60 protein-coding genes and 1 tRNA gene (1 of these 61 running past the window's edge) are annotated in these 56159 nt (G+C 71.2%); 38 read left to right on the top strand and 23 right to left on the bottom strand.

Features of this window, described 5'->3' with window-relative positions; genetic code table 11:
- Positions 1 to 691 carry the 5' portion of a branched-chain amino acid ABC transporter substrate-binding protein gene (locus tag B9B60_RS11830; RefSeq protein ID WP_072624693.1) on the bottom strand. Its footprint begins 542 nt before the window's first position, so only the first 691 of its 1233 coding nucleotides appear in the window; the start codon lies at positions 689 to 691; its stop codon lies beyond the left edge, outside the window.
- A gap of 235 nt (positions 692 to 926) precedes the next feature.
- On the opposite strand from B9B60_RS11830, the gene B9B60_RS11825 reads away from it, so the two are divergent.
- The 10 genes from B9B60_RS11825 (at position 927) to B9B60_RS11780 (ending at position 10120) form a co-directional block, all read left to right on the top strand.
- Complete coding sequence (locus B9B60_RS11825; protein WP_084451668.1) at positions 927 to 1334, top strand: Rieske (2Fe-2S) protein; 408 nt, start codon at positions 927 to 929, stop codon at positions 1332 to 1334.
- A gap of 9 nt (positions 1335 to 1343) precedes the next feature.
- Complete coding sequence (gene uvrC / locus B9B60_RS11820) at positions 1344 to 3290, top strand: excinuclease ABC subunit UvrC (RefSeq protein WP_084451666.1); 1947 nt, start codon at positions 1344 to 1346, stop codon at positions 3288 to 3290.
- The gene (gene rapZ / locus B9B60_RS11815; RefSeq protein ID WP_084451664.1) at positions 3287 to 4204 is read left to right on the top strand and encodes an RNase adapter RapZ; all 918 of its coding nucleotides are present in this window, start codon (positions 3287 to 3289) and stop codon (positions 4202 to 4204) included. Before uvrC ends, rapZ begins: the two co-directional genes overlap by 4 nt.
- Before the next feature lie 2 nt (positions 4205 to 4206).
- Positions 4207 to 5157 carry a gluconeogenesis factor YvcK family protein gene (locus B9B60_RS11810; RefSeq protein WP_084451663.1) on the top strand — a complete coding sequence of 317 codons (951 nt, stop codon included), beginning with the start codon at positions 4207 to 4209 and terminating at the stop codon, positions 5155 to 5157.
- A gap of 45 nt (positions 5158 to 5202) precedes the next feature.
- Entirely contained in the window at positions 5203 to 6183 is a 981-nt protein-coding gene (gene whiA / locus B9B60_RS11805; RefSeq protein WP_084451662.1) for a DNA-binding protein WhiA, read from the top strand.
- 118 nt (positions 6184 to 6301) lie between these two features.
- Complete coding sequence (gene gap / locus B9B60_RS11800) at positions 6302 to 7309, top strand: type I glyceraldehyde-3-phosphate dehydrogenase (RefSeq protein ID WP_084451661.1); 1008 nt, start codon at positions 6302 to 6304, stop codon at positions 7307 to 7309.
- Positions 7310 to 7353: 44 nt separating this feature from the next.
- Entirely contained in the window at positions 7354 to 8565 is a 1212-nt protein-coding gene (locus B9B60_RS11795; RefSeq protein WP_084451660.1) for a phosphoglycerate kinase, read from the top strand.
- Between the two features lies 1 nt (position 8566).
- Entirely contained in the window at positions 8567 to 9361 is a 795-nt protein-coding gene (gene tpiA / locus B9B60_RS11790; protein WP_084451659.1) for a triose-phosphate isomerase, read from the top strand.
- 135 nt (positions 9362 to 9496) lie between these two features.
- The gene (gene secG, locus B9B60_RS11785; RefSeq protein WP_072624685.1) at positions 9497 to 9742 is read left to right on the top strand and encodes a preprotein translocase subunit SecG; all 246 of its coding nucleotides are present in this window, start codon (positions 9497 to 9499) and stop codon (positions 9740 to 9742) included.
- 27 nt (positions 9743 to 9769) lie between these two features.
- Positions 9770 to 10120, top strand: coding sequence for an RNA polymerase-binding protein RbpA (locus B9B60_RS11780; protein ID WP_072624684.1), 351 nt, complete (start codon positions 9770 to 9772; stop codon positions 10118 to 10120).
- A gap of 116 nt (positions 10121 to 10236) precedes the next feature.
- On the opposite strand, the gene pgl is transcribed toward B9B60_RS11780, so the two are convergent.
- From pgl to tkt, 6 genes are read right to left on the bottom strand one after another with little or no spacing between them, the layout of a single operon-like run.
- Positions 10237 to 10965: a 6-phosphogluconolactonase gene (pgl, locus tag B9B60_RS11775; protein WP_084451658.1), complete on the bottom strand. Its 729-nt coding sequence runs from the start codon at positions 10963 to 10965 to the stop codon at positions 10237 to 10239.
- Positions 10962 to 12083, bottom strand: a complete 1122-nt coding sequence (gene opcA, locus B9B60_RS11770) for a glucose-6-phosphate dehydrogenase assembly protein OpcA (RefSeq protein WP_084451656.1) — start codon at positions 12081 to 12083, stop codon at positions 10962 to 10964. The genes pgl and opcA overlap by 4 nt, the downstream gene beginning before the upstream one ends.
- Complete coding sequence (zwf, locus tag B9B60_RS11765) at positions 12080 to 13624, bottom strand: glucose-6-phosphate dehydrogenase (protein WP_084451654.1); 1545 nt, start codon at positions 13622 to 13624, stop codon at positions 12080 to 12082. Before zwf ends, opcA begins: the two co-directional genes overlap by 4 nt.
- The gene (locus B9B60_RS11760) at positions 13621 to 15237 is read right to left on the bottom strand and encodes a glucose-6-phosphate isomerase (protein WP_084451652.1); all 1617 of its coding nucleotides are present in this window, start codon (positions 15235 to 15237) and stop codon (positions 13621 to 13623) included. The genes zwf and B9B60_RS11760 overlap by 4 nt, the downstream gene beginning before the upstream one ends.
- Positions 15234 to 16376 carry a transaldolase gene (tal, locus tag B9B60_RS11755; RefSeq protein WP_084451650.1) on the bottom strand — a complete coding sequence of 381 codons (1143 nt, stop codon included), beginning with the start codon at positions 16374 to 16376 and terminating at the stop codon, positions 15234 to 15236. Before tal ends, B9B60_RS11760 begins: the two co-directional genes overlap by 4 nt.
- Positions 16373 to 18529, bottom strand: coding sequence for a transketolase (tkt, locus tag B9B60_RS11750; protein ID WP_200811221.1), 2157 nt, complete (start codon positions 18527 to 18529; stop codon positions 16373 to 16375). Before tkt ends, tal begins: the two co-directional genes overlap by 4 nt.
- 255 nt (positions 18530 to 18784) lie before the next feature.
- Here tkt and B9B60_RS11745 point away from each other — a divergent pair, with 255 nt between their 5' ends.
- The gene (locus B9B60_RS11745; protein ID WP_084451646.1) at positions 18785 to 19735 is read left to right on the top strand and encodes a heme o synthase; all 951 of its coding nucleotides are present in this window, start codon (positions 18785 to 18787) and stop codon (positions 19733 to 19735) included.
- 215 nt (positions 19736 to 19950) lie between these two features.
- Here B9B60_RS11745 and B9B60_RS11740 read toward each other — a convergent pair whose 3' ends face one another.
- Genes B9B60_RS11740 through B9B60_RS11730 form a run of 3 tightly spaced genes read right to left on the bottom strand, consistent with a single transcriptional unit; the run spans position 19951 to position 22369 of the window.
- Positions 19951 to 20862 carry a COX15/CtaA family protein gene (locus tag B9B60_RS11740; protein ID WP_084451644.1) on the bottom strand — a complete coding sequence of 304 codons (912 nt, stop codon included), beginning with the start codon at positions 20860 to 20862 and terminating at the stop codon, positions 19951 to 19953.
- A gap of 54 nt (positions 20863 to 20916) precedes the next feature.
- Entirely contained in the window at positions 20917 to 21669 is a 753-nt protein-coding gene (locus tag B9B60_RS11735; RefSeq protein ID WP_084451642.1) for an ABC transporter permease, read from the bottom strand.
- Entirely contained in the window at positions 21659 to 22369 is a 711-nt protein-coding gene (locus B9B60_RS11730; RefSeq protein ID WP_084451640.1) for an ABC transporter ATP-binding protein, read from the bottom strand. Before B9B60_RS11730 ends, B9B60_RS11735 begins: the two co-directional genes overlap by 11 nt.
- Positions 22370 to 22456: 87 nt before the next feature.
- On the opposite strand from B9B60_RS11730, the gene B9B60_RS11725 reads away from it, so the two are divergent.
- The 10 genes from B9B60_RS11725 to B9B60_RS11680 all read left to right on the top strand — a co-directional run bounded on the left by B9B60_RS11725 (position 22457) and on the right by B9B60_RS11680 (position 31392).
- On the top strand, positions 22457 to 23182 hold the full coding sequence (locus B9B60_RS11725) for a helix-turn-helix transcriptional regulator (RefSeq protein ID WP_084451638.1): 726 nt from the start codon (positions 22457 to 22459) through the stop codon (positions 23180 to 23182).
- Entirely contained in the window at positions 23179 to 24600 is a 1422-nt protein-coding gene (gene sufB, locus B9B60_RS11720; protein WP_084451636.1) for a Fe-S cluster assembly protein SufB, read from the top strand. Before B9B60_RS11725 ends, sufB begins: the two co-directional genes overlap by 4 nt.
- Positions 24600 to 25769 (top strand): Fe-S cluster assembly protein SufD, encoded by a 1170-nt coding sequence (sufD, locus tag B9B60_RS11715; RefSeq protein ID WP_084451635.1) that lies wholly within the window; start codon positions 24600 to 24602, stop codon positions 25767 to 25769. Before sufB ends, sufD begins: the two co-directional genes overlap by 1 nt.
- Entirely contained in the window at positions 25766 to 26101 is a 336-nt protein-coding gene (locus B9B60_RS11710) for a non-heme iron oxygenase ferredoxin subunit (protein WP_084451633.1), read from the top strand. The genes sufD and B9B60_RS11710 overlap by 4 nt, the downstream gene beginning before the upstream one ends.
- A 28-nt stretch (positions 26102 to 26129) precedes the next feature.
- Positions 26130 to 26909: a Fe-S cluster assembly ATPase SufC gene (sufC, locus tag B9B60_RS11705; RefSeq protein WP_072624670.1), complete on the top strand. Its 780-nt coding sequence runs from the start codon at positions 26130 to 26132 to the stop codon at positions 26907 to 26909.
- Positions 26910 to 26911: 2 nt separating this feature from the next.
- The gene (locus B9B60_RS11700) at positions 26912 to 28192 is read left to right on the top strand and encodes a cysteine desulfurase (protein ID WP_084451631.1); all 1281 of its coding nucleotides are present in this window, start codon (positions 26912 to 26914) and stop codon (positions 28190 to 28192) included.
- Positions 28192 to 28662, top strand: coding sequence for a Fe-S cluster assembly sulfur transfer protein SufU (gene sufU, locus B9B60_RS11695; RefSeq protein ID WP_084451629.1), 471 nt, complete (start codon positions 28192 to 28194; stop codon positions 28660 to 28662). Before B9B60_RS11700 ends, sufU begins: the two co-directional genes overlap by 1 nt.
- Entirely contained in the window at positions 28659 to 28988 is a 330-nt protein-coding gene (locus B9B60_RS11690; RefSeq protein ID WP_072624667.1) for a metal-sulfur cluster assembly factor, read from the top strand. Before sufU ends, B9B60_RS11690 begins: the two co-directional genes overlap by 4 nt.
- A gap of 13 nt (positions 28989 to 29001) precedes the next feature.
- Positions 29002 to 29562, top strand: coding sequence for an acVLRF1 family peptidyl-tRNA hydrolase (locus tag B9B60_RS11685; RefSeq protein WP_084451627.1), 561 nt, complete (start codon positions 29002 to 29004; stop codon positions 29560 to 29562).
- A gap of 114 nt (positions 29563 to 29676) precedes the next feature.
- Positions 29677 to 31392, top strand: coding sequence for a BNR-4 repeat-containing protein (locus B9B60_RS11680; protein ID WP_084451625.1), 1716 nt, complete (start codon positions 29677 to 29679; stop codon positions 31390 to 31392).
- Between the two features lie 10 nt (positions 31393 to 31402).
- On the opposite strand, the gene ypfJ is transcribed toward B9B60_RS11680, so the two are convergent.
- On the bottom strand, positions 31403 to 32326 hold the full coding sequence (ypfJ, locus tag B9B60_RS11675) for a KPN_02809 family neutral zinc metallopeptidase (protein WP_084451623.1): 924 nt from the start codon (positions 32324 to 32326) through the stop codon (positions 31403 to 31405).
- 118 nt (positions 32327 to 32444) lie between these two features.
- Between ypfJ and B9B60_RS11670 the strand changes: the two genes are divergently transcribed.
- From B9B60_RS11670 to B9B60_RS11650, 5 genes are all read left to right on the top strand, one after another.
- Positions 32445 to 34043, top strand: coding sequence for an ABC-F family ATP-binding cassette domain-containing protein (locus tag B9B60_RS11670; RefSeq protein ID WP_084451621.1), 1599 nt, complete (start codon positions 32445 to 32447; stop codon positions 34041 to 34043).
- Between the two features lie 89 nt (positions 34044 to 34132).
- Complete coding sequence (locus B9B60_RS11665; RefSeq protein WP_143445566.1) at positions 34133 to 35782, top strand: nitrite/sulfite reductase; 1650 nt, start codon at positions 34133 to 34135, stop codon at positions 35780 to 35782.
- Positions 35779 to 36519 carry a phosphoadenylyl-sulfate reductase gene (locus B9B60_RS11660; protein WP_084451617.1) on the top strand — a complete coding sequence of 247 codons (741 nt, stop codon included), beginning with the start codon at positions 35779 to 35781 and terminating at the stop codon, positions 36517 to 36519. The genes B9B60_RS11665 and B9B60_RS11660 overlap by 4 nt, the downstream gene beginning before the upstream one ends.
- Before the next feature lie 4 nt (positions 36520 to 36523).
- A complete protein-coding gene (locus B9B60_RS11655; protein ID WP_084451615.1) occupies positions 36524 to 37171 on the top strand; it encodes a sirohydrochlorin chelatase in 648 nt (215 codons plus the stop codon).
- Positions 37172 to 37251: 80 nt separating this feature from the next.
- A complete protein-coding gene (locus B9B60_RS11650) occupies positions 37252 to 39135 on the top strand; it encodes an ABC transporter ATP-binding protein (protein WP_084451828.1) in 1884 nt (627 codons plus the stop codon).
- Between the two features lie 37 nt (positions 39136 to 39172).
- Here B9B60_RS11650 and B9B60_RS11645 read toward each other — a convergent pair whose 3' ends face one another.
- From B9B60_RS11645 to B9B60_RS11635, 3 genes are read right to left on the bottom strand one after another with little or no spacing between them, the layout of a single operon-like run.
- Complete coding sequence (locus B9B60_RS11645; RefSeq protein WP_084451613.1) at positions 39173 to 39943, bottom strand: SURF1 family cytochrome oxidase biogenesis protein; 771 nt, start codon at positions 39941 to 39943, stop codon at positions 39173 to 39175.
- Positions 39943 to 40158 carry a hypothetical protein gene (locus B9B60_RS11640; protein WP_185220237.1) on the bottom strand — a complete coding sequence of 72 codons (216 nt, stop codon included), beginning with the start codon at positions 40156 to 40158 and terminating at the stop codon, positions 39943 to 39945. The genes B9B60_RS11645 and B9B60_RS11640 overlap by 1 nt, the downstream gene beginning before the upstream one ends.
- The gene (locus tag B9B60_RS11635; protein WP_072624657.1) at positions 40158 to 40433 is read right to left on the bottom strand and encodes a DUF3099 domain-containing protein; all 276 of its coding nucleotides are present in this window, start codon (positions 40431 to 40433) and stop codon (positions 40158 to 40160) included. Before B9B60_RS11635 ends, B9B60_RS11640 begins: the two co-directional genes overlap by 1 nt.
- A 122-nt stretch (positions 40434 to 40555) precedes the next feature.
- On the opposite strand from B9B60_RS11635, the gene fabG reads away from it, so the two are divergent.
- Complete coding sequence (fabG, locus tag B9B60_RS11630; protein WP_084451609.1) at positions 40556 to 41266, top strand: 3-oxoacyl-ACP reductase FabG; 711 nt, start codon at positions 40556 to 40558, stop codon at positions 41264 to 41266.
- A 46-nt stretch (positions 41267 to 41312) separates the two neighbouring features.
- The gene (fabI, locus tag B9B60_RS11625; protein ID WP_084451607.1) at positions 41313 to 42068 is read left to right on the top strand and encodes an enoyl-ACP reductase FabI; all 756 of its coding nucleotides are present in this window, start codon (positions 41313 to 41315) and stop codon (positions 42066 to 42068) included.
- Positions 42069 to 42311: 243 nt separating this feature from the next.
- On the opposite strand, the gene serB is transcribed toward fabI, so the two are convergent.
- Complete coding sequence (gene serB, locus B9B60_RS11620) at positions 42312 to 43037, bottom strand: phosphoserine phosphatase SerB (protein WP_084451605.1); 726 nt, start codon at positions 43035 to 43037, stop codon at positions 42312 to 42314.
- 10 nt (positions 43038 to 43047) lie between these two features.
- A complete protein-coding gene (gene glgC / locus B9B60_RS11615) occupies positions 43048 to 44295 on the bottom strand; it encodes a glucose-1-phosphate adenylyltransferase (RefSeq protein WP_084451604.1) in 1248 nt (415 codons plus the stop codon).
- Between the two features lie 57 nt (positions 44296 to 44352).
- Here glgC and glgA point away from each other — a divergent pair, with 57 nt between their 5' ends.
- Positions 44353 to 45549, top strand: a complete 1197-nt coding sequence (gene glgA, locus B9B60_RS11610) for a glycogen synthase (RefSeq protein ID WP_084451602.1) — start codon at positions 44353 to 44355, stop codon at positions 45547 to 45549.
- On the opposite strand, the gene B9B60_RS11605 is transcribed toward glgA, so the two are convergent.
- Entirely contained in the window at positions 45522 to 46076 is a 555-nt protein-coding gene (locus tag B9B60_RS11605; RefSeq protein WP_200811218.1) for a GNAT family N-acetyltransferase, read from the bottom strand. The genes glgA and B9B60_RS11605 overlap by 28 nt on opposite strands.
- Positions 46040 to 46795 carry a hypothetical protein gene (locus B9B60_RS11600; protein ID WP_084451600.1) on the bottom strand — a complete coding sequence of 252 codons (756 nt, stop codon included), beginning with the start codon at positions 46793 to 46795 and terminating at the stop codon, positions 46040 to 46042. The genes B9B60_RS11605 and B9B60_RS11600 overlap by 37 nt, the downstream gene beginning before the upstream one ends.
- A gap of 37 nt (positions 46796 to 46832) precedes the next feature.
- On the opposite strand from B9B60_RS11600, the gene B9B60_RS11595 reads away from it, so the two are divergent.
- The 7 genes from B9B60_RS11595 (at position 46833) to B9B60_RS11565 (ending at position 52059) form a co-directional block, all read left to right on the top strand.
- Entirely contained in the window at positions 46833 to 47618 is a 786-nt protein-coding gene (locus tag B9B60_RS11595) for an ABC transporter ATP-binding protein (RefSeq protein WP_084451598.1), read from the top strand.
- Positions 47619 to 47749: 131 nt separating this feature from the next.
- Positions 47750 to 48205, top strand: a complete 456-nt coding sequence (locus tag B9B60_RS11590) for an NfeD family protein (protein ID WP_084451596.1) — start codon at positions 47750 to 47752, stop codon at positions 48203 to 48205.
- A gap of 30 nt (positions 48206 to 48235) precedes the next feature.
- Complete coding sequence (locus B9B60_RS11585; protein ID WP_084451595.1) at positions 48236 to 49459, top strand: SPFH domain-containing protein; 1224 nt, start codon at positions 48236 to 48238, stop codon at positions 49457 to 49459.
- A gap of 55 nt (positions 49460 to 49514) precedes the next feature.
- Entirely contained in the window at positions 49515 to 50288 is a 774-nt protein-coding gene (locus B9B60_RS11580) for a sulfite exporter TauE/SafE family protein (RefSeq protein ID WP_223277578.1), read from the top strand.
- Positions 50285 to 51010, top strand: a complete 726-nt coding sequence (locus tag B9B60_RS11575; protein WP_084451593.1) for a sulfite exporter TauE/SafE family protein — start codon at positions 50285 to 50287, stop codon at positions 51008 to 51010. Before B9B60_RS11580 ends, B9B60_RS11575 begins: the two co-directional genes overlap by 4 nt.
- A gap of 9 nt (positions 51011 to 51019) precedes the next feature.
- Positions 51020 to 51829 carry a TrmH family RNA methyltransferase gene (locus B9B60_RS11570; RefSeq protein ID WP_084451592.1) on the top strand — a complete coding sequence of 270 codons (810 nt, stop codon included), beginning with the start codon at positions 51020 to 51022 and terminating at the stop codon, positions 51827 to 51829.
- Positions 51826 to 52059 (top strand): DivIVA domain-containing protein, encoded by a 234-nt coding sequence (locus B9B60_RS11565; protein ID WP_084451591.1) that lies wholly within the window; start codon positions 51826 to 51828, stop codon positions 52057 to 52059. The genes B9B60_RS11570 and B9B60_RS11565 overlap by 4 nt, the downstream gene beginning before the upstream one ends.
- Before the next feature lie 35 nt (positions 52060 to 52094).
- Here the strand turns inward: B9B60_RS11565 and B9B60_RS11560 are convergent, their stop codons facing one another.
- From B9B60_RS11560 to B9B60_RS11550, 3 genes are read right to left on the bottom strand one after another with little or no spacing between them, the layout of a single operon-like run.
- Positions 52095 to 52640, bottom strand: a complete 546-nt coding sequence (locus tag B9B60_RS11560) for a YbhB/YbcL family Raf kinase inhibitor-like protein (protein ID WP_084451590.1) — start codon at positions 52638 to 52640, stop codon at positions 52095 to 52097.
- Between the two features lie 43 nt (positions 52641 to 52683).
- Positions 52684 to 53064, bottom strand: coding sequence for a DUF3037 domain-containing protein (locus B9B60_RS11555; protein ID WP_084451589.1), 381 nt, complete (start codon positions 53062 to 53064; stop codon positions 52684 to 52686).
- The gene (locus B9B60_RS11550) at positions 53061 to 53828 is read right to left on the bottom strand and encodes a HipA family kinase (RefSeq protein ID WP_084451587.1); all 768 of its coding nucleotides are present in this window, start codon (positions 53826 to 53828) and stop codon (positions 53061 to 53063) included. The genes B9B60_RS11555 and B9B60_RS11550 overlap by 4 nt, the downstream gene beginning before the upstream one ends.
- 56 nt (positions 53829 to 53884) lie before the next feature.
- Here B9B60_RS11550 and B9B60_RS11545 point away from each other — a divergent pair, with 56 nt between their 5' ends.
- Both B9B60_RS11545 and B9B60_RS11540 read left to right on the top strand, forming a co-directional pair.
- Entirely contained in the window at positions 53885 to 54298 is a 414-nt protein-coding gene (locus tag B9B60_RS11545; protein ID WP_084451585.1) for a VOC family protein, read from the top strand.
- Positions 54299 to 54414: 116 nt separating this feature from the next.
- Positions 54415 to 54500: transfer RNA gene (locus B9B60_RS11540), tRNA-Leu, on the top strand.
- A gap of 204 nt (positions 54501 to 54704) precedes the next feature.
- Here the strand turns inward: B9B60_RS11540 and B9B60_RS11535 are convergent.
- Together B9B60_RS11535 and B9B60_RS11530 are read right to left on the bottom strand one after the other, a co-directional pair.
- Entirely contained in the window at positions 54705 to 55652 is a 948-nt protein-coding gene (locus tag B9B60_RS11535) for a hypothetical protein (RefSeq protein ID WP_084451583.1), read from the bottom strand.
- 328 nt (positions 55653 to 55980) lie between these two features.
- The coding region (locus tag B9B60_RS11530) for a helix-turn-helix domain-containing protein (protein WP_143445555.1) at positions 55981 to 56159 on the bottom strand (179 nt) is incomplete at its 5' end.

The raw sequence follows: 56159 nt of genomic DNA, 5'->3' as shown, positions 1-56159 counted from the left end.
CGTCGGGGTTGATCGTCTCGGCGGCGACGACCTTGCCGCCGAGCTTCTTGTACTCCTTGGTGAAGGCGTCGACGAGGCCCTGGCCGTAGGTCTTCTTGTCGTGGACCGTCGCGAGCTCCTTGATGCCGGCCTCGTTGTAGAGGTAGCGAGCGGCGAAGGGGCCCTGGACGGTGTCGGTCGTGCACACGCGGTAGTAGCTGGCGTAGACGCGCTCGGGCGAGTCGTCCGGCTTGGCGCCCCGGGTGAGGGTCGGGTTGGTGTTGGCCGGCGAGACCATGGTGATCTTCGCCTTGTCGAGGATCGGCTGGACCGGGCCGGCCACCGAGCTGTTGAGGGTGCCGACGACACCGATGACCTCGTCGTCCGAGGCCAGCTGGGAGGCGGCGTTCTTGCCGACCTCGGGCTTGCCCTCGTCGTCCTGGGCGACGACCTCGATCTCCCAGTCACCGAGGTCACCGGACTCGTTGGCCTGCTCGGCCGCGAGCTCGACCGAGTGCTGGATGCCGAGACCGAGAGCGGACAGGTCGCCCGAGAGCGGCGAGATGACGCCGATCTTCACGACCTTCTTGTCGCCCCCGCCGTCGCCGTCTCCGGAACCGCCGCTGTCACCGCCGCGGGTCCCGCATGCGGACAGGGCCATGGTGGCGACGAGCATGGTCGCCCCCGTTGAGATGACGGAACGCCTGATCACGTGTCCTCCTGATGAAGAAGTGTGGCCCTGGGGCCGCGGCCGGCGACCTGGGTGTCGCGGGCTGTGGAGGGACAGTAATCCGGTCTGACTATGTTCTGACCCACATTGGGGGCAGCCGTGTCCTGCTCGTTACCTAGTGGTCGTCCAGACGGGTTACCGACGGGTCATGCATGGTGCATGCACAGGTGGCGGTGGGATGATCGGGTTCCGTTCCTCCAACGATCCGAGGCCCGACATGACGACGACGCGACGCACCGCACTGACCATCGCCGCAGCCGGCAGCACCGTGGCCCTCTCGGCCTGCGGCGGGGACGAAGGGGGGAGCGGCGGCAGTGGCGCAGGAGGCTCGGCATCGTCCGGCGACAGCGTGAGCGTCGCGGCCGCCGACGTCCCCGAGGGCGGCGGTCTCGTCGAGGGCCAGGTCGTCGTCACCCAGCCGAGCGCGGGGGAGTTCAAGGCCTTCGATAGCACCTGCCCGCACCAGGGCTGCGCGGTGACCCGGGTGACGACCGAGGCGATCGTCTGCCCCTGCCACGGCAGCGAGTTCGACCTCACCGACGGGTCGGTCCTCAAGGGGCCGGCCACGGAGGGGCTCACCGCCAGGACCGCGACCGTCGACGGCGACCAGATCACCGTCTCGTAGGGTCGGAGGGTGGCAGACCCCTCGACCTACCGCCCCGCTCCCGGGTCGATCCCGACGGACCCCGGCGTCTACCGCTTCCGTGACGAGCACGGGCGGGTCATCTACGTGGGCAAGGCCAAGTCGCTGCGCTCGCGGCTGTCCTCCTACTTCCAGGACATCTCGGCCCTGCACCCGCGCACCTCGCGGATGGTGCGCACCGGGGCCAGCGTCGAGTGGACCGTCGTCGCGACCGAGGTCGAGGCGCTGCAGCTGGAGTACGCGTGGATCAAGGAGTTCGACCCGCGCTTCAACGTCAAGTACCGCGACGACAAGTCCTACCCCTACCTCGCGGTGACCATGGGCGAGGACTACCCGCGCGCCCAGGTGCTGCGTGGGGCCAAGCGCAAGGGGACGCGCTACTTCGGCCCCTACGCCCACGCCTGGGCGATCCGCGAGACCCTCGACCTGCTGTTGCGGGTCTTCCCCGTGCGCACCTGCAGCAAGGGCGTCTTCCGACGGGCCGAGCAGTCCGGCCGCCCCTGCCTGCTCGGCTACATCGACAAGTGCTCCGCCCCCTGCGTCGGCCGGGTGAGCGCCGACGAGCACCGCGCCATCGCCCGGGAGCTGTGCGACTTCCTCGCCGGTGACACGGCCCGCTTCGTGCGCCGGCTGGAGCGGCAGATGAAGGCGGCCGCCGCGGACCTCGACTTCGAGCAGGCCGCCCGTCTGCGCGACGACGTCGCCGCCCTGACCAAGGCACTGGAGAAGTCGGCCGTCGTCCTGCCCGACGGCACCGACGCCGACGTCTTCGCGCTCGCCGACGACGAGCTGGAGGTCGCCATCCAGGTCTTCCACGTGCGCGGTGGCCGCATCCGCGGTCAGCGTGGGTGGGTCGCGGAGAAGGACGCCGAGGACCTGCCCGAGCTCGTCGAGCACCTGCTCCAGCAGGTCTACGGCGGCGAAGGGGGTGAAGGCGTCCCCCGCGAGGTCCTCGTCCCGGTCCTGCCGGCCGACGCCGACGGCGTGGCCGCATGGCTGGGCGAGCGCCGGGGGAGCGCGACCAACCTGCGGGTGCCGCAGCGCGGGGACAAGCGCTCGCTCATGGAGACCGTGGCGCGCAATGCCGAGCAGTCGCTGGCTCGGCACAAGGTCGCCCGAGCGGGTGACCTCACCGCGCGCAGCCAGGCCCTCCAGGAGCTGCAGGAGGCTCTCGGGCTGGACGATGCCCCCCTTCGCATCGAGGGTTACGACATCAGCCACGTGCAGGGCAGCGATGTCGTCGGGTCGATGGTCGTCTTCGAGGACGGACTCGTGCGCAAGCCCGAGTACCGGCGCTTCATCGTCCGCGGTGACGTCGACGGACGCACCGACGACACCGCCGCGATGCACGAGGTGCTCACCCGGCGCTTCCAGCGGCACCTCAAGGACCGCGAGCGCGATGCCACCGACCCCGAGACGGGCGAGGCGCGGCGATTCGCCTACCCGCCCAACCTCGTCGTCGTCGACGGCGGCGCCCCGCAGGTCGCGGCGGCGCAGCAGGTGCTCGACGAGCTGGGCGTCGACGACGTCGCGGTCGTCGGCCTGGCCAAGCGGCTCGAGGAGGTCTGGGTCCCCGGCGACGACCACCCGGTGATCCTCGCCCGCAACAGCGAGGCGCTCTACCTGCTGCAGCGGCTGCGCGACGAGGCCCACCGCTTCGCCAACACCTTCCACCGCGAGCGCCGCAGCAAGTCGATGACCCGCAGCGCGCTCGATGGCATCCCGGGTCTGGGGGAGGCGCGACGCAAGGCCCTGCTGGCACGCTTCGGCTCGGTCAAGCGGGTGCGCGCCGCGACGGCGGACGAGCTTGCGGAGGTCCCCGGGATCGGACCTGCCCTCGCACAGCGAATTGCGGCAGAGTTGGCGGGGAGGACGACCGAGCCCGCCGTCAACCTCACCACGGGCGAGGTCCTCGACGAAGGAGAGCAGCAGTCGTGAGCGAAGCAGCCAGCATCCCACCCCAGGGCCAGGGGCGGGGCGCCCCCGAGGTCGTCGTGGTCACGGGCATGAGCGGTGCCGGGCGGTCGACGGTGGGCAATGTCATGGAGGACCACGGCTGGTACGTCATCGACAACCTGCCGGTCACCCTCCTGCCGGACCTGCTGCGGCTGTCGTCCGAGCGGGCCCAGGACCTCGCCGCCTCCGGGCAGCCGGTCCGGGTCGGCATCGTCCTCGATGTGCGTGCGCAGGGCTTCGACACCCTGACCGCGGCCCTCGCGACGCTGCGCGATCGCGGCTGGCTCACCCACCTGCTCTTCCTCGAGGCGACCAACGAGTCGCTCGTGCGGCGCTTCGAGAGCGTGCGTCGCCCGCACCCGCTCCAGGGCACGGGCCGCCTCCTCGACGCCATCGTCAAGGAACGGGAGGTCCTCGCCGACGTGCGGGCCACCGCCGAGACGGTCGTCGACACCTCGGGCCTCAACGTCCACCAGCTCAGCCGCAAGATCAGCCCGATCTTCCAGGGGGAGACGAGCGAGCGGCTGCGTCTGGCGGTGCTCTCCTTCGGCTTCAAGTACGGCGTGCCGCTGGACGCCGACTTCGTCTTCGACATGCGCTTCCTGCCCAACCCCTACTGGGTCCCGGAGCTGCGGGCGCACACCGGCCGTGAGACCCAAGTCTCGGAGTACGTCCTGTCGCAGCCGGGCGCCATGGAGTTCATCGAGAGCGTCGACGTCCTCCTCGCGCCCGTCATCGCCGGGTACCTCCGCGAAAACCGGCGCTACGTCACGCTCGCCGTCGGGTGCACCGGCGGCAAGCACCGCTCGGTGGCGGTGGCCGAGGCGCTCGCGACGCGGTTGGCGTCCTCCGACGTCGCGACCTTCGTCGTCCACCGCGACCTGGGGCAGGAGTGAGCGTGGCCGACCCCCTGCGCTCCGCCGATGTCGTCGCCCTCGGCGGCGGCCACGGGCTCGCGGCGAGCCTGTCCGCCCTTCGCCTCGTCTGCGAGCGGGTGACGGCCATCGTCACCGTCGCCGACAACGGCGGGTCCTCCGGACGACTGCGCGAGGACTTCGACGTGCTCCCGCCCGGTGACCTGCGGATGGCGCTGACCGCGCTGTGCGACGACGGCGAGTGGGGACAGACGTGGAGCGATGTGCTCCAGCACCGCTTCACCGGCGACGGGGACCTGGCCGGGCACGCCTTGGGCAACCTGCTCATCGTCGCGCTCTGGCAGCTGCACGATGACCCCGTGACAGGCCTCGACCTCGTGGGGCGACTGCTGAGTGCCCGCGGCCGGGTCCTGCCGATGGCGGCGGTGCCCCTGGAGCTCGTCGCCGAGGTCAGCGGTCTGGACGCCACGGACCCCGCCCGGCTGGAGACGGTGCGCGGTCAGGTGGCGATCGCGCGCACCACCGGGCTCGTCGAGTCCATCGCGCTCGTCCCCGACAACCCGCCCGCGCGGCCGGAGTCCGTCGCGGCCGTCGACGCGGCCGACCACATCATCCTCGGGCCCGGGTCGTGGTACACCTCCGTGCTCACCCACCTGCTCGTCCCGCAGCTGCGGGAGGCGCTGGTGCATGCGCGGGCGCGCAAGGTCCTCACCCTCAACCTCGAGATGCACACGGCCGAGACGCGCGGCTTCTCGGCCACCCGGCACATCGAGACCCTGCACGAGACCGCGCCGGACCTCACGGTCGACGCCGTGCTCGCCGACCCGCAGACGATCGACGACCGTGACCGGCTCACCCGGGCGTGCGCGAGCCTGGGTGCGGAGCTCGTCGTCGCCCCCCTGTCCCGTCTCGACCACCCGGGGCAGCACGATGCGCTGCGGCTCGCGGCCGCCTATCGTGACATCCTCTCGTGACCGCGCACCCGTGATCACGACAGGCACACCGGAAGGAACCCACCGATGGCGATGACCGACAAGGTCAAGGACGAGCTGAGCAGGTTCGAGGTGACCAAGACCTGCTGTCGCAAGGCCGAGGTCGCCAGCCTGCTGCGTTTCGCCGGCGGTCTGCACATCGTCAGCCGCAAGATCGTCGTCGAGGCCGAGCTGGACACGGCCCATGCCGCGCGCCGCCTGCGCAAGGACATCGCCGAGCTCTACGGCTACCCGTCGGAGCTGATGGTGCTGGCGGCGGGTGGCCTGCGCAAGGGCAGCCGCTATGTCGTCACCGTGGGCGAGCACGGACCGGCCCTCGCCCGGCAGACCGGCCTCGTCGACGCCGAGGGGCGTCCGGTCCGTGGCCTGCCACCCCGGGTCGTCGGGGGCTCGGTGTGCGACGCCGAGTCCGCCTGGCGCGGAGCCTTCCTCGCCCACGGCTCCCTCACCGAGCCCGGGCGCAGCTCGTCCCTCGAGATCACCTGTCCCGGTCCCGAGGCCGCCCTCGCGCTCGTGGGCGCGGCGCGGCGGCTGGGCATCCCGAGCAAGGCCCGCGAGGTCCGCGGCGTCGACCGGGTCGTCATCCGTGACGGTGACGCGATCTCCGCGATGCTCACCAGGCTCGGCGCCCACGAGGCGGTCATGGCCTGGGAGGAGCGCCGGATGCGTCGGGAGGTGCGGGCCACGGCCAACCGGCTGGCCAACTTCGACGACGCCAACCTACGTCGCTCGGCGCGCGCGGCGGTGGCCGCCGGGGCGCGCGTCCAGCGGGCCATGGAGATCCTCGGCGACGACATCCCCGACCACCTGCGCGAGGCCGGTCAGCTGCGACTGGAGCACACCGGCGCCTCGCTGGAGGAGCTCGGCCAGCGGGCCGACCCCCCGATGACCAAGGACGCCGTGGCCGGGCGGATCCGCCGGCTCCTCGCCATGGCCGACAAGCGCGCCGAGGACGAGGGCATCCCCGGCACCGAGGCGTCGCTGACCTCGGACATGCTCGACGGCTGAGGCCTGGAGCTGACCGGGGGGGGCCACCGACGAGACGATGTGACGCAGGCCATAGGGTGGGTGCTGACCGGGTCGCTCCGGCGACTGCACTCGCACCACTGACGTGGAGGTACCCAGCGTGACAGTTCGAGTTGGCATCAACGGATTCGGCCGGATCGGCCGCAACTTCTTCCGCGCCGCCAAGGCCTCCGGGGCGGACATCGAGGTCGTGGCCTTCAACGACCTGGGTGACGACGCGACCCAAGCCCACCTGCTCGCCTACGACTCGATCCTCGGACGCTACGACGGGAGTGTCTCGGTCGTCGACGGGGGCATCGAGGTCGACGGCACGGTCGTGACCTCGGTGGCCGAGCGGGACCCGGCCGCGCTGCCCTGGGGTGACCTCGGGGTCGACGTCGTCATCGAGTCGACCGGCTTCTTCACCGACGCGACGCAGGCACGCGCGCACATCGAGGGCGGGGCTCGCAAGGTCGTCATCTCGGCCCCGGCCAAGCACGAGGACATCACCATCGTCATGGGGGTCAACGACGGCCTCTACGACCCCGAGCAGCACACGATCATCTCCAATGCCTCGTGCACGACCAACTGCCTGGCGCCGATGGCCAAGGTGCTCAACGACGGGCTGGGCATCGAGCGGGGGCTGATGACGACGATCCACGCCTACACCGCCGACCAGAACCTCCAGGACGGCCCGCACAAGGACCTCCGGCGCGCCCGGGCGGCCGCGCTCAACATCGTCCCGACGTCCACCGGCGCCGCCAAGGCGGTCTCGCTCGTGCTGCCCGAGCTCAAGGGCAAGCTCGACGGCTACGCCCTTCGCGTCCCGACGCCGACCGGCTCGGCGACCGACCTGACCTTCCAGGCCAGCCGGGAGACGTCGGTCGAGGAGGTCAACGAGCTCATGCGCGCGGCGGCCGAGTCCGGACCGCTCGCCGGCAAGCTGGTCTACACGCAGGACCCGATCGTCTCCAAGGACATCGAGACCGACCCGGCCAGCTGCATCTTCGACTCCGGCCTGACCAAGGTCCTCGGCACCCAGGTCAAGGTCGTCGGCTGGTACGACAACGAGTGGGGCTACTCCAACCGCCTCGTGGACCTCGCGGCCCACGTCGGCGGCTCGCTCTGAGACGATGCCCCCACACCACCACCCGCATCGCCCGAAAGGCCACCGTGAAGACCACTGCTGACCTCGGGGACGTGCGCGGCAAGCGCGTCCTCGTCCGATCCGACCTCAACGTGCCGCTCGACGGCGAGACGATCACCGACGACGGGCGCATCCGTGCCTCCCTGCCGACGATCTCCGCCCTGGCGGACGCGGGCGCTCGGGTCGTCGTCTGCGCCCACCTCGGCCGCCCCAAGGGCGCGCCCGACCCGCAGTACTCGCTGGCTCCGGTGGCGTCGCGGCTCGGCGAGCTCCTCGGGGCGCCGGTGGCCTTCGCCACCGACACGGTCGGCGAGTCGGCTCGCGCGGTCGTCGATGGTCTGGCCGACGGTCAGGTCGCCCTCCTCGAAAACCTGCGGTTCAACGCGGGCGAGACGAGCAAGGACGAGGCCGAGCGCGGCGCCTTCGCCGACGAGCTGGCCGCACTGGCCGACGCCTACGTGTCCGACGGCTTCGGCGTGGTCCACCGGGCGCAGGCCTCGGTCTACGACATCGCGACCCGGCTGCCGGCGGCGATGGGCGGTCTGGTGCGGGCCGAGGTCGACGTCCTGCAGCGACTGACCCGCGACCCCGAGCGCCCCTACGCGGTCGTCCTCGGTGGCGCGAAGGTGAGCGACAAGCTCGGGGTGATCGACAACCTCCTCGGCACCGCGGACCGGCTGCTGATCGGTGGCGGCATGGTCTTCACCTTCCTCAAGGCCCAGGGCCACGAGGTCGGCACGAGCCTGCTCGAGCAGGACCAGCTGGCCACGGTGAGCGAGTACCTCGAGCGCGCGCAGCGTGACGGGGTCGAGATCGTGCTGCCGACCGACGTCGTCGCGGCCACCGCCTTCTCCGCCGACGCCGACCACGAGGTCGTCGCGGCCGACGCGATTCCCGCTGACCGGATGGGACTGGACATCGGTCCCGAGTCCGCGCGGCTCTTCGCCGACAAGCTCGCCGACTGCCGCACCGTCTTCTGGAACGGCCCCATGGGGGCCTTCGAGATGGCGCCCTACGCCGCCGGCACCGAGGCCGTGGCCCGGGCGCTGGTCGAGGCGACGAAGGGGGGAGCCCTCACCGTCGTCGGTGGTGGTGACTCCGCTGCCGCGGTGCGTCAGCTCGGCTTCGCCGACGAGGACTTCGGGCACATCTCCACCGGTGGTGGCGCCAGCCTCGAGTACCTCGAGGGCAAGAGCCTGCCGGGCATCGCCGTCTTCGACCAGGCCCAGGAGGGCTGACATGGCCACGTCGCGGACCCCGCTCATGGCGGGCAACTGGAAGATGAACCTTGACCACCTGCAGGGTACGCACCTGGTGCAGAAGCTCGACTGGACCCTGCGGGACGCCAAGCACGACTTCGGCGCCGTCGAGGTCGTCGTGGTCCCTCCCTTCACCGACCTGCGCTCGGTCCAGACGCTCGTCGAGGGTGACCGGCTCGCCCTTCGCTACGGGGCGCAGGACGTCAGCCCGCACGACTCCGGGGCCTACACCGGCGACATCTCCGCGGCCTTCCTCGCGAAGCTCGGCTGCGCCTACGTGGTCGTCGGGCACAGCGAGCGCCGCGACGGTCACGGCGAGACCGACGAGGTCGTGGCGAGCAAGGCGGTCGCCGCCTACCGGCACGGGCTCGTTCCGATCGTCTGCGTCGGCGAAGGCCTCGAGGTGCGTCAGGCCGGCGAGCACGTGGCCCACGTCCTGGCGCAGGTCGAGGGCAGCCTGACCGGCGTCACCGCAGAGCAGGCCGCGACGCTCGTCATCGCCTACGAGCCCGTCTGGGCCATCGGCACGGGCGAGGTCGCCACCCCCGAGGACGCCCAGGAGGTGTGCGCGGCCATCCGCGGCAAGCTCGCCGAACTCTATTCCGCCGAGACCGCTGACCGGGTCCGCATCCTCTACGGCGGCTCGGTGAAGTCGGGCAATGTCGCGAGCATCATGGCCGGCGCGGACGTCGACGGTGCACTCGTCGGAGGTGCTTCGCTCCAGGCCGAGGAGTTCGCCTCGATCTGCCGCTACCAGCAGCACCTCACCGCGTGATCGAGGGGGCCAAGCGCGGGGGACCGCGTGTCGCACACCCCGGCCTGGCCCACCATCCATGTGACAGAGGTATCCTGACCCGGGCGTCAGCCGGTGACGCCGCACCCGAGACCCGACCGACAAGGACCTGATCGCGTGAACGCCGTCCGCATCGGACTGCAGGTGATCCTCGTGATCACCGGCCTGATCCTCACCCTGCTCATCCTCATGCACAAGGGGAAGGGCGGTGGCATGTCCGACATGTTCGGTGGCGGCATGTCCGCGTCGCTGGGCAGCTCGTCCGTCGCCGAGCGCAACCTCACGAGGTTCACGATCGTCATCGGCCTCGTCTGGTTCACGGCCGTCGTCGGCATCGGCCTCATCGACCGCTTCGACGCCTGACGCGTCACGCACCCACAGGAGCTTCGCATGGCAGGTGGAAACGCGATCCGCGGCAGCCGCATCGGCGCCGGTCCCATGGGCGAGGCCGAGCGCGGCGAGGCCGCCCCCCGGACCTTCGTCTCCTACTGGTGCGCCAACGGCCACGAGGTGACGCCCTCCTTCGCCGTCGAGGACGGCGTGGAGATCCCCGAGCAGTGGGAGTGCAAGCGCTGCGGCCTCCCCGCGGGCAAGGACAAGGACAACCCGCCGGCTCCGCCGACCGCCGAGGTCTACAAGACCCATCTGGCCTACGTCAAGGAGCGCCGCTCCGACAGCGAGGGCGAGGCGATCCTCGAGGAGCGCCTCGGCGAGCTGCGCGACCGCGGCCTGATTCGCTGAGCCACGGCCCCGACTCACCCCCGACCGGACAGACCTGAATCCGCATTGCCCTACGGCAATGCGGATTCAGGTCTGTCTGACGTGGCTCCGGTCCGACTGGACAGCAGGTCCGGGCGTCAGGTGAGCTGGGAGGCGGCGGCCTCGTCGACGAGCCACAGCGTGCGCTCGAGCCCGTGGACCTGGGCGGCGCTGCTTTCTGCGGGTGGGGCGCCGCTGACCCCCTTCGCCACGGCCTCGGCCTTGTCCGCACCCGAGACGACGAACCACACCTCGCGCGACCTCGACAGGCAGCCCATCGTGAGCGAGACTCGCGTCGAGGGCGGCTTGGGCGAGTCGTGGACCGCGATGGCCAAGGCGTCGTCGCGCAGCTGCGCCGGGTGACCGGGGAAGAGCGAGGCCACGTGACCGTCGGGCCCGACCCCGAGGAGGACGATGTCCCACGCGCCACCGCCCCAGACCCGCAGCGCCCGCTCGTAGGCGGCTGCCGCCGCTTCGGCTGACTCGGAGTCGTCGGGCCCGGGCACGTGGTGGACCTTCGCCGGGTCGAGCGGGAGCCGGGCGAGGCCGGCATCGGTGTTCTGGGTGTCGTTGCGGTCGACGTCACCCGAGGGCAGGTAGCGCTCGTCGCCCCACCACAGGTGCACGCGCGACCAGTCGACGACGGAGACCGCCGGGTGGTCGGCGAGAGCGGTGACGAGGGCGGAGCCCATGGATCCGCCGGTGAGCGCCACGTGCGCCGTACCGCGCAGGGCCAGGGCCTCCTGCACCGCGGCCAGCAACCGACCCGCGATCATCTGGGCCGTCGTCTCGGCGTCGGGGTGGACCAGGACGAGGGAGTCGGTCACGACGGCTCCTCCTCGAGACGGTCGCGCACCGCGCTCTTGACCGCCTCGGTGCTCCGGTCGGCATCCTCTGGGGATGCCTCGACCATCGCGCTGCGGATCGCCTCGCGCGAGGCCTCGGCGAGCTGCTCCGCGGTGCGGCGGGCATCGCTGGGCGAGGGCACGATGCCGTCCTCGACGGCGTCGGTCATCGTCATCCGGCGGCGGGTCACCTTGGGCAGGCCGCGGGTGAGCGCGTCCTCGTAGACCTCGTCGGGGTCCAGGCGACGCAGCTCGTCGGCCAGGCACTCTGCGTCGGACCGGGGCGCCAGCGCGATCGCACGACGCGGCTGCCCGGCCTGGTCGAGGGTCGCGGTGTCACCGGCGGGGGGACGCACGAGGTCGATGGGGCCGGAGGCGCGCTCCAGCCGCACGCTGACGATGCCGGTACCGGTGCGGGACCTCACGATGGCCACGGGGCACTTCAGGCGGTGCTGGAGCCACCCCGCGAGCAGGTCGGCTGAGGGCGAGTCGGCGCCGCCCACGACGGTCGCCGCGCCGACCTGCTCGAAGGGAGCCCGGTCGAGCGTCGTGGCGAGCAGACCCCGCCACAGCGTGATCCGGCTCCACGCCAGGTCGGTGTCCCCGGGGGCGTAGGTCTTGGCCAGTCGCTTGAGGGTCGCCAAGGTGTTGTCGGCGGCGGCGCAGTCGGTGATCCGTCGCTGGGCCATCGCGCCCACGGGGTCCTGCGAGGCGTTCTTGGGAGCCTCGGTCGGCCACCACGCGACGACGGGTGCGTCGGGGAGCATCAGCGGCGTGACGACGCTGCGCGCGTGCCGGGTCAGCTCGCCGAAGAGCCGCAGGACGACGACCTCGGAGGCGCCGGCATCGCCGCCGACCCGGATCTGCGCGTCGAGCCGTGCCTTGCCGCGGGCATTGGCGAGGATGACGCAGATGATCCGCGCGGGGTGCTGGTGGCTCGCGGAGTTGGCGACCGCCAGGGCCTCCTCGGCGTCGTCCTCGGGGACGACGACCACGAGGGTGAGCACCCGGCTGAGCGCCATCGCGCCGACGTCCTCACGGATCTCGATGAGCCGCTGGCCGATCTTCGAGGTGCTGGCATTGGGCAGGTCGACGATCACGGCATCCTCCAGGTGCGTCCGTCACGCTGCATCATCTCGTCGGCGGCCGCCGGGCCCCAGGTCCCGGCCGGGTACTGCTCGACCGTGGCCCTGCTCCTGGCCCAGAAGCGCTCGATCGGGTCGAGGATCTTCCACGACAGCTCGACCTCCTCGTGGCGCGGGAAGAGCGGGGGGTCGCCGAGCAGGACGTCGAGGATGAGCCGCTCGTAGGCCTCCGGGCTGGACTCGGTGAAGGCGCGCCCGTAGCCGAAGTCCATCGTCACGTCGCGCACCTCCATCTGGTTGCCCGGGACCTTGGCGCCGAAGCGCATCGTGACGCCCTCGTCGGGCTGGACGCGGATGACGACAGCGTTCTGGCCCAGCTCCTCGGTCTCGGTGTCGGTGAAGGGCAGGTGTGGCGCCCGCTTGAAGACCACGGCGATCTCGGTGACGCGACGCCCCAGGCGCTTGCCGGTGCGCAGGTAGAAGGGCACCCCGGCCCATCGACGGGTGTCGACGTCGAGTCGCATCGCGGCATAGGTCTCGGTCGTCGAGTCGGCGGCGACGCCGTCCTCCTGCAGGTAGCCGATGACCTTGTCACCGCCCTGCCAGCCCGCGGCGTACTGCCCGCGGACGGTCGTGGAGGCGAGGTCCTCGGGCACGCGGACCGCTGCGAGCACCTTCTCCTTCTCGGTGCGCAGGGCCGCGGCGTTGAAGCTCGTCGGCTCCTCCATGGCGGTCAGCGCGAGCAGCTGGAGCAGGTGGTTCTGGATGACGTCGCGGGCGGCGCCGATGCCGTCGTAGTAGCCGGCCCGGCCACCGATGCCGATGTCCTCGGCCATGGTGATCTGCACGTGGTCGACGTAGTGGCTGTTCCACACCGGCTCGAACATCTGGTTGGCGAAGCGCAGTGCGAGCAGATTTTGCACCGTCTCCTTGCCCAGGTAGTGGTCGATCCGGAAGATCGAGTCGGGTGGGAAGACCTGCTCGACGATGGTGTTGAGCTCCTGGGCGCTCTCGAGGTCGTGCCCGAAGGGCTTCTCGATGACCACGCGTCGCCACGAGTCGTCGGTCGGTGTTGCCAGACCGGAGCGCTGCAGCTGCTCGCACACCGTGGAGAAGAACCCCGGCGGGATCGACAGGTAGAAGGCGTGGTTGCCGCCCGTGCCGCGGGCCTCGTCGAGCTCGTGCACGGTCTGCGCCAGCAGGTCGAAGGCCGCCGGGTCGTCGAAGGTGCCCGGTACGAAGCGGAAGCCCTCGGACAGGCTGCGCCAGACCTCCTCGCGGAAGGGGGTGCGCGCGTGCTCACGGACGGCGTCGTAGACGACCTTGCCGAAGTCCTGGTCGGCCCAGTCACGTCGGGCGAACCCCACGAGTGAGAAGCCCGGTGGCAGCAGACCACGGTTGGCCAGGTCGTAGATCGCCGGCATGAGCTTCTTGCGGGCGAGGTCGCCCGTCACGCCGAAGAGGACCAGGCTGCACGGCCCGGCGATGCGCGGCAGGCGCTTGTCGCGGGGGTCGCGCAGCGGGTTGCTGTCGGGCGTGACCCGGGCCGGGCTCATGCGCGGCCCCCCGCGAGGGCCCGGGTGACCCGTGCCAGACCCGCGTCGTGGTCGGTGAGGTGCAGGACCAGCACCGGACGACCGTGGTCGGCGAGGACCTGTGCGTCACCCCCGGCCTGGGCCGCGATGAACTCGCCCAGCGTGAAGTCCCGGCCCGGCACGGGCAGGTCCTCCCGCGGGGTGTCGGTGACCTGCAGGTAGACGCCGGTCGCCGGACCACCCTTGTGGTACTGGCCGGTCGAGTGCAGGAACCGCGGCCCCCAGCCGAAGGTCACCGGCCGTCCGACGCGCTCGGCCAGGGCGTCGGCCACCCGCGCGAAGGGGGCGTCGCCCTCCCGGTCGAGGTAGGCCATGACCGCGACGTAGCCGTGCTCGGGGTCGACCTGGGCGAGGAGGGCGGCGACCGCCGCGTCGACGTCGGTCGCGTCACCGAGCCAGTCACCACCGAGGTGGCGCACGCTGACCGGGCCGTCGGCGAAGTCATCGCTCACCTCGTCGCCGCCGGAGCCGGACATCAGGTCCCGGGCCGCCTGCTTGGCGCTCTCGACGTCGGGCTGGTCGAAGGGGTTGATCCCGAGGAGCCGTCCGGCGACGGCCGTGGCGACCTCCCACAGGAGGAACTGCGCGCCGAGGGAGCCCCCGACGTCGACGGTCGACGCCGCGACCGGGGCGCTGTCGTCGCCGTCGTCGGGCACGAGCCGCACGATCGTCGCGTCCGGGGGAGGGGTGCTCCCGCCGGGGCGGGCGAGGACGACCGGCAGCAGCCCGGTGCCGTCCTTGCCGGTGGACTCGGCGATGAGCTGCTCGGCCCAGGCGCCCAGCCCACGAGCCTCGGTGCCGTGGTCGACGAGGTAGAGCTTGTCGCGAAGGGGGGAGGTCCCGCCGATCGCGGACCCCAGCCGCAGTGCGGGGTTGGCCTCGTCGTCCTCGGCGAGCAGGTCGGCGACGGCCTCGGCGTCGTCGAGGAGGGCCTCGATGTCGGCCCCGGCCAGGCCCGAGGGCACGAGACCGAAGGCAGTGAGGGCCGAGTAGCGGCCGCCGACGTCGGGATCGGCGCCCACCACCCGGTAGCCGGCCTCGCGGGCCTGCTCGTCGAGCGGGCTGCCCGGGTCGGTGACGACGACGACCCGGCCGGCCGGGTCGATGCCAGCGTCGGTGAAGGCCTGCTCGAAGACCCGTCGCTGGGAGTCGGTCTCGACCGTGGAGCCGGACTTGCTCGACACGACGACCACGGTGCGCTCGAGCTCGCTGACCGCGGCGCGCACGACGTCGGGGTGGCTGGAGTCGAGGACCACGAGGGGGAGTCCCTCTGTCGCGCAGATGACCTCCGGCGCCAGCGAGGAGCCGCCCATGCCGCAGAGCACGACCCGGTCGACGCCCTGCTCGCGCAGCTCGTCGCGCAGGGCCGAGACCTCTCCGACGAGGTGGCGCGAGGTGCGTCCCAGGCCGACCCACGACAGGCGCTTGCCGGCCTCCTCCTCGGCGGCAGGCCCCCACAGCGTGGCGTCCTGCGCGAAGATGCGGCCCGCGACGCCGTCGGCGACGAGGGACGGGACGTGGGCGGTGACCGCGTCGGCCGCCGCCCCGGCCGCTGCGACGGAGAGGCTGGTCACTTCGAGGTCGCCTTCGCCAGCTCGGCGCTGACCCCGTCGAGCAGCTCGCCCCAGGCCTTCTCGAACTTGTCGACGCCCTCGACCTCGAGCTTGTCGGTGACCTCGGTGTAGCTGATGCCGAGGGCCTCGAGCCGGTCGAGGACTTCCTGGGCCTGCGCGTAGCCACTGGTGATGGTGTCGCCGGTGACCTCACCGTGGTCGATGGTCGCGTCGAGGGTCTTCTCCGGCATCGTGTTGACCGTGTCGGCCGCGACGAGCTCGGTGACGTAGAGCGTGTCGGGGTAGGCCGGGTCCTTGACCCCCGTCGACGCCCACAGCGGACGCTGGCGGCGGCCCCCTTCGGCCTCGAGACGCTGCCACCTAGGCGTGCTGAAGACCTCCTCGTAGGCCTGGTAGGCGAGGCGAGCGTTGGCGACGCCCGCCTGGCCGCGCAGGGCCTTGGCCTCGTCGGTGCCGATCTCGTCGAGCCGTGCGTCGATCTCGGTGTCGACGCGGGAGACGAAGAAGGAGGCCACCGAGTGGATCTTCGAGATGTCCTTGCCGGCGGCCAGGGCCTGCTCGAGGCCCTCGACGAAGGCGTTCATCACCGCGCGGTAGCGCTCGAGGCTGAAGATCAGCGTGACGTTGACGCTGATCCCCTCGGCCAGGGTGCGGGTGATCGCCGGCAGGCCGGCCTCGGTCGCCGGGATCTTGATGTGCACCTGCGGCCGGTCGACCGCCGCGGCGAGCTCCTGGGCGGAGGTGGCGGTGGCCTCGGGGTCGTGGGCCAGTCGCGGGTCGACCTCGAGGGACACCCGGCCGTCGACACCGTCGGTCGCCTCGAAGATCGGGGCGAAGAGGTCGCAGGCCTCGCGCACGTCGTCGGTCGTCAGCGCGAAGACGACCTCGTCGACATCCTTGCCCTCGGCCGCCAAGGCGTTGAGCTGCTCGGTGTAGGCGTCGCCGTCGGCCAGCGCTGCCTGGAAGATCGACGGATTGGTCGTCACGCCGACGATGCCGGTGGTGTCGATGAGCTCCTGGAGGTTGCCCGAGCGCAGCCGCTCACGGCTGAGGTCGTCGAGCCAGACGGAGACCCCGGCCTCGCGCAGCGAGGCGATCGGAGCGGGTGCGGTGGGGAGCTGGTTGGCCATGACGGTCATCCCTTCGCGTTCTTGATGGAGGCCTTGGCCGCCTTGACGACGGCGGCCGGGGTGATGCCGAACTTGTCGTAGAGGGTCGCCGCGTCGGCTGACGCGCCGAAGTGGTCGATGCCGACGATCTCGCCGGCATCACCGACGATCTCGCGCCAGCCGAAGGGAGTCGCGGCCTCGACCGAGACGCGAGCCCGGACGGCGGCCGGCAGGACCTTGTCCTGGTAGGCCTTCGTCTGGGCGTCGAACCACTCGCGGCACGGCATGGAGACCACGCGGGTTCCGATCTTCGCCTTCTCGAGGGTGGTGCGTGCCTGCATCGCGACGGCGACCTCGGTGCCGGTCGCGACGAGGATGACGTCGGGGACGTCGGTGCTCGACTCGGCGAGGACGTAGGCGCCCTTGGCCGCTCCCTTCGCCGAGGCGTACTCGCGGCGGTCGATGGTCGGGGTGCCCTGACGGGAGAGCGCCAGCGCGGCGGTGGAGCGGTTCTTGAGCACCTGGCCCCAGCAGACGCTGACCTCGTTGGCGTCGCCCGGGCGGACGACGTCGAGGCCGGGCATGGCCCGCAGCGCGGCGAGGTGCTCGATCGGCTGGTGGGTCGGGCCGTCCTCGCCGAGGCCGATGCTGTCGTGGGTCCACACGTAGGTGACCGGCAGCTGCTGCAGCGCGGCCAGGCGGACGGCCGGACGCATGTAGTCGGAGAAGACGAGGAAGGTGCCGCCGTAGACGCGGGTCAGGCCCTCGAGGGCGATGCCGTTCATCGCCATGCCCATGCCGTTCTCACGGATGCCGAAGTGGAGCGTGCGGCCGTACTCGTCGCCCTTCCACGTGTCGGTCTGCTTGCTCCTGGGCGTGAAGGAGGGCTGACCGTCCATCGTCGTGTTGTTGGAGCCGGCGAGGTCGGCCGACCCGCCCCACAGCTCGGGCATGACGTCGGCCAGGGCGGTGAGCACCTTGCCCGAGGCGGCGCGAGTGGCCAGACCCTTGTCGGAGGCCTCGAAGGTCGGCAGCGCCTTGTCGAGGCCCGCCGGGACCTTGCCGGCGACGACCCGGTCGAGCAGCTCGGCCCGCTCGGGGTTGGCCTTGCGCCACGCGGCGAAGCTCTTGTCCCACTCCTTGTGGGCCGCCTTGCCGCGCTTCTTGACCTCGCGCGTGTGGTCGAGGACGGCCTTCTCGACGGCGAAGCTCCTCTTCGGGTCGAAGCCGAGGAGCTCCTTGGTCGCGGCCACCTCGTCCTCACCGAGCGCGGAGCCGTGCGAGGCGCCGGTGTCCTGCTTGGTCGGCGCGGGCCAGGCGATGATCGTGTGCAGCACGATGAGCGTCGGGGCCTTGGTGTTCTTCTTCGCCTGCTGGGTCGCGGCGAGCAGGGCGTCGATGTCCTCGACGTAGGCCTTGCCGTCACCGGTCTTGCGCCAGTCGACGTCGATGACCTCCCAGCCGTAGGCCCGGTAGCGCGCACCCACGTCCTCGCTGAAGGCGATGTCGGTGTCGTCCTCGATGGAGATCTGGTTGGCGTCGTAGATGACGTTGAGGTTGCCGAGCTCCTGGTGGCCGGCGAGCGAGCCGGCCTCCGCGGAGACGCCCTCCTGCATGTCGCCGTCGGAGGCGAGGCACCAGATCGTGTGGTCGAAGGGGGAGGTCCCGGCCTTGGTATCGGGGTCGAAGAGCCCGCGCTGGCGGCGCTGCGCCATCGCCATGCCCGTGGCGGAGGCCAGCCCCGACCCGAGGGGGCCGGTGGTGATCTCGACGCCCGCGGTGTGGTGGACCTCAGGGTGGCCCGGGGTGAGGGAGCCCCAGGTGCGCAGGGACTTCAGGTCGCTGAGCTCGAGCCCGTAGCCGGAGAGGAAGAGCTGGACGTACTGCGTCAGCGAGGAGTGCCCGACCGACAGGACGAAGCGGTCGCGGCCCAGCCACGCCGGGTCGGCCGGGTCGTGCGTCATGACCTGCTGGTAGAGCAGGTAGGCGACGGGGGAGAGGCTCATCGCGGTGCCGGGGTGGCCGCTGCCACACTCCTGGACCGCGTCGGCGGCGAGGAGTCGGCCGGTGTCGACGGCGCGGACGTCGAGGTCGGACCACTTCGCCTTCTTCGCCACCGGCAACGGGAGGTCCTTCGACCGGGACGACGTGCCCGCCGGACCGTCGGGGTTGGCCGAGGCCACGGTGCGGGTGGTGCCCTTCGGAGCAGCGCTACCGGCTGCCTTCCGTGCGGGAGCCTTGGGGGAGGTGGCGGTGTCCGTGCTCAACGGATGACCTTTCTGCTGCGGGAGCGTGCGTGCTGTCGCCCACACTAGTCCCGTCCCGGGGGGTGGTGACGAGTGCAACCCGGGGGCCGGAGCACCCTTCGACACGGGTAGACTCCCCGGAGGTCGCGGCCCCGCCCGACCATGTCCCACCCCCTTCGGCAAAGGCAGTCCGTGACCACTCTCGAGTCGACGCGCGAGCTGTCGCCGGCGACCCGTCCTTGGCGCCGCACCGTGGCCGCCTACGTGGCGCTCACCAAGCCGCGCATCATCGAGCTGCTCCTCGTGACGACGGTCCCGGTGATGTTCCTCGCCCAGCGTGGCGTCCCCTCGCTCGCCCTCATCGTGCTGACCCTCGTCGGCGGCAGCCTGAGCGCCGGTGCGGCCAACACCTTCAACATGGTCTATGACCGTGACATCGACGCCCAGATGGGCCGCACGCAGAACCGGCCGCTCGTCACCGGCGAGGTCACGCCCCGGGCGGCGCTGGTCTTCGGCCTGGTGCTCACCGCGCTGTCCACCGCCTGGCTGTGGCTGCTCGTCAACCCTCTCTCGGCAATGCTCTCGCTCGCCGCGATCGTGCTCTACGCCGTCGGCTACACGATGATCCTCAAGCGGCGCACCCCGCAGAACATCGTGTGGGGCGGCATCGCCGGCTGCATGCCGACCCTCATCGGGTGGTCGGCCGTGACCAACTCCGTCGGCTGGCCGGCGATCATCCTCTTCCTCGTCATCTTCTTCTGGACCCCGCCGCACTACTGGCCGCTGTCGATGAGCTTCACCGACGACTACGCCAAGGCCGGGGTGCCGATGCTGCCCGTCGTCGAGCAGATGACGACCGTCGCGCGCCAGATCGTCGCCTACTCCTGGGTGATGGTCCTCACCTCGCTGGCCCTCGTCCCGGTCGCCGACATGGGCTGGGTCTATCTCGTCGCCGCCCTCGTCTCCGGTGGGCTCTTCGTCGCCGAGGCCCACCGGCTGCTCGCGGCCGCCGGGCGTGGTGCCAAGCAGTCGGTGCTCAAGCCGATGCGGCTCTTCCACTTCTCGATCACCTACGTGACACTGCTCTTCCTCGGCGTCGCGATCGACCCCCTGCTGCACCTGCCGCTGCCCGGCCTCTCCTGACCCCCTTGGCCCCGCACGACCCGCGTGGTCGGGTCGTGCTGCTCTGGTCGCTGACGAAGGGAGCAGGTCGGCACTGGCCGACGTCCTTCGTCGTCGCGGGGTCCAGTTGTCGTGCTCGACTTCGGCGTGATTCGCGCCGACCCACCCCTTCGTCAGCTGGGTCGAGGTGATCGCGTGTCGATGAGCCGGTCGGGGATACCTCTCCCCGCCTGCGCTCAGTCGGCCGGCAGGGGCTCCGTCGTGCGGGAGAGGACGATCGCGCGGGTGATGGCGACGACGAGGAGGCTGGCGCCGAGCATGTGGGCCAGCACGAGGACCTCGGGCAGTTTCGTCAGGTACTGGACGTAGCCGACGAGGCCCTGGGCGAGGGTGACCCACAGGACGACCCACCAGGCGCGGGCGGGACCGGCGGCCCGCTCGGTGAGCTTCGCGCCGAGCCAGACGGCGACGCAGATGCCGACGAAGAGCATCACGGCGTCCGCGTGCAGCCACGAGATGGTGCGCGGGTCGAAGCCGGTGCGGGCCGGCGTCTCGGCATCGCCGGAGTGCGGGCCGGAGCCGGTGACGACGGTGCCGAGCGCGAGCACCGCGACGGCGACGGCGACGAGCAGCCACTGCAGTCGGGTGACGAGCGGGTGGAGCAGCGAGTGCGTGCGGCCCGAGGGCTGCTGCTGGCGCCAGTAGAGCCAGGCCGAGACGGCGATGAGCACCATCGAGCACAGGAAGTGGAAGGCGACGATCCAGGGGTTGAGCCCGGTGCGGACCGTGATGCCCCCGACGATCGCCTGGGCTGCGATGCCGACCATGACGACCCAGGTGCCGGTGATCAGCTCGCGCCGGTCACGGGCCCAGCGGTAGAGCGCGATGAGCAGCGCGAGCGCCACGAAGCCGAGGAGCCCGGTGAGCGTGCGGTTGCCGAACTCGATGAGCTTGTGGATGCCCTCCTCCTGCTCGACCGTCGGCACGTAGGAGCCGGGGACGCACTCGGGCCAGGTCGGGCAGCCGAGCCCGGAGCCGGTGAGCCGCACCAGGCCGCCGGTGACGACGATGCCGATCTCGACGATCAGGTTGAGCAGGAGCAGGCGCGGCAGCCACGTGCGGGCGGTCTGGGAGAGGGTCTCGGGCACGCCACTACGGTATGTCGTAGCCGGGTGTGCTCCGACCACAGGGTCCGAAGGGGGTCAGTCCCGCCAGCGGAAGGTGCGCACGACGGCGAGGCTCAGCACGACCCCCCAGGCGACGAGCACGAGCCACGGCACGAGCGGGACGCCTGCACCGGTGAGACCGTCGCGGAAGGCGTCGCCGAGGGCACCCGACGGAAGCCACCGCACCACGGCGTCGAGACCGACGGTGTCGCCCGGCAGGAGCAGGCCGCCGGCACCGGCGAGCAGGACCCAGACGAGGTTGGCCACCGCCAGCACGGCCTCGGCCCGCAGGACCCCGGCCAGCAGCAGGGCGAGGGCGACGAAGACCCACACACCCAGCGCCGCGCTCACGGGGGTGATCAGCAGGCCCAGCGGGTCGGGCCGCCAGCCGGCGACCGCGGCGACCAACCCGAGCACGAGGAGCTGGCCGACGACGACCCCGGCCACCGCCAGGGCCTTGCCCGCGAGCAGGCCGTCGGTGCCGACGGGTGAGGTCGCGAGCATTCGCAGCACGCCGTAGCGGCGGTCGAAGCCGGTCTGGATCGCCTGGCCGGTGAAGGCCGTCGACACCACGGCGAGCGCGAGCACGCCGGGGGCGACGAGGGCGATGCGGGGTGCGGGCAGCTCCGGGTAGGGGCTCGCCAGGAGCGCGAGGAGGGCGAGCACGGGCAGCACGAGCGCGACGAGGATCTGCTCGCCGTTGCGCACGAGGATCTCGGCCTCGAAGCGCGCCTGGGCGCGCACCCGGCGGCCGCGCGGCTCTGCGGGGGAGAGGGACTCAGTTGCCACGCAGGCCTCCGGTCAGGGCGAAGTAGGCGTCCTCGAGCCGTCCGCCGGCGGCGATCGCCGCCGGGGTGTCGTCGGCGACGACCCGCCCGCGGTCGAGGATGACGACCCGGTCGGCCAGACGCTCGGCCTCCTCGAAGCCGTGCGTCGTCACCACGAGGGCGACCCCCTCGTCGCGTCGCTCGCGCAGGAGGTCCCACACGGCCAGTCGAGCGTGCGGGTCGAGCCCGGCGGTCGGCTCGTCGAGGAAGGCGACCTCGGGGTCGCTGAGGAGGGCGGCGGCCAGGGCCACCCGCTGGCGCTGGCCTCCGCTCAGGCGGCGGACCGGTGTCCGGGCGAAGGGGGCGATGTCGAGTCTCTCGACGAGCTCCGGACCGCGGTGGGTCCGGTAGAGCCGGCCGAGGTGGGCGAGCAGGCGGCTGGCCGGGACGCTCTGCGGCAGCCCGCCGTCCTGGAGCATGACGCCGACGCGGGCACGGTGGTCGGCGGAGGCCTGCCAAGGATCGGTGCCGAGGACGCGGCAGCGGCCGCCGTCGGGCTGCTGGAGGCCTTCGAGGCACTCGATGGTCGTCGTCTTGCCGGCACCGTTGGGCCCGAGGACGCAGGTGATCTGCCCCGTCGAGGCACCCCACGAGGCCCCGTCCAGGGCGACGGTGTCACCGAAGACGCGGCGCAGGTCCTCCACGACGACGGCACGATCCACGAGAGGGGAGTCTAGGCAGCCGGACCCCGGGTGTGGGGTGAGGCATACCTTTGTTGTGTCCACGGCCGAATTACATAACATGGATGTGTGGTTATTGCTCCGCGGGACCTGCGCGCGTCGGACACCGACGCGGCGACCCGCGATGCCCGCACCCGGGACCGTGTCCTGGCGACGATCAGCGAGCGCGGTCCCATCACCGCCGCCGACTTGGCCAGCCACCTCGGGCTGACCGCCACCGGCGTGCGGCGACACCTCGACCAGCTTGCCGAGTCCGGCGCCGTCACCAGCCGCGCACCCCACACCGGCAAGCGCGGCCGCGGGCGCCCCGCCCGCGAGTGGGTCGTCGGCGACACCGGCCACGACCGACTCCCCTCCGACTACGACGAGATCGCCGTCGACGCGATCCGCTTCGTGCGCGAGAGCATCGGACCCGACGGCGTGCGCGCCTTCGCCGACCAGCGCATGAGCGCGCTCGAGGCACGTTGCGCCGCACAGGTCAAGGCCGCGGGCGACGACCCCCGGGCTCGCACCGAGGCCCTCGTCACCGCCCTTCGCTCCGAGGGCTACGCTGCCAGCGCCCGCACGGTCGGCGACGACGTCGTCGTCGGCCTCCAGCTGTGCCAGGGCCACTGCCCGGTCCAGCACGTCGCCGCGCAGTTCCCGGAGCTGTGCGAGGCCGAGACCGATGCCTTCAGCCGACTCCTCGGCGTCCACGTCCAGCGCCTGGCCACCCTGGCCCAGGGCGATCACGTCTGCACCACCTTCGTCCCCACCGCGGGGGCGCGTCCCCACACAGAGAGGTCCACCCGATGAGCACCAACATCGAAGAGCTCAACCCAGGGCTCAAGGACATCGGCAAGTACGAGTTCGGCTGGGCCGATGCCGACACCGCCGGTGCCAGCGCCAAGCGTGGCCTCAACGAGGCCGTCGTGAGCGACATCTCCGACCGCAAGGGCGAGCCGCAGTGGATGCGTGACCTGCGCCTGAAGTCGCTGCGGCTGTTCGACAAGAAGCCCATGCCCAGCTGGGGCAGCGACCTCACCGGCATCGACTTCCAGAACATCAAGTACTTCGTGAAGTCCACCGAGAAGCAGGCGGCCTCCTGGGAGGACCTGCCCGAGGACATCAAGAACACCTACGACAAGCTCGGCATCCCCGAGGCGGAGAAGCAGCGCCTCGTCGCCGGTGTCGCGGCGCAGTACGAGTCGGAGGTCGTCTACCACCAGATCCGCGAGGACCTGGAGGAGAAGGGTGTCATCTTCGTCGACACCGACACCGGCCTGCGCGAGCACGAGGACCTCTTCCGCGAGTACTTCGGCACCGTCATCCCCGCCGGTGACAACAAGTTCTCCGCGCTCAACACCGCAGTCTGGTCCGGTGGCTCCTTCATCTACGTCCCGCCGGGCGTCCACGTCGACATCCCGCTGCAGGCCTACTTCCGGATCAACACCGAGAACATGGGCCAGTTCGAGCGGACGCTGATCATCGCCGACGAGGGCTCCTACGTGCACTACGTCGAGGGCTGCACCGCCCCGATCTACAAGACCGACTCGCTGCACAGCGCCGTCGTCGAGATCGTCGTGAAGAAGAACGCGCGAGTGCGCTACACGACGATCCAGAACTGGTCCAACAACGTCTACAACCTCGTCACCAAGCGCACCACGGTCGCCGAGGGCGGCACGATGGAGTGGGTCGACGGCAACATCGGCTCCAAGGTGACGATGAAGTACCCCGCGTGCTTCCTCCTCGGCGAGCACGCCAAGGGCGAGACGCTGTCGATCGCCTTCGCCGGCGAGGGCCAGCACCAGGACGCGGGGGCCAAGATGGTGCACGCGGCGCCCAACACCTCGAGCTCGATCGTCTCCAAGTCGGTCGCCCGCGGTGGCGGTCGCACCTCCTACCGGGGCCTGGTGCAGGTGCTCGAGGGAGCGACCAACAGCAAGTCCAACGTCGTCTGCGACGCCCTGCTCGTCGACACGATCAGCCGGTCCGACACCTACCCCTACGTCGACGTCCGCGAGGACGACGTGCAGATGGGTCACGAGGCGACCGTCTCCAAGGTCTCGGCCGACCAGCTCTTCTACCTCATGTCCCGCGGGCTGAGCGAGGAGGAGGCCATGGCGATGATCGTGCGCGGCTTCGTCGAGCCCATCGCGCGCGAGCTGCCGATGGAGTACGCCCTCGAACTCAACCGCCTCATCGAACTCCAGATGGAAGGAGCCGTCGGCTGATGAGCCTTCTGGCTGACTCGGGCCCCAAGGCCCACACCCACTCCGCCGACACCCTGGTCCCCGACCAGTCCCGCGCCGAGCGCACGCGCTCGTGGTCGGTGGCTGACTTCGAGCTGCCGACCGGCCGCGAGGAGGACTGGCGCTTCACCCCCGTCGGGCGCCTCACCGACCTGCTGGCGGACGCCGGCGGGTCCGCCGAGCTCGACGTGACCCACCACCTGCCGGAGGGCGTCACCCGCTCGGTCGTCCCCGCCGACGAGGCCCGCGCGCTCGGTGCGCCGGCCCCCGGTGACCGCGCCGCGGCGGTCGCCGCGGCCGGTGGTGATGTGACGATCATCGACATCCCGGCCGAGGCCGAGCTCACCGAGCCGGTGCGCATCTCGCTCACCGGCACCGGCGGTGACACCGTCCGCGCCCACCACGTGGTGCGTGTCGGGCACTTCGCCCGGGGCACGATCGTCGTCGAGCACTCCGGCACCGCCGACTACACCGAGCTGCTCTCGGTGCTCGCCGGCGACGGCTCGCAGCTGACGATCGTCTCCCTCCAGGACTGGGAGGACGACGCGCAGCACCTGGGCCAGCACGACGTGGTCGTCGGTCGTGACGCGAGCGTGCGGCACATCGCCGTGACGATCGGCGGTGGCATCGTGCGCCTCAACACCAACGCGACCTACGCCGGTCCGGGTGGCTCCTTCGAGGGCCTGGGCGTCTACTTCGCCGACGCCGGCCAGCACCTCGAGCACCGGCTCTTCGTCGACCACGAGGCGCCGCACTGCTCGAGCAATGTCGAGTACAAGGGCGCGCTGCAGGGCGAGACAGCCCACACCGTGTGGGTCGGCGACGTGCTGATCCGCGCGGCCGCCGAGGGCACCGAGACCTACGAGCTCAACCGCAACCTCGTCCTCACCGACGGCGCGCGGGCCGACTCCGTGCCCAACCTCGAGATCGAGACCGGCGAGATCGTCGGCGCCGGGCACGCCTCGACGACCGGGCGCTTCGACGACCAGCAGCTCTTCTACCTGCAGGCTCGCGGCATCCCCGAGGACGAGGCCCGTCGCCTCGTCGTGCGCGGCTTCTTCAACAGCATCGTCGCGCGCATCGGTGACGCGGAGATCAGCGACCGGATCATGGCCGCGATCGACGTCGAGCTCGAGGGCGGTGCGGCATGAGTGCCGTCGCCGAGCCCGACTACATCCGCGTCTGCAGCCTCGACGAGCTGACCCCGGGTGAGGCGGCCAAGGCCGACATCGGTGGCCGCCTCGTGGCGATCGTGCGCACCGACGACGGCACCGTGCACGCCGTCGACGACACGTGCACCCACGCCAACGTCTCGCTCTCCGAGGGCGAGGTCGACGGCTGCGCCATCGAGTGCTGGCTGCACGGCTCGCGCTTCGACCTGCGCACCGGCGCCCCCAGCCACCTGCCGGCGACCGTGCCCGTCGCCGTCCACACCGTCCAGGTCACCGAGGCCGGCGACGTGCTCGTCGCCCTCGCCGACTGACCTTCCCCCTTCGACCGAAAGAACCGACATGGCAACGCTCCAGATCACCGACCTGCACGTCAGTGTCGAGACCGAAGACGGCCCCAAGGAGATCCTCAAGGGCGTCACCCTGACCATCCGGTCCGGCGAGACCCACGCGATCATGGGCCCCAACGGCTCCGGCAAGTCCACGCTCGCCTACTCGATCGCCGGCCACCCCAAGTACACCGTCACCTCCGGCGAGGTCACCCTCGACGGCGAGGACGTGCTGTCGATGTCCGTCGACGAGCGCGCCCGCGCGGGCCTCTTCCTCGCGATGCAGTACCCCGTCGAGGTCCCGGGCGTCACGGTGAGCAACTTCCTGCGCACCGCCAAGACCGCCATCGACGGCGAGGCCCCCAAGTTGCGCACCTGGGTCAAGGAGGTCCGCGGCACGATGGACGAGCTGCGCATGGACTCCTCCTTCGCCGACCGCAACGTCAACGAGGGCTTCTCCGGTGGTGAGAAGAAGCGCCACGAGATCCTCCAGATGGAGCTGCTCAAGCCGAAGTTCGCCGTCCTCGACGAGACCGACTCCGGCCTCGACGTCGACGCGCTGCGCGTGGTCTCCGAGGGCGTCAACCGCGCCAAGGAGTCGACCGACGCCGGTGTCCTGCTCATCACGCACTACACGCGGATCCTGCGCTACATCAAGCCCGAGTTCGTCCACGTCTTCGTCGACGGCAAGATCGCCGAGGAGGGCGGCCCGGAGCTGGCCGACCAGCTCGAGGCCGAGGGTTACGACCGCTTCATCGCGACGGGGGAGCCCGCCACGACCGCAGGGGCCTGACCATGACGCCGCAGCTGATCCCCGAGGGCGAGCTGGCCGCGATCCGCGGTCAGTTCCCGATCCTCGAGCGCACCGTGCGCGGGGGCAAGCCGCTGGTCTACCTCGACTCCGGCGCGACCTCGCAGAAGCCGCTCGCCGTCCTCGACGCCGAGCGCGACTTCCTCGTCACGGCCAACTCCGCGCCGCACCGTGGTGCCCACGCGCTGTCCGAGGAGGCCACCGAGGCCTATGAGAGCGCCCGGGCCGACATCGCCGGGCTCATCGGCGCCCAGCCGCGCGAGGTGGTCTTCACCAAGAACGCGACCGAGGCGCTCAACCTCGCCGCCTATGCCTTCTCCAACGCCGAGGCGGGGTCCCCCCTTCGTCTCGGTGAGGGCGACGAGGTGCTCATCACCGAGGCCGAGCACCACGCCAACCTCATCCCGTGGCAGGAGCTGTGCCGACGCACCGGCGCGACCCTGCGCTGGATCGGCGTGACGACCGAGGGCCGGCTCGACCTCGACCAGCTCGACGAGATGGTCACCGAGCGGACCAAGGTCGTGGCCTTCACGCACGCATCCAACGTCCTCGGGGCCGTCACCGACGTCCCGCGGGTCGTCGCCGCCGCCCGCTCCGTCGGGGCCATCACGGTGCTCGACGCCTGCCAGTCGGTGCCGCACCTCCCGGTCGACGTCACCGAGCTGGGTGTGGACCTGCTCGCCTTCTCCGGTCACAAGATGTACGGCCCGAGCGGCATCGGGGTCCTGTGGGGCCGCTACGACCTGCTGGAGCAGATGCCCGCCTTCCTCACCGGCGGCTCGATGATCGAGATCGTGCGCATGGAGGGCAGCACCTATGCCCCGCCGCCCACGCGCTTCGAGGCCGGTGTTCCGATGACCAGCCAGGCCATCGGTCTGGGCGCCGCCGTCCGCTGGATGCGTGACATCGGCGTCGAGCGCATCGCCCAGCACGAGCAGGCGCTCACCGCGCGGCTGCTCGACTCGCTCGCGCAGCGCCCGTGGGTGCGTCTCGTCGGCCCCGCCGACACCGACCACCGCGGCTCGGCCGTCTCCTTCGTCGTCGACGGGGTGCACGCCCACGACGTCGGCCAGGTCCTCGACGACCAGGGCGTCGCCGTGCGCGTCGGCCACCACTGCGCGTGGCCGCTGCACCGCAGCTTCGGCGTCGCGGCGACCACGCGCGCCTCGCTGGCCGTCTACAACACCCCCGCCGAGATCGACGCCCTCGTGGCCGCGCTCGACCGGGTGCCCGAGATCTTCGGCATCGATCGGGGGGCCGCCTGATGGACCTCTACCAGGAGCTCATCCTCGACCACTCCAAGCGCAAGGTCGGCCACGGCCTGCGTGAGGGGCACGTCGCCGAGGTGCACCACGTCAACCCGACCTGTGGCGACGAGGTGACGCTGCGCGTCCACCTCGACGGCACCGGCCCCGACGCCCACATCACCGACATCTCCTACGAGGCCATGGGCTGCTCGATCTCCATGGCGAGCACCTCGATCCTCGCCGAGGAGGTCACCGGTGAGGTGATCCATGACGCCATGGACGTCCACGCCGCGATGCGGCACATGCTGACCAGCCGTGGTCAGGACCCGGGCGACGAGGAGGTCATCGGCGACGGTGTCGCCCTGGCCGGTGTCGCCCAGTACCCGGCACGCGTCAAGTGCGCGCTGCTCGGCTGGATGGCCCTCACCGACGCCCTGGCCCAGGCCGGCGTCGACGTCCCCAGCACGACCGAAGGAGAGTCCGCATGACCGCCCAGGCACCGACCCCGAGCAACGTCGCCGATGTCGAGGAGGCCCTGCGCGACGTCGTCGACCCCGAGCTCGGCATCAACGTCGTCGACCTCGGTCTCGTCTACGGCATCACCGTCGACCCGCAGAACCACGCAGTCATCGACATGACCCTCACCTCCGCCGCCTGCCCGCTGACCGACGTCATCGAGGACCAGGTCGACGGGGCGCTGTCGGACATTGTCGCCGACGCCCGGATCAACTGGGTGTGGATGCCGCCGTGGGGCCCCGACAAGATCACCGACGACGGTCGCGAGCAGCTGCGCGCGCTCGGCTTCAACATCTGAGCCACTCCTCACGATGACCCGCACGGTCGAGGTCGACCCGGCTCGGCTCGACCGGTGGGTCGAGGGCTTCGGTGCCCGGCACGACGGCGTCACGCGCGCCGACGGGCCGGGCACCGTCGTGCTCACCGGCGGTGACGGCGCCACGGCGACGGGGGAGCGCTTCGAGCACCAGCGGATCGGTCTGGTCCTCGTGCGGCGCGGCGGGTACGCCGTGGGCCGTGACGAAGGGGGTGACCTCCTCGCCCACACGTGCGGCACCGCCTACGTCCAGTCGCGGACGAAGAAGGGCGGGTGGAGCCAGCAACGGTACGCCCGACGTCGTGGCAACCAGGCCGACGGGGTGCTCGACAAGGTGAGGGAGATCTCCCTTCGTCATCTGGGGCGGGACGCCGTCGACGCCCTCGTCCTCGGCGGCGACCGGCAGATGGCCGAGCAGGTGCTCGAGGACCCGCGTCTGGAGCACCTGCGCGACCTGCCGCAGCGCACCCTGTGGGACCTGCCCGACCCGCGGCTCGTGGTGCTCCAGGAGGCCGCGCGACGATCCCGGTGCGTGCGGCTGCAGATCAGCGACTGAGCCTGCGCAGGGGAGCGCGTCGGCGGGTGTAATCTGCGCGCGTAGGCGAGGACGGGGAGAGCCTTGCCACATTCCTTCGGGGGAAGCACCGTGCGCTCTTCACGTACTGCCGTCATGTCCACCGTCGCCCTCGTGGCGGCCCTGCTGACGGGGACCGCCGCCGTGGCGGCACCACCGCCGACGGCGACCACCGCGCCGCAGGCGCAGCAGGCACCGCCGGACCCCGTCCCGCCCGCCGCCAAGGGCACGCCGATGACCCAGCGCGCCACGGCCCAGCAGCAGCGGGTCGCCGACTCGGTGGCCGACGAGTCGCTCCAGACCGCCGAGCAGCCGGCGCAGCCGGTGGCGGCGGCGCCGGCCACGGCCGACTCGCTCGAGGCGCGGACGGTGCGGATGACCTCCAACGGCGCGTGGACCTGGTACTCCGACCCGCGGGTCCTGCAGACCTCGCGTTACACCTACTTCGCCTACGTCACGAGGGCGGGCTCGGTCATGCTCACCTCGCTGAGCAAGGCCGACCAGCGGATGGCCACGACGACGCTGAGCCAGTACCAGCTGCGCGACGACCACAACGTCCCTGGCCTCGTCGAGACGGCTGACGGGCGGATCGCGGCCTTCTGGGGAGGCCACGGCAAGGCGCCGGTGCAGTACCGCGTGAGCAACACCGCGGGTGACGTCACGAAGATGTCGGCGGTGCGCAAGCTCAAGGGCTCGAGCATGGAAAATGCGAAGTCGACGTACGTCCAGGTCTTCCGGATGCGCGGCGTGAGCAACCAGTACCACGTGCTCACCCGTCGCTACTCCGACCAGAACTGGGTCGTCTCGACGAGCAAGGACCTCGTCAACTGGTCCGCTCCCGTCCAGCTCTTCAAGAACTCCGGGGGCGGGCTGCGCACCTGGCCCTACCTCGAGGCGGCCTCCTCGGGCTGGAAGCAGATGCATCTGGCCGTGAGCGACGGGCACCCGGCCCAGGACGTCAACAACTCGCTCTACCACTTCACCTACGACGCCGCGACCAAGAAACTGGGTCGGACCAACGGCACGGCCGTCGCTCGCCCCGCCTACCCGCGCTCGGGCACCCAGATCTACGACGGACGCAGCCTCGACGGTCGGGTGCGCGTCTACGACTTCGGACTGCGCTCCGGTGGCTATCCCACGGTCGCCTTCACCACGACCGACCGGACCACCGGGAGCAGCGGCTACACCTACAAGTGGGCGACCACCGTGAGCGGCTCGTGGACCACCCGGACGGTCGCGCGGCAGGAGGAGTACCCCGAGGGCATCACGCTCGACGCGCGAAACGCCAACACGGCCTACGTCATCACCCGCGCGGGCGAGGAGACCCAGCTGTCCGAGCTGTCGACGAGCGACCGGGGCGCGTCGTGGCTCTCCCGGCCCATCGCCCTCCAGCGGGGCGTGCAGCGCACGCCTGCGGCGCCCGCGGGTGCGGTGGGGCCCTTCTCGGTCATGTGGATGACCGGCTCCTACACCGACTGGACCGACTACTCGACGGGCATCGTCGCCGAGACGACCGGGCGGACGCCGATCGAGCTGCGGGCCACGTGGCCGAAGACCTGGGCCACGGGTGGGGGCGTCTCCGCCCGGGTCAAGCAGGGCATTGGGGGGCCGGCTGCCAGCGGCATCAAGACCTGGCTGCTCGTCAAGAAGCCCGGCGAGCCGCAGCAGTACATCAAGTCGGCGCGGACCAGCTCGACCGGCTACGTGAAGTTCAGCATCAACCGCTACTACCCGAAGGGCACGACGGTGTGGGTCTTCGCCCCGACGGAGGGCCAGTGGGGCGCCGGCAAGTCGGAGGGCAGGAAGAAGTAGCTCGGGAGGCTCAGATGTTGTTGGGGTCGGCGACCTCGAAGGTGTCGCACGAGCCGACCGAGTCGGCCTTCATCCCGCGCAGCAGCCAGGCCTGACGGGCCTTGGCCGAGCCGTGGGTCCAGCCCTCGGGGTTGACTCCGCCACCGGACTTCTTCTGGATCTCGTCGTCGCCCACCGACTTGGCCGCGCCCATGGCATTGCGCACGTCGGCCTCGCTGATCTCGGTGATGAGGACCTCGCCGTTGGCGTCCTTGGTCTGCGTCGCGTGCTGCATCCACATGCCCGCGAAGCAGTCGGCCATGAGCTCGACGCGCACCGCGCCCGAGTCGGCGCCCTGCGGGTCCTTCTGCGACTCCTCGAGGACGCCGTAGACGTTTTGGATGTGGTGGCCGTACTCGTGGGCGAGGACGTAGAGCTCGGCGAGGGTCCCGTCCTCGGCGCCGAGCTGGCTCTCCATGATGTCGAAGAAGTCGGTGTCGATGAAGATCTTTTCGTCCAGGGGGCAGTAGAAGGGACCGATCTGGTTGCTCGCCGTGCCGCACTGGGACTGCGTCTGCCCCTGGTAGACGACCGTCTGCTTGGGCCCGCGGAAGTCCTGACCCGCGTCGTCGAGGGCCTTGGCCAGGTCGGGCTGGTCGCTCCAGAAGTCGTAGAGGCTGTTCTCGCCGAGGACCATCAGGCAGCGGCGCTCCTTCTTGGCGTCGGCCCCGGTCTTGCAGTTGTCCTGCACCCAGGTGTCCTCGCCCGATGCGCTCTCCTGGGGTTGGCCTCCGACACCGAGGTCCGAGGGATTGGCGCCCATGAGCAGCGCGACGATGACGACGATGACACCGACGATGCCGCCACCCCCGGCGATGACCGGGCCACGGCCCCCGCCGCCACCCCCGCCGCCCATGCGCGAGGTGTCGAGCGAGGCGTTGTCGTTGATGCTCATGTACTGACCTCCATCAGGAGCGGGCCCGGACCGCCGCGACCAACCGATGCGGGAACGCGCGGTCGCGCGACTTACACTAGCCGCCGACCGAGCCCTCGCACGTGCAGGAGAACCACCCGTGATCACAGCCAGCGGCATCGAGCTGCGCGCCGGGTCCCGGATCCTCCTGGAGGGAGCGAGCTTCCGGGTCGCCCCCGGCGACCGGGTCGGCCTCGTGGGACGCAACGGCGCCGGCAAGACCACCCTGACCAAGGTCCTGGCAGGGCAGGGTCAGCCGGCGGCCGGCAGCGTCACCGCGAGCGGCGGGATCGGCTACCTGCCGCAGGACCCACGCACCGGGGACCTCACCGTCACGGCCCGGCAGCGCATCCTCTCGGCACGCGGGCTCGACCGGATCGTCACCGACCGCCGGACGGCCGAGCAGCGGATGGCCAGCGCCGACCCGGAGACGCTCGAGCGGGCGATGGCGCGGTTCTCCCGCCTGCAGGAGGAGTTCGAGTCGGCGGGCGGGTACGCCGCGGAGTCCGAGGCCGGGAGCATCGCCTCGGCGCTCGGCATCGACGAGGCCCGACTCGACCAGAGCCTCGAGACCCTCTCGGGTGGTCAGCGCCGTCGGGTGGAGCTCGCCCGGATCCTCTTCTCCGGCAACGAGACCCTGCTGCTCGACGAGCCGACCAACCACCTCGACGCCGACTCGATCGCCTGGCTGCGCGACCACCTCAAGAACTACAAGGGCGGGCTGATCATCATCAGCCACGACGTCGACCTGCTCGAGGTCGTCGTCAACCGCGTCTTCCACCTCGACGCCAACCGGTGCGAGATCGATCAGTACAACATGGGCTGGAAGAACTACCTCCAGCAGCGCGAGACCGACGAGCGCCGCCGCAAGCGCGAGCTGCAGAACGCCCAGAAGAAGGCCGGCGCCCTGCTCGACCAGGCCGAGAAGATGCGGGCCAAGGCAACCAAGGCCACCGCGGCGCAGCAGATGATCAAGCGCGCCGAACGGATGCTCGCCGGCGTCGAGGGGGGGCGGACCCAGGACCGCGTGGCCAAGCTGCGCTTCCCCGACCCCGCACCCTGCGGGCGGACCCCCCTTCGTGCCTCCGGCCTGTCCCGCTCCTACGGGAGCCTCGAGATCTTCACCGACGTCGACCTCGCGATCGACCGGGGGAGCAAGGTCGTCGTCCTCGGGCTCAACGGTGCCGGCAAGACGACGCTGCTGCGGATGCTCGCCGGGGTCGACGCACCGGACACCGGACAGGTCGAGCCGGGGCACGGGCTCAAGCTCGGCTACTACGCCCAGGAGCACGAAAATCTCGACGTCGACCGGTCGGTCCTGGCCAACATGAAGTCGGCCGCGCCGGACCTCGGTGAGACCGAGGTGCGCAAGGTGCTCGGCTCCTTCCTCTTCACCGGCGACGACGTCGACAAGCCGGCCGGCGTGCTCTCCGGCGGGGAGAAGACCCGGCTCTCGCTCGCCCTCCTCGTCGTCTCCAGCGCCAACGTCCTGCTCCTCGACGAGCCGACCAACAACCTCGACCCGGCCAGCCGCGAGGAGATCCTCGGGGCGCTGTCGACCTTCAAGGGCGCGGTCGTCCTCGTCACCCACGACGAGGGCGCCGTCGACGCCCTGCAGCCGGAGCGGATCCTGCTGCTGCCCGACGGTGTGGAGGACTTCTACAGCGCGGACTACCGCGATCTGGTGACGCTCGCCTGATCGCCCTCGTGCGGCCTGCTCCAGCAGGTGAGACGCATAACAGGCGGTTATGCAATCCATAAGGTGGCTCGTAGGATGGGCGGGTGACTGTGACGACCCGCCCCACCCGCACGAAGTCCACCGGCGCCTGGGCAGACGGCGACCGGACCCCGCTGAACCACAACGAGGAGTTCAAGCAGGAGGACGACGCGCTCAACGTGCGCGCCCGGATCGAGGACGTCTACGCGCAGGGCGGCTTCGCCTCGATCGCCCCGGACGACCTGTCCGGTCGCTTCCGCTGGTGGGGCCTCTACACCCAGCGCAAGCAGGGCCTCGACGGCACGCACACCGGCGAGGACGGCCTCGACGACGAGTACTTCATGATGCGCGTGCGCAGCGACGGCGGTCGGATGAGCACCGAGCAGCTGCGCACCGTTGCGGGGATCAGCACCGAGTTCGCCCGCGACACCGCCGACGTCTCCGACCGGCAGAACATCCAGCTGCACTGGGTGCGCATCGAGGACGTGCCGGAGATCTGGCGCCGCCTCGAGTCCGTGGGCCTGTCGACCACCGAGGCCTGCGGCGACTGCCCGCGCACGATGCTCGGCTCTCCGGTCGCCGGCATCGACAAGGCCGAGATCATCGACGGCACACCGGCCATGGAGATCATCAAGCGCGAGTACATCGGCAGCCCCGAGTTCTCCAACCTGCCGCGCAAGTACAAGACGGCGATCTCCGGCTCGCCGGTCCTCGACATCGCCCACGAGATCAACGACATCTCCTTCGTCGGCGTGGAGCACCCCGAGCACGGGCCGGGCTTCGATGTGTGGGTCGGTGGCGGCCTGTCCGTCAAGCCGATCTTCGCCCAGCGGCTCGGCGTGTGGGTGCCCGTCGAGGACGTGCCGGCCGTGTGGCACGGCGTCACGTCGATCTTCCGCGACCACGGCTACCGGCGCCTGCGCAACAAGGCCCGCCTGAAGTTCCTCATGGCCGACTGGGGCGCGGAGAAGTTCCGCCGGGTCCTCGAGGACGACTACCTCGGCCGCCGTCTCGTCGACGGGCCCGAGGCCGTCGCGCCGAAGGGGAGTCGCCGTGACCACGTCGGCATCCACGAGCAGGTCGACGGCCGCGTGTGGGTCGGCGCCGCGCCGATCGCCGGTCGCATGACGGGCACGAAGCTCACCCGTCTGGCGGATCTCGCCGAGGCGGCCGGCTCCCAGCGGATCCGCTTCACGCCGCACCAGAAGATCCTCGTCCTCGACGTCGAGCCCGACCGGGCCGACGCGCTGGCCACGGACCTCAAGGAGATCGACCTGGACGTCCACCCCAGCGAGTGGCGCCGCAATGTCCTCGCGTGCACGGGTCTGGAGTTCTGCAAGCTGGCCCTGACCGACACCAAGAACCGCGCCCGGTGGACCGTCGAGGAGCTCGAGAAGCGCCTGACCATCGACGTCCCCTTCAGCATCCACTTCAACGGCTGCCCCAACAGCTGCGCCCGCAGCCAGGTCGCCGACGTGGGCCTCAAGGGCATGCTCGACAAGCGCGAGGACGGCACCCACCAGGAGGTCTTCCAGGTCCACCTCGGCGGCGCCTTGGCCGAGGAGACCGCGCTGGCTCGCAAGACCCGCGCCCTCAAGGTCGTCGGCGACGACCTGCCCGACTACATCGAGCGCCTGGCGCGCACCTACCTCGCCCAGCGTGACGAAGGGGAGTCCTTCGCCCTGTGGGTGCGCCGGGCCGATGAGGAGGACATCCGATGACCACGCACCTCGAGACCGACCGCCTGCGCGACCTGGCCCGCGAGGGCGAGGAGCTCTTCACCGCACTCGAGGCCGAGCTGGGCGACACCCACGAGGGCCGAGTCGAGATCGGCCGACGGGCCCTGGCCTGGGCGCACGAGACCTTCGGTGACGGCCTGACGGTCGCCAGCTCGATGGGCGACGAGGTGCTCGTGCACCTCGTCGGCACCACCCTCGAGGGCGCCGACGTCTTCTTCCTCGACACCGGCTACCACTTCGCCGAGACCCTCGGCACGCGCGACGCCTACGAGGCGATGCTGCCGATCCGGCTGCGCACCATCTACCCCAGGCTCACCGTCGCCGAGCAGGACGCCGAGCACGGCCCCAGGCTGCACGACCGGGACCCCAACCTGTGCTGCGCCATGCGCAAGGTCGAGCCGCTCAACCGTGCCCTCGAGGACCACGACGCCTGGGTGACCGGCATGCGCCGCGAGGACGCCCCGACCCGCACCGACATCACCGTCGTCGGCTGGGACGAGCGTCGCGGCATGGTCAAGCTCAACCCGATCGCCGCCTGGACCCAGGACGACGTCGACCAGTACGCAGCCGAGCAGTCGGTCTTCCTCAACCCCCTGCGGCAGAGCGGCTACGCCTCGATCGGCTGCGCCCCGTGCACCCGGCCCGTCGCCGAGGGCGAGGACGCCCGGGCCGGCCGCTGGTCGGGCACGGACAAGGTCGAGTGCGGCCTGCACACGTGAGCGCGTGACGACGGTCCTGCTCGCGCACGGTTCGCCCGACGCGCGCCACTCGGCGACCCTGGAGCGGCTGCGCTCCCGGGTCGCCGAGCCCTTGGCGGCGGCCGGCCGGGGGAGCACCCACCTCGTCTACATCGAGAACGACCACCCACGACCGGAGGAGCTCGGGCCCCGGCTCGATGGCGACGTCACCGTCGTCCCGATGCTCATCACGCCGGCCTTCCACGCGCGGGTCGACGTGCCCGCTGCCGTCCGGGCGCTCGGCGTGACCGGAGCGAGAGCACAGGTCGTCGGTGCGCTCGGCGGTCACCCGCTGCTCCTGGACGCGGTCGACGAGCGGCTGCGCGCCGCGGGCCACGACGAAGGGAGCGCCACCCTGCTCGTCGCCGGCGGGTCCAGCTCCGGTCAGGCCGGTCAGAGCATCCGCACCCTCCTCGACGCCCACCCCCGGCCGGGGTGGCTGAGCATGACCCTCGCCGCACCCCGTGCCGGCGCGACGAGCGGGCGGGTCGTCGTGCCGGCGACCCTCGCGGAGGGCGTGCTCCACGACAAGGTCGCGGCTCTCGCCGAGGCGACGGGGTCCCCCTTCGTCCCGGGGGGACTCGCGGACACCGAGGCCGTGGCCCGGCTGGTGCTGCACCGCGTCCTGGGCTGACGGCCGACTTTGCGTGCACGGGAATCCCGTGTGCGGCACCGTGGTTGACGTCCCGGAAGGACGAGGAGACCACGACGATGATGACCAACAGTGCCTGGGGGCTCATGCAGTCCATGAGCTCGGGCGACAAGGCGCGCTCGACGCCCCTGCCCAAGGGCACCGCCCGACGCGTCCTCGGCTATGCCAGACCCTTCAAGGGCACCATCGCGGCCTTCCTCACGCTGGTCGCCATCGGCTCGATGACCGTCGTCGCGGTGCCGCTGCTGCTCCAGCGGCTCATCGACGACGGCGTCACCCCGCAGGACCGTGGGGTGGTCATCACGCTGGCCCTGCTCGTCGCGGCCATCGCGGTCGTCGAGGCCGTGACCAGCCTCGTGCAGCGCTGGATGTCCGCGCGCATCGGGGAGGGGCTGATCCACCACCTGCGCACCGAGGTCTTCGCGCACGTGCTGCGCCAGCCGATCGCCTTCTTCACCCGCGCGCAGACCGGCGCGCTCGTCACCCGGCTCAACAGCGATGTCATCGGGGCCCAGCAGGCCTTCACGACCGTGCTGTCGTCGGTCGTCAGCAATGTCATCTCGCTGGTGCTCATCCTCGGAGCGATGTTCGCCCTCTCGTGGCAGCTGACGCTGGCCTCGCTGGTCCTCGTGCCCTTCTTCGTCCTGCCGGCCAAGTGGATGGGTCGGCGCCTGGCCGGCCTGTCCGCCGAGCAGATGAACCTCAACGCCGACCTGGGCAACCAGATGACCGAGCGGTTCAACGTCGCCGGTGCGCTCCTCGTCAAGATCTTCGGCCAGCCGGCGCGCGAGATCGAGCAGTACGACGTGCGGGCGGCACGGGTGCGCGACATCGGGGTGCGCATCGCCGTCAACCGGGGCTTCTTCTTCGTCATGCTCACCGCGCTCGCCTCGCTGGCCACGGCGATGGTCTACGGGGTGGGGGGCCTCATGGCCGTCGAGGGCACGCTGACGGTCGGCACCCTGCTGGCGCTCGCGGCGCTGCTCGCCCGGCTCTACGGGCCGCTCACCGCGATCTCCAACGTCCACGTCGACGTCCTCACGGCGCTCGTCTCCTTCGCCCGGCTCTTCGAGCTGCTCGACATGCCCTCGAGCATCCGCGAGGCACCCGACGCGCAGCCGCTGCCCGAGGGCGAGGCCCTGTCCGTCGAGCTCGACGACGTCCACTTCACCTATCCCGGTGCCGACGCGATCTCGCTGCGCTCCCTCGAGGGCGCCACGACCGGCGACCGCGAGCAGGGTGGCCCGGTGCTGCAGGGCGTGACCCTGCGTGCCGAACCGGGGCAGCTCATCGCGCTCGTCGGGCCGAGTGGTGCCGGCAAAAGCACGATCACCTCGCTCGTGACCCGCTTCTACGATCCCACGAACGGGTCAGTGCGCATCGGCGGGCGCGACCTGCGCGAGGCCACGATCGAGTCGGTGAGCTCGACCGTCGGCATGGTGACCCAGGAGGCCCACCTCTTCCACGACACGATCCGGGCCAACCTCGCCTACGCCAAGCCCGAGGCGACCGAGGAGCAGATGTGGGAGGCGCTGCGGGCGGCGCAGATCCACCCGCTCGTCGCGGCGTTGCCGGCCGGCCTCGACACGGTGGTCGGCGACCGTGGCCACCGGCTCTCCGGTGGCGAGAAGCAGCGCTTCGCCATCGCGCGCCTGCTGCTGAAGTCACCCGCCGTGCTCATCCTCGACGAGGCGACGGCCCACCTCGACAGCGAGTCGGAGGTCGCCGTGCAGCGCGCCCTGGACACGGCGCTGGAGGGGCGCACGGCGATCGTCATCGCCCACCGGCTCTCGACGATCCGGGCCGCCGACCAGATCCTCGTCGTCGACGGTGGCCGGGTCGTCGAGCGCGGTACCCACGAGGCGCTGCTGTCGGCACAGGGGGTCTACGCGACGCTCCACGCCACGCAGTTCGACGGTCAGGCCGACCCGCTCGAGGTCGGGTGACGAGAGGGCGGTCGGTGCCGACGCCGGGGGAGCGGCCTCAGCCGTCCTCCTCGTCCCAGATGCGCACCTTCTTGGGGCGGGGCGTGCGGCCGACGCCCTCCTGCGCCTCGCGGCGCAGCGCGAGGACGACGAAGACCCAGCCCGCCGGGATGACCAGCCACCACTGGATCGCATAGGCCATGTGCGGCCCGGTGTCGGTGTCGGGGACGGCCAGCGGCTCGGGCCGCTCACTCTCGGGGTCCTCCGACTGGAGCGAGAGGTAGCCGCCGAGGAGGTCGGCGTCGACCTCGTCAGAGACCTCTTGCAGGTTGATGCTGGCGACCTGCCCCGACGGCATGTCGCGCTCGAGGCTCTTCTCTCCCAAGCGGATCCACCCGGTGACGGTCACCTCACCGGTGGGTGCGGCCGGGACCTCGGGGGCGACGTCCGCCCCCTTCGGGCTGTTGGGGACCCAGCCGCGATCGACGAGGAGGGTGCCGCCGCCCTCGAGCCGAAGGGGGAGGAGCACCTCGTAGCCGTAGGTGCCGTCGAGCGGACGGTTGCGGACGAGGACCTGGTGACCGGTGTCGTAGGTGCCGGTCGCGCGCACCCGGGTCCACTCGTCGTCGATGGCGACCGGATCGTCGGTGAGGACCTCGGTGACGGGCACGGGGTCCGCCTCGTAGTGGCTCTCGATCCGCTCGGCACGCGCGGACCTGTCCTCGTAGCGGCCCCACTGCCACTGGCCGAGCCACAGGCACGCCAGGGACGCGAGGACGACGAGGAGGAACCACCCGAGCCACCTCGGGGTGAGGGCAAGACGAAGCATCAGCCGGCGTCGTCCGGGATCTCGTCGAGGGCGCAGGTCGTCACCGGGAAGCCGCGGATGGCGAGGTGCTCGCGCAGGACCTCCTCGTGCTCGGCGCAGGCGAGCCAGACCTTGCGACGCGACTCGTCGTGGATGCGGGGGTTGCGCCACAGCACGGCCCGGGTCGCGGCGTCGCGGCAGGCCTTGCGGCTGCACACCAGCTCGTCGGTCGGCATCAGGCGTCCAGCTGCCGGCGGTGGTCGGTCACGGGCTGGAAGGCCTCGTCGGCCACGCGGGGGCGCACGGCGTTGACGAGGACGACCGCGATGTAGGGCAGGACGACGGCGAGACCGACGCACACCCACCGCAGCCACCCCTCGAAGAAGTAGGCGCCGACGAAGCACGCCGTGCGCAGCGCCATCGTCGCGAGGTACTGGCGCATCCGACCGGCCTGCTCCTCCTGGAGCGAGATCGGTGCGGTGGTCACCGAGGGAACGGACGCGTGCGGCACGCCCCCAAGGGTACGCCGCGAGTCTGGACGTTCTGCGGACCGGTTCGGGCTACCCGACGGTAGTGCTCTAGCGTCGACGGTGCGTGATCTGACCCACACGCGGCCACCGACGAAGGAGAGACATGACATCGCGGCGAGTGCTCGTCACGGGAGGCAACCGAGGCATCGGGGAGGCGATCGCGCGACGGCTGGTCGCCGACGGTCACCGGGTCGTCGTGACGTCGCGATCGGGCGACCCGGTCGAGGGTCTGGACGTCGTCGCCTGCGAGATCACCGACACCGCGTCGGTCGACGCCGCCTTCACCGCGGCGAAGGAGAAGCTCGAGGGGGACGTCGAGGTGCTCGTCGCCAACGCGGGCATCACCAAGGACACCCTGCTCATGCGCATGACCGACGAGGAGTTCTCGTCAGTCGTGGACACCAACCTCCACGGGACCTTCCGGTGCGTGCGCCGCGCGGCCACGCCGATGGTCAAGGCCCGCTTCGGCCGGGTCATCCTGCTCTCCAGCGTCGTCGGCCTCTACGGGTCGCCCGGGCAGACCAACTACGCCGCGTCGAAGTCCGGCCTCGTCGGCATCGCCCGCTCGATGACGCGCGAGCTCGGTGCCCGCGGCATCACCGCCAATGTCGTCGCGCCCGGGTTCATCGAGACCGACATGACGGCCGAGCTGCCCGACAAGACCAAGGCCGAGTACCAGGCCGCCATCCCCGCCCGCCGCTACGGGCAGGCCGACGAGGTCGCCGCCGCGATCTCCTTCCTCGCCTCCGACGAGGCGTCCTACATCTCCGGCGCGGTCATCCCCGTCGACGGCGGCCTCGGCATGGGCCACTGAGCGCTTCGCCACCGCTCTCCTCGCACCCCCTTCGAAAGGCAGCTAGATGCTCACCGGCAAGACCTTCCTCATCACCGGCGTCCTCATGGAGTCCTCGATCGCCTTCCACGTCGCCAAGCTCGCCCAGGAGCAGGGGGCGCAGGTGATCCTCACCAGCTTCGGCCGGACGATGAAGATCACCAGGACGATCGCCAAGCGTCTCCCGCAGGAGGCTCCGGTCATCGAGCTCGACGTCACGAGCGAGGAGGACCTCGCCGCCCTGGCCGGCCGGATCGGTGAGCACACCGAGCGCCTCGACGGCGTCCTCCACTCGATCGGCTTCGCGCCCGAGGGCGCCTTCACCTTCCTCGACGCGTCGTGGGAGGACGTGAGCACCGCGATCCACGTCTCGGCCTACTCGCTCAAGGCGCTCGGCGTCGCGGCGCTGCCGATGATGAGCGAGGGCGGGTCGATCGTGGGTCTGACCTTCGACGCGAGCTTCGCCTGGCCGGTCTACGACTGGATGGGCGTGGCCAAGGCGGCCTTCGAGTCGACCAACCGCTACCTCGCCCGCGACCTCGGCCCGAAGGGGGTCCGCTGCAACCTCGTCGCCGCCGGCCCGATCCGCACGACCGCGGCGAAGTCGATCCCCGGCTTCGAGACCTTCGAGAACTCGTGGGACGACCGCGCGCCCGTCGGCTGGGACGTCAACGACCCGGTGCCCACGGCCAAGGCCTGCACGATGCTGCTGTCCGACTGGTTCCCCGCGACGACCGGCGAGATCCTGCACGTCGACGGTGGCGTGCACGCGATGGGGATCTGACCCCCTCTCCCGGTCCCGCGGGGTCCCGTCCGGACGAAGGGGGACGTCGGCACCCGCCGAAGTCCTTCGTTGTCGTGTGGCTGAGTCGTCGTGCTCGACTTCGGCTTGATGTGTGCCGACATCCCCCTTCGCCCTCCCGTAGTCTCCGCACCCGCAGCGTGTCGCGCGGCAGTTCAGGCCCTCGGGGGGACCTGAGGCCCCGGACCTCGCTGCTCCCGACGCGAACTGCAGTCCGACACGCGGTCAGGCGAGGGGGTGGCCGCCCTCGTCGTCGGGCTGGGGGAGAGGGGTGATGCCGAGCAGGCCGAGGACCCGGCGGAGGTCGGGCTCGTCGATGGCGGCGTCGGCCTGCTCACGCACGGCGGGCTTGGCGCAGAAGGCGATGCCGAGCTGGGCGGCGGCCATCATGTCGAGGTCGTTGGCCCCGTCGCCGACCGCGACCGTGCGATCGCGCTCGATCCCCGCCGAGGCCGCGAGGCGGGTGAGGAAGTCTGCCTTGGCCGCACGGTCGACGACCTCGCCGAGGACCTTGCCCGTCAGGTGCCCGTCGACGATCTCGAGGGTGTTGGCGCGTGCCGTCGGGATGCCGAGCTCGCGGGCCAGGTCGTCGACGACCTCGGTGAACCCGCCGCTGACGAGACCGACGGTGTGCCCTGCCTCGACGAGCGTGGTCACCAGCGTCCGCGCACCCGGCGTCAGTCGCACCGCCGCGCGCACCCGGTCGAGGACCTCGACCGGCAGACCGGCGAGGGTGGCCACGCGTGCGTGCAGGCTCCCGGCGAAGTCGAGCTCACCCCGCATCGCGGCCTCGGTGACCGCGGCGACCTCGTCGCGGGTGCCCGCGTGCTCGGCGATGAGCTCGATGACCTCGTCGCGGATCAGGGTGGAGTCGACGTCCATGACGAGCGCGAGCGGGCCCTCGCCCGGCAGCTCGACGGACGACGGGGAGGTGTCGGGGCGGGAGGTCATGCGGCGCAGTCTAGGTCTCGTCGAAGACGTGTCCCTTGCCGACCACGGTGATGCCGGACTCGGTGACCTGCAGGCCGCGGGCGAGGTCCTGCTCGCGGTCGTGGCCGAGGCGGATCCCGGCGGGCAGCCGCACGCCCTTGTCGACGATCACCCGGTGCAGCTGGGCGTGCCGACCGACGTCGACGCCGTCGAGCAGGACGCTGTCGATGACGTCGGAGTAGCTGTGCACGAAGACCCCGGGGGAGAGCACCGAGTTGTGGACGTGCCCACCGGAGACGACGACTCCGGGTGAGACGACCGAGTTGGTCGCCCCGCCGGCGCGCTCGGTGTCGGCGTGGACGAACTTCGCCGGTGGGAAGGGCCCGTGGTGGGTGTTGATCGGCCAGCTGTAGTTGTAGAGGTTGAAGACCGGGTGGATCGACGTCAGGTCGAGGTGTGCGTCGAAGTAGCTGTCGATCGTGCCGACGTCGCGCCAGTAGCCGCGGTCGCGGTCGGTCGACCCCGGCACGGTGTTGTCGGCGAAGTCGTAGGCGTAGGCCGTGCCACGGGAGACGAGGTCGGGGACGATGTCGCCACCCATGTCGTGCCGGCTCTCGGTGTCGGCGTCACGGTTGACCGCGTCCATGAGCGCATCGGCGGAGAAGACGTAGTTGCCCATCGACGCGTAGACCTCGTGGGGCGCGTCGGGCAGCCCGACCGGGTCGGTCGGCTTCTCCCGGAAGGCGGTGATGCGGCGGCCGTCGTCGGTGACCTCCATGACGCCGAACTGGTCGGCCGTGGCGATCGGCTGCCGGATCGCGGCGACGGTGCAGTCGGCGCCCGTCTCGAGGTGCAGCTCGACCATGTCGGAGAAGTCCATGCGGTAGACGTGGTCGGCGCCGACCACGACGACGATGTCCGGGCGCTCGTCGGTGATCGCGTTGAGGGACTGGTAGATCGCGTCGGCGCTGCCCGTGTACCAGCTCTTGCCGCGTCGCTGCTGGGCGGGGATCGGGGCGACGTAGTGCCCGAGCGGGGAGGCGAGGCGCCAGGCCTGGCTGACGTGCCGGTCCAGGCTGTGCGACTTGTACTGCGTCAGCACGATGACCTTGGCGTAGCCGGAGTTGACGACATTGCTCAGGGCGAAGTCGACGAGCCGATAGATCCCACCGAAGGGGACGGCGGGCTTGGCCCGGTCGGCGGTGAGCGGCATGAGCCGTTTGCCCTCACCACCGGCGAGGACGATCGCCAGGACACTGGGCTGACCTCTGCGGACCATGGTCCAAACCTAGTGGCTACGGGGCGAGTCGTCCCCCTTTGGTCCTAGGCTGGTCACGTGCGCGTCGACATCCTCAGCAAGGAGTACCCCCCGGCCGTCTACGGCGGTGCCGGGGTCCACGTCGCCGAGCTGACGCGGGCGCTGCGCGAGCGGGGCGACACCGACGTGCGGGTCCGGTGCTTCGGCGAGCCCCGGGACGAAGGGGGGACCACCGGTTATCCCGATCCGCCGGCTCTGGCGGGGGCCAACCCCGCCCTGACGACGATGGGCGTCGATCTGGCGATGGCGGCCGACTGCGCGGGGGCCGACCTGGTCCACAGCCACACCTGGTACGCCAACTTCGCCGGCCACACCGCCGGACTGCTGCATGGGGTGCCGCACGTCGTCTCGGCGCACAGCCTCGAGCCGCTGCGCCCGTGGAAGGCCGAGCAGCTGGGCGGCGGCTACGCCTTGAGCTCGTGGGTCGAGCGCACCGCCTACGAGGGGGCGGCCGGCGTCATCGCCGTCAGTCACGGCATGCGCGCGGACATCCTGCGCAGCTACCCGTCCATCGACCCCGAGCGGGTGCACGTCGTCCACAACGGCATCGATGCCGGGCTGTGGCAGCCGGCACCCGACCCGGAGGTCGTGCGACGCCACGGCGTCGACCCCGACCGCCCGTCGGTCGTCTTCGTCGGGCGGATCACCCGGCAGAAGGGACTGCCCCACCTGCTGCGCGCCGCCCGCGAGCTGCCCCCGGAGGTGCAGCTCGTCCTGTGCGCCGGAGCCCCCGACACCCCCGAGATCCTCGCCGAGGTCGAGGCCCTCGTCGCCGAGCTGCGAGCCACCCGTGACGGGGTCGTGTGGATCTCGCAGATGCTGCCGCGGGCCGAGGTCATCGCGCTGCTCACCGCCGGCACGGTCTTCGCCTGCCCCTCGGTCTACGAGCCGCTGGGCATCGTCAACCTCGAGGCGATGGCGTGCGAGCTGCCCGTCGTGGCCACCGCGACCGGCGGCATTCCCGAGGTCGTGGACGACGGCGTCACCGGGTGGCTCGTTCCCATCGAGCAGGTCGACGACGGCACGGGGGCACCCGTCGACAGCGCGCGCTTCGAGGCCGATCTCGCGGCGGCCCTCGTGCAGGCCGTGGCCGACCCCGAGCGCGCGCGATCCCGTGGGGTCGCCGGCCGCGAGCGGGCGGTAGAGCACTTCAGCTGGACGAGCATCGGCGACCGGACCATGGCGGTCTACGAGAGCGTGCTTGCCCAGTTCTGACGGGTCAGCTCGGCGACGACCTCGCCGAGCTCGGCGCCGGGCAGGGGCTCCTCCCACTCACGCACCTCGATGCGCACCTCCCGCATGCCCAGGCGCCGCATGACGCCGCGGCAGCCGGAGTTGACCATCATCGTCTCGGCGCGCACGATGTCGAGCCCTGGGTCGGTGAAGCCGACTGCGACAACGGCCCTCGCCCCCTCGACCGCCAGGCCCTGCCGCCACCACGACCGGGCGAGGCGGTAGCCGAGCTCGGCCACGCCCCCTTCGCGCGGCCACAGGGACCACCACCCGACGGGGCGCTCGTCGACGTGCCCCACCCACATGGGGCCGGGGACCTGCGGCGTCCAGAACTCCAGTGCCTCCTCATGGGTGCGGGCCCGGCCGATGATGTGCCGCAGAACCTCGGGGTCGGCATCGAGGTCGGCGAGGAAGGGGAGGTGCTCGCGGCCGACCGGGTCGAGGCGCAGCCGAGCGGTCCGCAGGACCCGCATCAGCGGCTCGGGACCCAGCCGGCCATCGTGGCGCACGCGGCATTGGTCGCGTCGGCGAGGCAGCGCTCGCTCTCGCGCCCCAGGGCACGAAGGGCGGTGGCGCGGGCCTCGTCGCCGGCGGCCGTGATCGCACCCGAGGCCTGCAGCCCCAGCTCGGTGGCGATGGAGACGGTGCCGGCCAACCCGATGACCTTGCGGGCGCGCTCGGGCAGGGCATCGGGGAGAGCCCAGTCGGCCCCGAGCCGGTCGTCGGCGAGGTCGCGTGCCAGGTCGTCGGCCCAGGGGGTGCCCCCGATGGCATCGAGCTCGTCGATCGCGGCGAGGAGGGTGCGTCGCAGGTGTCGCTCGAGCTGGGAGGGCGCGAGCGCCTCGATGCGGTGCGGAGGGATCGGATCGGCGTCGTGGGCCATCCAGTCGATGCGCACCCCCCGGGCGCCCTCGGAGCCGAAGGTCGACGTCGACGGCACGAGCAGCCCACCGAGGCCGGCGACGTAGAGGGCCTCACCCGCCTCCACGGCGGCGTCGGTGGCCACCGGTCCGCAGCGGGGCAGGCCGGCCAGGTCACCGGGGCCGGGGAGGGCGACGAGGACGGCTGCCTCGCCGAGGTCGCGCCACAGCCGCAGCTGCTCGACGAGACCCTCGGTGTGGTCGATGTCGGGCAGGGCCCGCTCGACCGCCTGGGTCAGGGTCACGCCACCGGCCCAGGCGTGCGTGACCCACGCGGCGACACGGACGGAGGCGGGCAGCTCGGGCATCTGACAGATGGTAATCCGCGACGGTTAGGGTCGGACCATGAGTGATGTCCTCGCCCTCGCCGGCGCCACCGTGGTCCGCGGGGAGTCGACCCTGCTCTCGGAGATCGACTGGGAGGTCGAGGAGGGGCAGCGCTGGGTCGTCCTGGGGCCCAACGGCGCGGGCAAGACGACGCTGCTGCAGCTGGCTGCCGCGCGCATGCACCCCACCCGAGGTGTCGTCGGTGTCCTCGGCGAGGTCCTCGGCGCGGTCGACGTCTTCGACCTGCGGCCGCGCATCGGTCTGGCCTCCGCGTCGCTGGCCGAGCGCATCCCGCCGCGCGAGCGGGTGTCCGACGTCGTCGTCACCGCCTCGTGGGGTGTCGTCGGTCGTTGGCGCGAGTCCTACGACGGACTCGACCACGCCCGCGCGGTCGAGCTGCTCGAGGCCCTGGGCGCCGGGCACCTCGCCGACCGGACCTACGGGACGCTCTCCGAGGGCGAGCGCAAGCGCGTGCAGATCGCCCGCGCCCTGATGACCGACCCCGAGCTGATGCTCCTCGACGAGCCGGCCGCTGGTCTCGACCTCGGCGGACGCGAGGACCTCGTCGGTCGCCTCGGTCAGATCGCGGGCGACCTCGAGGCGCCCGCCCTCGTCATGGTGACCCACCACGTCGAGGAGATCCCCCCGCACTTCACCGACGTGCTCCTCCTGCGCGAGGGCCAGGTCGTCGCGCAGGGCCCGATCGAGATCACGCTCACCGAGGCCAACCTCTCGCAGACCTTCGGTATCGACCTCGTGCTCGAGCAGCACGGTGACCGGTGGTCGGCGCGGGCGCGCACCTGACGCCCGCCGTCCGGGCTCGACCGGGACCGATCCCACCGGCCGCTCGGACACGCTGCGGTCACGGTGGGCGGGTCCCACCCCCCTTCGTTAGGAGCGGTTGACATGATGGGGGCCAGACACGAGACGGGGGCATGACGATGGAATGGCTCGGCGACAACCTCTGGCTGGCCTGGCTGGGGCTGGCCTTCGTGCTGATCGCGATCGAGGCGGCGACGGTCGACTTCGTCTTCGTCATGCTCTTCGGCGGTGCCCTCGTCGGAGCCCTGGCTGCCGCCCTCGGCGCGCCCGTGGTGCTGCAGATCGTCCTGGCGGTCGCCGTGGCCCTGCTGCTCATCGCGGTGGTGCGCCCGATCGTCAAGCGCCAGTTCAGCGACCCCGCGGCATCAGCCGACATCGGCTCGGCGGGCCTGGCCGGGCGCACCGCGCGGGTCCTCGAGACGGTCACCGAGACCGACGGTCGCGTGCGGCTGGCCGGTGAGACATGGAGCGCGCGGGTGCCCGACGGCGCCGCCTCCTGCCTGCCCGGCGACGAGGTGCGCGTCGTCTCCATCGACGGCGCCACGGCAATCGTCACCAAGAGCCCCTGACCCGACCCTCCGTCTGAAAGGACCCCGCCCATGGAAGGCGCCGGCATCCTCATCTTCCTCGTCGCACTGCTGGTCTTCGCGCTCGTCATCCTCTTCAAGACGGTGCGCATCGTCCCGCAGCAGACCTCGCTGATCATCGAGCGGCTCGGCCGCTACTCGCGCACGCTCGAGGGCGGCATCCACATCCTCGTGCCCTTCGTCGACAAGGTGCGGGCGAGCATCGACCTGCGCGAGCAGGTCGTGAGCTTCCCGCCCCAGCCGGTGATCACCTCCGACAACCTCGTCGTCAACATCGACACGGTCATCTACTACACGGTCATCGACTCCAAGCGGGCCGTCTACGAGATCGCCAACTTCATCCAGGGCATCGAGCAGCTGACCGTCACCACCCTGCGTAACGTCATCGGCTCCCTCGACCTCGAGCAGACGCTCACCAGCCGCGACCAGATCAACGGCCAGCTGCGTGGGGCGCTCGACGAGGCGACCGGCCGCTGGGGCATCCGCGTCAACCGCGTCGAGCTCAAAGCGATCGACCCGCCGATGTCGATCCAGGAGTCGATGGAAAAGCAGATGAAGGCCGAGCGTGACCGTCGTGCGGCCATCCTCAACGCCGAGGGCGTCAAGCAGTCGCAGATCCTCACCGCCGAGGGCGAGAAGCAGTCGGCCATCCTGCGGGCCGAGGGCTCGGCCCAGGCCGCGGTCCTCGAGGCCCAGGGCCAGTCGCGCGCGATCAAGCAGGTCTTCGACGCGATCCACCGCGGCAAGCCGACGCAAAAGCTGCTCGCCTACCAGTACCTGCAGGTCCTGCCGCAGATCGCCACGGGCGACGCCAACAAGATGTGGATCATCCCGAGCGAGCTCACCGACGCCCTGCGGGGCATCGGTGGCGCGCTCGGTGGCGGCGATGGCGACGGGCCCAAGGGTGGACTCGACGCGGAGGAGTGGGTCGACCCCGGTCCGGAGGCCACCAACGTCTTCGACCAGACCGCGCTCGAGGACCCGGGCGAGGCCCTCGCCCAGGCACGCGGTCAGGCGGGTCAGGCCAGCCGTGAGGCGAGCGAGCACGCCACGCCCGCTTCGCGGGTGCAGCCGGCGAAGGGCCCCGGGGTCCGGCTCCCGGAGCCGACCGAGGCACTCGCCGGGCAGCCCCCGGCACCGGAGACGACCGATGCCGCGGCTGGGCAGACCCCGCCGCCTGCCCCCGCGCAGACGGACGCTCCCGAACCGACCGAGGGGCCCGACGCGGCCCGCTGACCACACTGCGACCCCGCTCCACGACACCGGGTCCGCCCTCACTAGGGTTGGCCGGGTGTCGTGGCTGGAGATGGGTGCAGTGGTGCTCGCGGGGGTGTGGGCGGGAGCGATCAACACCCTCGTCGGGTCCGGGACCCTCGTGACCTTCCCCGTGCTGCTCGCCCTGGGGACACCAGCGGTCACGGCCAACGTCTCCAACTCCATCGGCCTGGTCGCCGGGGGAGTGAGCGGCACCATCGGATACCTCCCCGAGCTCAAGGGCATGGGCCGACGGGTCGCCCAGCTCGTGCCGATGTCCGTGCTCGGCGCGATCACCGGCGCCCTGCTGCTGCTGTGGTTGCCGCCCGAGGCCTTCGAGGCGATCGTGCCGGTGCTCATCGGCATCGGGATCCTGCTCGTCATCTTCGGCCCCCGCCTGCAGGCGTGGACGAAGTCGCGGCACGAGGAGGGCGGCTCGATGCCGACCAGCCACCTCGTCGCGCTCATGGCGGGCGTGCTCGTGGCCGGCGTCTACGGCGGCTACTTCGGCGCCGCCCAGGGTGTCATCCTCATCGGCCTGCTGTCTGCCTTGTCGACCGAGCCGCTCCAGTCCCTCAACGGTCTGAAGAACGTGCTCGGCACCTTCGTCAACGCTGTCGGCTCGCTCGTCTTCATCATCACCGCGCCCGAGCTCATCGACTGGCGTATCGCCCTCCTCGTGGGCATCGGCGCGATCACCGGTGGCGTGCTGGGTGCGAGGTACGGTCGGCGGCTGCCCCCCAACGCCCTGCGGGCGGTCATCGTCGTCGTCGGCGTTGCGGGCCTGGTGAAGTTCGTCTTCTTCCCGTGACCGAGCTCCTGGACCCCACGCTCCTCGCCCTCGGTATCGTCGTCGCCATCGGGGCGATGGTGCAGTCGACGATCGGCTTCGGGATCGCGGTGGTCGCGGCCCCCGCGGTCGTCATGGTCCGGCCCGATCTCATGCCGGCCTCGCTCATCGTGTGCGTCTTCTTCCTTCCCCTGCTGCAGCTGCTCGGTGGTGACCGGGAGATCGCCTGGCGCCACCTGCGGTGGGCTCTGGGTGCCCGAGTCCTCGCCACACCGCTCGGGGTCGCCCTCGTCGCGGTGGCGTCAGCAGACGCCATCGCCCTCACCGTGGGCGTGCTCATCCTCGTGACCGTCGCCGCGTCGGTGTGGGCCGTGGACATCCGGCTGGACCCGCGCAACTCGGCCCTCGCCGGCGCGATCACCGGCGTCTCGGGGACCGCCGCCTCGATCGGTGGTCCCTTCTTCGCGCTCGTCCTGCGGCACGAGCGGCCCGAGCTGCTGCGCGGGACCCTGGCGGCCTTCTTCCTCGCCGGCACGGTCATCGGGATGACCGGTCTGGCCATCGGCGGGCAGGTCGACCGGGAGGACCTGCTCGCCGGGCTGGTGTGGGCTCCCTTCGTGCTCGTGGGGCACCTGCTGGCGGGGCCGGTGCGACGGCGGATCCGGCCCGAGGCGGTGCGCCGGGGCGTGCTCGTCTTCTGCGTCATCGCGAGCATCGGGGTCATCTCCCGCGCCCTGATCTAGCCTGCTCCCGTGCCGATCACCATCACCGACCCGACCGACGCGCGGTTGCGCGACTTCGTCGGGCTCACCGACGTCAAGCTGCGCCGTGTCCTCGAGCCGGCCGGCGGCCTCTACCTCGCGGAGAGCGAAAAGGTCATCCGCCGGGCGCTGGCGGCGGGCCACCGTCCGCGAGCGCTGCTCATGGGGGAGCGGTGGCTCACCGACCTGGCCGATGTCGTGGCGCAGGCCGAGGACGACGGCGTGCCGGTCTACACGGGGACGGCAGAGGTCATCGAGGGGATCACCGGCTACAACCTGCACCGGGGCGCTCTGGCCTCGATGCACCGTCCCGCGGTGCCCTCGGTGGAGTCGGTGCTCGACGGCGCCCGGCGGGTGCTGATCATCGAGGACGTCGTCGACCACACCAACGTGGGAGCCATCTTCCGCTCCGCCGCCGCGCTCGGGACCGACGCGGTCCTCGTCACGCCACGGTGCGCCGACCCCTTGTACCGCAGGGCGATCCGCGTCTCCATGGGCACGGTCTTCCAGGTGCCGTGGACCCGGATCGACCCGTGGCCGGCCGGCATCGCCGACCTGCGTGCAGCCGGGTGGACGGTCGCGGCACTGGCCTTGGCCGACGGCGCGGTCTCGCTCGACCAGCTGTCCGCCGACCCGCCGGAGCGACTCGCCCTCGTGCTGGGCACCGAGGGCGACGGGCTGTCCCGGCGCACCCTCGGGCACGTGGACGTGACCGTGACCATCCCGATGGCCGGGGGAGTCGACTCCCTCAACGTCGCGGCGGCCGGTGCCGTCGCCGCGTGGGAGCTGAGGGTGCGATGAGCGCCGGCGCGGCCCGCCCGCAGTTCACCCCGACCCGCTGGCGCGAGGGCTATGCCGTGGCCGATGTCGACGACTTCCTCGACCGGGTCTTCCACGCGCTCTCGACCGGCCAGCCGGTGCCGGACGTCGCGAGTGCGGTCTTCCGACCCACCCGTTTCGGCGAGGGGTACGACATGGAGGAGGTCGACGACTTCCTCGACGAGCTCGCGGCGGGCCTGCCCGATCAGTAGGGCCGACCCGCCGCGCAGCGTGGGGTGCGGCAGCGTCAGCTGCGGTACATGCCGGTGATGACGGCGCGCCCGATCGTGTGCTGGAGGTAGTTGAAGGCCGCCACGGTGCACGAGACGGAGTCGTCGATGCCCAGGTCGTCGGTGTCGAGCGCGTGGACGGCGAAGACGTAGCGGTGGGCGATGTCGCCCTGCGGCGGGGCCGCGCCGCCGAAGGCCTTGGTCCCGTAGTCGGTCGCGGTCATGAAGGCACCCTCGGGCAGCTGTGCTCCGCCCTCGACCCCCGCGCCCTCGGGCAGCGAGGTGGTGTCGGCGGGCAGCCCGACCACGGTCCAGTGCCAGAAGCCGGCTGGGGTCGGCGCGTCCGGGTCGAAGCAGGAGACCGCGAAGCCCTTGGTGCCCTCGGGGGCGCCCGACCAGCTGAGCTGCGGGCTGAGGTTGCCGCCGGAGAAGCCCCAGTCGTCGAAGACCTGGGCCTCGGGGAGGTCGCCGCCGTCGGAGAAGCTCTCGCTCGTCACCTCGAAGGTCGCGGTGGGCGGGAGGAGGTCGTAGGGAGCCGGTGCGGTCGGTCGCGTGAGGTCCATGTCCCCGACCCTAGGGCGTCATGGGCACGCGTCAAGACGACCGTCAGCGCACGAGGCGGTCGAGCAGTCGCTGCACTTCGGCCGCGGGGTCGTCCGTGAGGCCGCTGTGCACGGGACCGGGACGCACGACGGTCGAGCGGGGCGCGCTCAGCCAGCCGAAGCGTCGGCCGTCGTCGCCGAGACGGGGCAGGCCGCCCCCTTCGCGACCGGAGGCGACGTCGCAGACGGTCTGCAGCGCGGCGTCGAGCTCGTCGAGGTCGAGGTCCGGGGCGAGGGCCCGGACCCGGGCCGCGTCGACCGCGAAGGCGGCTTCGAGGTGCTCGGCGGCCTGGCTGCGCAGGACGATGCCGACGTTGACGAACTCCTCGCGCTCGGCGCGAGGGACGCAGCGCAGGACGACGTACTGGTACGGGACGCGCGTCACCGGTCACCTCCGGGGAGCCAGGCAGCGGGGTGGTCGCGGCGGGCCATGAGATGGGCCACGTAGGCCTGGCGGACGGACTGCGGCGAAGGGAGGTGCTCCCCGGTCTCGAGCCACGCGTCCGGGACGAGGTCGACGATGCCCGTGAGCACCTCGTCGGTCAGCAGGGCAGCGAGGGTCTCGTGGGTCGACGTCAGGCCGCCGATGAGGTCGCCGAGCACGTGGTCGCTCGCGTCGAAGGGCTGGGCGGAGAAGCGCTCGGCGTCGGGAGATCGGCGAGCCCAGGAGTGGTGGAAGTAGAGCGCGGCGCCGTGGTCGATGACCCAGGGGCGGCCGCCCCAGACGAGCAGGTTGGGGTTGGCCCACGTGCGGTCGATGTTGGCGGTGTAGGCGTCGAGCCAGACGATCGGCGCGGCCTGCTCTGCCGTCGCGGGACGGCTGCCGTCGTAGCCGAAGGAGCCCGGCAGGTAGTCGAGGCCAAGGTTGGTGCCTACGGAGGCGGTGAGCAGGTCCTGCACCTCCTCGTCGGCCTCGTAGCGCGCGATGTCACGTGGCAGGTCGACCACGACGAGGCGGGGGACCGGGATGCCGAGGGCGCGGGCGATCCCGCCGACGAGCACCTCGGCCACGAGGACCTTCAGGCCCTGACCGGCGCCGCGGAACTTCACGACGTACATCCCGAGGTCGTCGGCCTCGACGAGACCGGGGAGGGAACCCCCTTCGCGCAGGGGGACCGCGAATCGGGTGGCGGTGACGGTCTCGAGCACGGGCCAAGCCTATGCACGGGTTGCCCTCGGCCCGACTTCAGGCAATGGTGGAAGGCATGCTTTCAGGACGTCGCCCACCCCACGACTACCTCGGCACCGTGATCGGTACGCCGGACCCCCGGGGTCTCGCGCGCTTCTACGCCGAGGTCCTCGGCTGGACGATCCACAGCGACGAGGAGGACTGGGCGACGATCGCGCCGGAGCGAGCCCACGTGTACCTGGGCTTCCAGCTGGAGCGCAACCACATCGAGCCGAAGTGGCCGGCGCTCGAGGGCGAGCAGCAGATGCAGATCCACCTCGACATCGAGGTGAGTGATCTCGAGGCGGCGGTCGCGGCCGCGCTGCGCCTCGGCGGGCGCCTGTCGGAGCACCAGCCCCAGGAGGAGGTGCGGGTCATCATCGATCCCGCCGGACACCCCTTCTGCCTCTACGTCGGGGCCCCCGAGGAGGCCGCGCAGACCCCGGTCTGACCCGCTGACCGGTGGTCGGCGAGGCCGTGGCGGAGCGGATTTCGCACTCACGACATCCGCGTGTAAAGTTTCACGTCGTTGCCCCGGTGGTTCCCAGACCGCCGGATGCACCACTCGTCCGGGTGGCGGAATTGGCAGACGCGCTAGCTTGAGGTGCTAGTGCCCGTATTAGGGCATGGGGGTTCAAGTCCCCCCTCGGACACTCGCGAGAGATCGCGAAGCCCCGGTCAGATCATGGATCTGGCCGGGGCTTCGTGGTTTCAGAGCGCGGATGACGCGGACCGCTGTGTGTTGGTCGGCGGAAGCGGGCCTCGTCGGGTAGTCAGGGCCGCTCAGTTGGGCTCAGGGGCGCGGGGCCGCACCGGACCTCTGGGTGCCATCTGGCGCCGCCGACCTGTGGTCTAGGTCAGGTGTGGCCGAGGGCGTTGAGAGTGGTGCCCCACAGCTGGGCGGGGTCGCTGAGGCCGAGGGTGCGACTGTCGGGGTGGTCGGGAGTGGCCCACCAGCCCGTGTCCGGGTCAAGCCGCTGGGGGTGCAGGTCGATGTCGCCGCCCGACGCCTGGGCGTGGATGCGGGTGGTCGCTGGGGTGGCCAGGTCAGCGGCGGTGACCCCGAGGGCGGCGGTGAGGGTGTCGAAGCTCGGGTCCGGCAGTACAGGGGAGTTGACACGTGCGTGCGCGAAAGCTTCGGCCAGGGCCTGACCGAGCTGCTCCGGGGCGTCGACCGGGACCGTGGTGATCCACCCGTTCGGGGCACTCCATGGGTCCGAGCGGATGGAGCTGAGAGCTTGGATGGCCCACTGGTCGCCGTGACGGGTCAGGATCGCTTCGGCGCGGTTGGGGATCCCCTCGACGGCAGCCCGGGGTGTGACGTCGTTCGCAGCGTCGTTGCCGGCGCTGTGGGTGACGACCTTCTTACTGAGCTCGGCGGCTTCGGTGAGGGCTTCACGGGCTCGGGTCGCGATCTCGGTGGTACCGCGCGCCGGGGGCAGCTCGTCGTGTCCGCTGTAGCCCCGTCCGGCGACGGTTTCGAAGGGGGCGAACAGGACGTCGTCGTCGATGAGGAAGATGCCGACCTTCGTGGTGGCGGCTTCCATCGCGCGCCAGGTGGTAAAGCCGAGTTCGTCGCTGACGGGAGTGGTGTCGGTGGAGGCCGCTTTGGGGAGTTGGGCTGCTGGCTCTTTGCGGGAACGGGCCAGAGCGGCGCTGATGGCGTCAGCCAGTTCCGTGTCGGTGGAGGTGGTGGTGAGGTGATGGAACTGTCCGTTCGGGCGGTAACCCTTGGCCCAAGAGTGTGAGGCGATGAGCAGACGGTTGCCGTGCTGGGTGATCGACGCTCGGGGGTAGACGGGCATCAGGGGCGCTCCTTGACGACGAGTTTCACGCCTTTACTTTCAGCTCGTTCCATGGCTCGGTCAAGCCGTTCGGTCTGTTGCAGTGTGACTTTTAGCCTCGATCCACCGATCGCCGGCGCCGACAGCATCGACGACATGGCTCTGCTGCGTCACGGCGGGATGGGCAGGGTCTTCACAGGCGCCTACGGGAAGCCAGGACACGTCACATGGCCTGTGCGGCGGGCGTGTCGAGTGGGTCGTCCAGGGGCGACGCAGGAGCGTCGACGCGACGTGCTGAGAGGTGGTTCCAGTCGAGCACTAGGACACCGGCTACAGGCATGGCGATAGGTCAGGAACGGCGTCGCTCCCTGCGCAGGAGGGAGCGCAGAGTCTCGGCGTTCGCGTAGCCGACTCGTAGCGCGATCTCGGCGGAGGTGAGGTCCGTGGTTGCTGAGAGGTGCCGAGCTCGTTCGATGCGAAGCCGTTGGACGAAGCCGAGCGGAGTGAGGTTGAGCGCCGCACGGACTC

Origin of the sequence: Janibacter indicus, assembly GCF_900176385.1 — a bacterium.
Classification (GTDB): domain Bacteria; phylum Actinomycetota; class Actinomycetes; order Actinomycetales; family Dermatophilaceae; genus Janibacter; species Janibacter indicus.
This window is presented reverse-complemented; position numbering and strand designations above follow the sequence as displayed.

Bases quoted from the DNA above. Each gene is read 5' to 3' on its own strand.
- ypfJ (WP_084451623.1), bottom strand. From the start codon at position 32,326: ATGAGCATCAACGACAACGCCTCGCTCGACACCTCGCGCATGGGCGGC.
- B9B60_RS11600 (WP_084451600.1), bottom strand. From the start codon at position 46,795: ATGCCCGAGCTGCCCGCCTCCGTCCGTGTCGCCGCGTGGGTCACGCAC.
- B9B60_RS11825 (WP_084451668.1), top strand. From the start codon at position 927: ATGACGACGACGCGACGCACCGCACTGACCATCGCCGCAGCCGGCAGC.
- B9B60_RS11685 (WP_084451627.1), top strand. From the start codon at position 29,002: ATGACCCGCACGGTCGAGGTCGACCCGGCTCGGCTCGACCGGTGGGTC.
- tpiA (WP_084451659.1), top strand. From the start codon at position 8,567: ATGGCCACGTCGCGGACCCCGCTCATGGCGGGCAACTGGAAGATGAAC.
- sufB (WP_084451636.1), top strand. From the start codon at position 23,179: ATGAGCACCAACATCGAAGAGCTCAACCCAGGGCTCAAGGACATCGGC.
- B9B60_RS11680 (WP_084451625.1), top strand. From the start codon at position 29,677: ATGTCCACCGTCGCCCTCGTGGCGGCCCTGCTGACGGGGACCGCCGCC.
- tal (WP_084451650.1), bottom strand. From the start codon at position 16,376: ATGACCGTCATGGCCAACCAGCTCCCCACCGCACCCGCTCCGATCGCC.
- B9B60_RS11690 (WP_072624667.1), top strand. From the start codon at position 28,659: ATGACCGCCCAGGCACCGACCCCGAGCAACGTCGCCGATGTCGAGGAG.
- fabI (WP_084451607.1), top strand. From the start codon at position 41,313: ATGCTCACCGGCAAGACCTTCCTCATCACCGGCGTCCTCATGGAGTCC.
- B9B60_RS11780 (WP_072624684.1), top strand. From the start codon at position 9,770: ATGGCAGGTGGAAACGCGATCCGCGGCAGCCGCATCGGCGCCGGTCCC.
- B9B60_RS11595 (WP_084451598.1), top strand. From the start codon at position 46,833: ATGAGTGATGTCCTCGCCCTCGCCGGCGCCACCGTGGTCCGCGGGGAG.
- sufU (WP_084451629.1), top strand. From the start codon at position 28,192: ATGGACCTCTACCAGGAGCTCATCCTCGACCACTCCAAGCGCAAGGTC.
- B9B60_RS11560 (WP_084451590.1), bottom strand. From the start codon at position 52,640: ATGGACCTCACGCGACCGACCGCACCGGCTCCCTACGACCTCCTCCCG.
- glgC (WP_084451604.1), bottom strand. From the start codon at position 44,295: ATGGTCCGCAGAGGTCAGCCCAGTGTCCTGGCGATCGTCCTCGCCGGT.
- B9B60_RS11545 (WP_084451585.1), top strand. From the start codon at position 53,885: ATGCTTTCAGGACGTCGCCCACCCCACGACTACCTCGGCACCGTGATC.
- B9B60_RS11640 (WP_185220237.1), bottom strand. From the start codon at position 40,158: ATGCCGACCGACGAGCTGGTGTGCAGCCGCAAGGCCTGCCGCGACGCC.
- B9B60_RS11535 (WP_084451583.1), bottom strand. From the start codon at position 55,652: ATGCCCGTCTACCCCCGAGCGTCGATCACCCAGCACGGCAACCGTCTG.
- sufD (WP_084451635.1), top strand. From the start codon at position 24,600: ATGAGCCTTCTGGCTGACTCGGGCCCCAAGGCCCACACCCACTCCGCC.
- B9B60_RS11650 (WP_084451828.1), top strand. From the start codon at position 37,252: ATGACCAACAGTGCCTGGGGGCTCATGCAGTCCATGAGCTCGGGCGAC.
- B9B60_RS11585 (WP_084451595.1), top strand. From the start codon at position 48,236: ATGGAAGGCGCCGGCATCCTCATCTTCCTCGTCGCACTGCTGGTCTTC.
- B9B60_RS11645 (WP_084451613.1), bottom strand. From the start codon at position 39,943: ATGCTTCGTCTTGCCCTCACCCCGAGGTGGCTCGGGTGGTTCCTCCTC.
- zwf (WP_084451654.1), bottom strand. From the start codon at position 13,624: ATGAGCCCGGCCCGGGTCACGCCCGACAGCAACCCGCTGCGCGACCCC.
- sufC (WP_072624670.1), top strand. From the start codon at position 26,130: ATGGCAACGCTCCAGATCACCGACCTGCACGTCAGTGTCGAGACCGAA.
- B9B60_RS11710 (WP_084451633.1), top strand. From the start codon at position 25,766: ATGAGTGCCGTCGCCGAGCCCGACTACATCCGCGTCTGCAGCCTCGAC.
- fabG (WP_084451609.1), top strand. From the start codon at position 40,556: ATGACATCGCGGCGAGTGCTCGTCACGGGAGGCAACCGAGGCATCGGG.
- B9B60_RS11565 (WP_084451591.1), top strand. From the start codon at position 51,826: ATGAGCGCCGGCGCGGCCCGCCCGCAGTTCACCCCGACCCGCTGGCGC.
- serB (WP_084451605.1), bottom strand. From the start codon at position 43,037: ATGACCTCCCGCCCCGACACCTCCCCGTCGTCCGTCGAGCTGCCGGGC.
- B9B60_RS11590 (WP_084451596.1), top strand. From the start codon at position 47,750: ATGACGATGGAATGGCTCGGCGACAACCTCTGGCTGGCCTGGCTGGGG.
- B9B60_RS11700 (WP_084451631.1), top strand. From the start codon at position 26,912: ATGACGCCGCAGCTGATCCCCGAGGGCGAGCTGGCCGCGATCCGCGGT.
- B9B60_RS11660 (WP_084451617.1), top strand. From the start codon at position 35,779: ATGACCACGCACCTCGAGACCGACCGCCTGCGCGACCTGGCCCGCGAG.
- whiA (WP_084451662.1), top strand. From the start codon at position 5,203: ATGGCGATGACCGACAAGGTCAAGGACGAGCTGAGCAGGTTCGAGGTG.